Raw genomic sequence first — 43,273 nt, 5'->3', positions numbered from 1 at the left:
CATAACCAATTTTAGCCATTTAAATACCACCTCTTTTAATCGTTTTATGGGTACTTATTAACGAAATCTAATTCTCGATGCAAATAAGCGCGTCTCTCATCGTCTGAAAACTCATGATTTTCGATAATTATGATACATTGATTATAACACAAGTTTATAGACTTAAATATCCAAGAAAAACCTCTTAATATTAAATTAAGAGGTTTTGTGTCAAAAACGAACATTAAAAATACAAAGCCGTCAGCAATTTGGTATTAATGGTTTTATATATAGAAAGTAGGTGTATTATTTAAATAACTAATTAAAATATAAATAAAAGCCAGTATTTGTATACTCTTTTTCATTTCTTTTTTAATCCTTATTTTGAGGGTGTTTTTTCTTAAAAATTAAGGAGTTAATTTCATTTATATCTTGCTGATTATGTTTTTTTATAATCAACCAAATAATGAAATATATTACAATAAAAATCATAATGAAAGTACTAATAGATGAAAGGTTTAGCGGAAACCATCCAGCTAATATTGCTAAAGGAAACATAATGATAAGCATGAGTAAAAAATGCATTAAAGTTAATTTAACTATAGAAAATTTGAGATGTGTAAAAATGAGTGAGCCAAAGCTAAACATAATTCCTATAAGAGACCAAATAACAACAGCAACAATCATAATTTGTATTTCATTTAAATTATTTGAATATATTGCACCCATTGTTGAATTTGGTGAAACAGGTTGATATTCTGTATGTGCGAAAATCAACGAAAAGATAATTGAAATAGTCACTCCGATTGATATCCCCATCATGCTACCTATTATTAAACGTTTCATAATTTTAGAGCCTCCTTTATAATTTTTAAATATCGACGAGATGAATAAGTGAAATCATTATTTTTAAATTTAATTTCTATAGTGCCATTACGATTTAGCTGTAAGTAATTAATATAATCTACATTGATAATTTCAGATTTAGAAATTTGTAAAAAATTCGCTGTTAATTGTTTTTTAACACTATATAATCTGCTATTTAAACTGTATTTTTCTGTCGCAGTATAGAAATATAGCACTTTGTTTTCAATTCGAAAGCAAACAATGTCTGGTTGTCTAATAAAGTAAATTTGTTCATTTTTCTTACCTCTAAAAATACTGGTTGAATATCTTTGTTCTATAATGTTAGTTATAGCAGATAAATCTTGTATTTGGGGATTAGCTTGTATGATCATTTCATCTTCTGATAAATTATTATTATATTCTATCGTTACTTTCATATCGAAACCTCCTATTACACTAAGTAAAACAAAATTTCAGAAATATTAATATACATATTGTATAAGTGGTTGTTTTTAACTGCTAAATGGTAATGAAAAATAGCATTTGGTATATCTTTATTGTGTAAACTAAAAAGCCCTAAATACTGTTAATAGTATTTAGGGCTTTTTTAGCTTGCGAATTTTCATAAAATTTTATATGTATTGCTGATATGATAAGTTTTAATTTTTAAAAATCTTAATCATTTGTTTAGAAGCAGCATTTTTCAAGAGATTTTGTTATTCGATTAAGGTCTACCCTAATTAAACAATAGAACGTACTTATAAAATGCTTATAAAAGAAATATTATATTGACTAGAAAAATCTCTGAATAATTTGAAAACACAACTAATACAAATCATTTTTAGTTTTAAATTAAAAATATAATTTTCTTTTGCAATATATTATTATAATATAGACTTAATAATAATATGAGAGGGGGGATTTTATGATATGTACAAATTGTGAAAGACATGTTCAAAAAAATGATAAGTTTTGCATGCATTGCGGTCATAGATTAGAAAGTAATAATATAAAAAATGAAACAAAGATACATAATGAAAAATGTCCTATTTGTAAAACAAAAATAGATAGTGAAGATAAATTTTGTATGTACTGTGGTCATAGTTTGAAAGTATTAAAAAATGATAAAAAAAATATTAATCAAAGTAAGAAAATCTCAGAAAAACAAGCAAAGGATACTATTGATCTTAAATATGAAGCTAAAAATTTGTTTGAAAATACAACTAAAACTATAGGCAGATTAGCTGGTAGTGATGAAAAATTAAAATTAAATTTAAAAGACATGTTTTCTGAAGTATTCAAGTCACATTCTAAAGATGAATCAGATGAAATATTTATAGCTGGGACTAGTAGTACAACCCCACTTTTAGATGAAGTATCAGAAGAATGGGGGAAGCCTTGGGTGTTTTCAAGAGTATTTTTAGCGTTTGCAGTTACTTTTGCTGCGTTATGGGTATTAAGTGATATATTCGAAAACACTTTAGCAATACCTGGTTTAATATTTATAGGTGCTTTAATAGTTCCATTAACAGGTTTGTTCTTTTTCTTTGAATCTAATGCTTTTAAAAATATTAGCTTATTTGAAGTTTTAAAAATGTTTTTTCTAGGTGGCGTTTTATCTTTAATAAGTACAATGATTTTATATAACTTTGTTACATTTAGTGATGAATATTATTTATTTGGTTCTATGACTATACTTGATGCAGGGATAGTTGGACTAGTGGAAGAAACCGGAAAAGCTATAATAATTGTCTACTTTACGAATAAATATAAAACGAATAAAATTTTGAATGGGTTATTAATCGGTGGAGCCATTGGGGCTGGTTTTGCAATGTTTGAATCTGCTGGATACATATTGAGTTATGCTGAAATGTTTGGTGATGGAATAATTAGTGTAGTATTCACAAGGGCATGGACTGCCATTGGTACTCATTTAGTTTGGTCTGCAATTATTGGTGCAGCAATCGTTATAACAAAGGAAAATAAAAATTTTGAATTCAACAATATTACAGATAAACGTTTTTTATTTTTTTTCTTTTCATCAGTAGTATTACATGGTATTTGGGACACTTCTTTTTCATTATTTGGTAGTTTTTCATTTAAATATATAGTATTAATAACAATAGTTTGGTTATTAGTGTTTATACTAATAAAAGCAGGTTTAAAACAAGTAAATATATTACAAGAAAAAGCACAATCCCTAGAATAAAAATATAGATTAATTAAAGAAGAGATATTAATAATTATATAAAAAGGAGATGTATATTTGAAATATTGTAATAATTGTGGAAACAAATTACAGGATGAACAAAAGTTTTGCGATAAATGTGGCCGGAATATAGATATTAAAAAAAATAATATTAATGAGCACACTTATACTAGTGCAAATTATAACTCACAAGCTCCAAAAAATAATAATTCTGGAAAAATAGTAATGATAATAGTATTAATTTTAATAACTTTATTATTATTAGGCGGTTTATTATTCGGGGCTTATAAATTATTTTTAGACAATGATGATTCTATCTCTAGTAATTCTAACAGTAATAGTTACGATGAATCTAATAATAGCAAAGGTGGAGGTTATCCCTCGATTAACGTTTTGTCAGAGACATTTAGTACTAATTTTATGAATCAAGATCGTAGAAATGGATTTGGTTATGTTAATTTAGGAATGAGTAAATCTGAAATAGATAATAAATTTGGAAATTCTGAAGATAATGTCAATATAGCAGGTATTTCAGCAAAAAAATATGGAAATATAGCAATACAGTATAATAAAAATACAGTTTCTAGATATTTTATAATCCCTGATGATCTTAGTATATATCAGTTTGAAGATTACCACGGTGATCCTACTATGAAGGCTGACGAAGGTGGAGTTATTTATGATGATAATGCACATAACAGTTACACTATTAAAGTATATGTTAATGAAAGTGGAAAAGTAATTGGTATAGAAAATGTAGATCAAATTGAGAGAAATGCCTCAGGCACTTCAGATAATGATGAGGTTGATAGTAAATATCAAGCTAAAAATCTTGCTGATGCCTATCTTACCAAGAATTATGAAGATTATTGGATTCATTCAGTCGATGAATATAATGGGGTTTATAGAGTTAACTACGGTGAAGGTAATGCAAGTCACGCACATGATGCAGTATACATCGACCAAGAAAACGGAAAAATCACTGAAACTGACCCAAATGAATAGACTTATTAAAGTCAAATAATAGTTTAGAATATATATGAAAAGCACTTCGCATATTAATGTGCGAAGTGCTTTTAGATTCAAATACAAAAATTAGAACTTATTTCAAATAGTTTTATATCCAATCACCAATTTATAAATATGATAAATTACGCTTGCATCGTTTTATTGCCACTCGATCTTTATATTTTTATGGGTTTTGTTGCAAATTTGGAATTATATTATAATTTTAACAAAAAGAAGGAGACTATATGAATCATTTCAGATATAAACAATTCGATTAAGACGTAATTACTATAGCCGTTAACTACTACTTAAGATACGCCCTCAGTTATCGTGATATATCTGGAATATTGAGAGAGCATGATATTAACGTTCATCATTCAACTATTTATCGTTGGATTCAAGAATATGCGCCGATTTTGTATCAGGTTTGGAAGAGAAAAAATAAAAAAACATATTATAAGTGGCGTATCGATGATATATATCAAAATTAAAGGGAAATAGCGTTATTTGTATCGTGCGATTGATGAAGATGGACACACATTAGATATTTGGCTTCGTAAAAATGTGGTTACAAATGAGTTTATACGTTTATTAAGCGTCTTATCAAACAATTTGCTAGACCTCAAACTATTGTTACCGATCACGCACCTTCAATGAAGGTAGCTATATTTAAATTGACTAAAAATTTTAAACTTAATAAAGATTGCCATTGTACTTCTAAATATCTTAATAACTTAATTGAACAAAATCATTGTCATATTAAAGTGAAAAAACAGATATAAAAGTTTGAATACCGCTAAAAACACAATTAAAGGTATTGAGTGTGTTTATGACTTATATAAAAAGAACTGTAGGTCTCTTCAAGTCTACAGCTTTTCGCCGTGCCATGAAATTAATTTCATGTTACTCAGTTAAGTAAAGACTAATTTAAAATGATGGATTAATTATTTATTTTCAGACTATGCAACAAAACCTTATTATAAATAAAGACCAGAAAATTACTGGTCTTTATTTAATTTGTATATTTTAGCTAGTTCTAATTCTATTTTCAGTTGTCTTTGTATCTTGACATGCAAATACTATAAATACAATAGCAAAAGGAAGTAGTAAAGCTTGAATCGATGTACTAACATTATCACCAACCATATATGGTTGGGCAAACCACTGAATAGATAAAGGGATAACTCCCCAATATATAGATTTGCTAACATCTCTCATTCTTCTTGCACTTATTGAAATTAAAGGTAAGTATAAAACAGCTAATAATAATTGGTCTAAGAAAGTCTCTTGAGCATATACAGCTACTAAGAAGAATTCTAAAATAACTATTGATATTAAATAGAATAAATAAAACCACCAAAACCCTCTACGTGAAGTCAATCCTTGATAATTAAAAATATTTTTCCAACCATCTATATATAATTCCCAAGGGTTTCTTTGGTGATTTCCTGTGTAAATATTAGAATTTGGATAACGGTTAAATTCATTTTCATATTGTTGTCTTGAATTTTTATTTGAATTATTTAAAATCAATTCATTACCGCAGTTAGGACAAAATTTAGACATATTATCAACTTTAGTTCCGCAGTTTGAACAAAACATAATTCTCATCCCTTTTTCAAAAAATTTATACTTTAGTTTCATTTCCAAATAAAATTGGTAAGCTTTTAACATAATTTTTATACTATATATTTTAACATAATAATTTACTTGTGGGCATTTTAAATTAGGAAACACAATAATTATGTTTTTACTAAAACCTTCGTTTATAAAACACACTTTCTTAATCAATTGAGAAAGTGTGTTTGTGTATGTTTAAAGCCGCCCTAATTAAACAATCAGGGATATATGTGAAATACTGTTTCTATATGCATGATTAGAGTATTTAAAAAAAGATCGAAATACTTATTTAAAAGTATTCCGGACTTTTGGTTTAATTAACATAATAAATTGATTATAGGCAGTAAGTTTGTATATGTTATACATTGTGAGTTTCTACGAATAAAAGAAATATCTGTTTTACATAAACAGATATTTCTTTTATTATATATTTAATACATATCATGTTATACGACTTATTTAACTCCTATAATATGAGTTTTTCATCGAAAAAATATCAATATAAGTTTAATTTAAAATTTTAAAAAGGAGTTACAGTATGAAAAAAATTATTTTAGCTATATCAATTGTTAGTTTTCTGGTATTTTTAGCAGGTTGTAATAATAAAAGTGCAGAAAATCACGATAATAACAGTTCTAGTGATACTAATACATCAGAGAATAAAGAAAATGAAACTAACACCTCTGAAAATCGCGATACCAAAAACAAGAAGCAAAGCGATAATAAAAGATCAAGAGAAAAAAATAATGATAGTAATGAAAGTCACCAAACTACTGATAAAAATAAAAGTTATTTAAATAATTTCAGCACAGAAAAAATTGAATATGCACGGGTTTGGTATCAATTAATATCTACAAAAAATGATTTAAAAGGTATTAGAAATGTGTATGTTACAAAAATACCGAAAGGATCAAAAGTAAATCCACAAGCCCAAGATAGTGCAGTTTATAAAGAAGATGTTGTGAAATTAGAAGCTCCTATGAAGGCTGGTGGATCAGTAACGTATAGCAGTAATGGTGATGGGTCCATTAATGTGTATAATAGTATCCCCTATAAATGGGAAAGCCCACAAAATAGCGATTATAGTCAAATGGATAAGATAACAAGAAAAGCAATTGAGGATAATGTTGAAACAATCTATATTAACCCCCATGATAATAAAACAGTAGCTAAGTTAGCAAATAAGGTTAAATATAATAAGTAACGATTAAAACACATACATATTATGTATGTGTTTTTTGTTATACTTACATCTATTAATTAATGTAGATATAAAGGATGTGTGCAGAGAAATGCTTGAAAGTAAAAGGATGGATTAAAAAATTAGAATAATTTTAATTAATAATATGTGCTAAAAATCCTATAATATCTCTTTCACATAAAAGATTATATTTTTTTCTTGTACCATGCTTTCCATTATAATTTAAATTTATTTTTACAAGATTTCCATTTATCCTTCCTTTTATTTTGTACATATCAATACCTTCTATTTCTTGTGTTTGTATAGCTATGTATTTTTCAGAAGTTAATGATTTTTGTGGCATTGATTCTATTTCTATATATTCTTTTTTAAAGCTTTTATTAAACTTTTTCAAATTAAATTCAAGTAGTTTAACATTTTTCAAAGTGCTTCCAGGAAATCCAATAATTGTGTATTCATTAATAGTTTTATCTATAATAAAAGTATAGTCAATAGGAAATTCACTTGATACTTTATGTGGATTTGTATTTTCTATGTGTAATATCTCGCATTTTACGTAATGATCTTTACATAGGTATGTTAGTGCTTTTATTAATAGTAAAAGTAATGTAATGATACCACCGATTTCAGATAATAAAGCAAGTGTATTTAACATAATTTTATCCTTTTCCTTAATTAACATAATAGGTGGTTATCAGAACTAAACAAACATTTTCTTCTAACTCATTTTCATTTTGGTACTCCAAAATAATTGTTCCACCTATTATTTTTATATAATTAGATAATAACATATACAACAATTTATAAAGCATTAACATTTATAATTATAAGCTTTATTAAAAACTGATGATTATCAGATGGCATATTAAAAAGGAGCACTTTAATCGTTTCAAAATCAAATATTATCTTAATATGGAACGATATAGATAATACATAAATTATGATTGAAAAGTAAACCAAAATAATAATAGTCCCCCCTTATTTAAAATAAGGAAGCAACTATGCTAGTAATATAATTTGTAAATTGTTTTTTATAAAGTTTGTTGTTTTGTTTTATTAAAATCTTCTAACATTTCATACCATGCTTTTTCAATAATTGAGTAACCTGGTTTCAAGATATATAAATCATTAAAACAATTATTCCAATAATCAACCAGATATCTTTTCAATTCAATTTCTTAGCATTATATCTATTTAGATTTCCAACGATTGTCATAGAATCAAAACTTAAATTTGGATGGAGAGTATACATAAATGGTATATCTAACTGGCTATTAGGTTTCTGGCATCGATTATTTAAAAGAAATAGAAACAGCTATTGATTAAATGTAAAACAATAAGTGGAACGTGTATGAACGTAATAAAATAGGTACCATCATACATTTCAATAAACTAGTAATATGCTACAATAGTCCTAGTTTTAATATTTAAAGGGGGCTTTTAATGCTAAAGATTCACTTTTTAAACGTGGGACATGGCGATTGTACATTATTAGAATTTCCTAGCGGGAGGACCACTCTAATTGACATAAATAACTCTAAAGTAGTCGATGAAAAGACCGAGAAGGAACTAGCGTCGGATTCAAACATGTATAACCAGTACCAGTTGATGGGCTATCATGGAGTAGAATTATTAAAAAAAAGTGTTGTCAACTTTGTGGAACCGGTAGATCCCATAGATTATATATATGATAATTTAGGATGCGGTGGGTATATTTTTAGATTTATTTTGACTCATCCTGATATGGATCATATGAATGGTTTATACAAATTAAAAGATGAGCAAATAAATATTATGAACTTTTGGGATACAGATAATAAAAAAGAAGTGAATAAAAGTGAAGTTTCAAATAGGTTCGATTATAGAGACTGGGAAACTTATCAAGAATTAAGAATATCAAACGAGAACCCAAAAGTTTTGAAAGTTTTAAAGGGTGAGCAAAGGGACTTTTTTAATGAGGACGGCATAAATATACTTTCTCCCACTGAAGATATCATACATAAGGCTAACGAAAATGAAAAATGGAACTTACTCTCTTATGTTTTACTAATAGAGTATGCAGGACATAAAATAGTTTTAGGTGGAGACGCTGATGCAGAAGTATGGGATGAATTGGTAGAATCAGATGAGAGTTTTCTTAATGATATATCTATATTAAAAGCATCGCACCACGGTAGAGACTCAGGTTACAGCCAAAAGGCAGTTAGTGTTATGAAACCTGATTGGACAATCTGTTCAGTTGGAAAAAAGCCTGCTCAAGACTCTTCTAATAAATATAAATATTATACTAATAAAAAAGTACTGTCTACAAGGTTTAGAGGAAATATAGTTGCTGAAATATCAAGTAATGGCGATCTGAAAATGTATTGCGAAGACAATCATAGCGAGGATGACGAACTTCACCCATTATAATAAGAATATTCTATTCAATTCATAACCAAGATAACTTGTTGAAGGATATCCGAGGAGGAAAAAATGGAGGACTTAAAAAGATATAATACAATACTATTCTCTTTTTTAATTTTAAATGTAGTACTAGTAGGATTATTGGATAGTTATTTACCTTTAATTTTGGATAATTTTAATACTAAAAAACTTATTAAACTTATCTCTTTGACTTCCATCATTCTATTATCTACGGTCATTTTAAATGGAGTTTTATCAAGTGATTTTAAGCATAAGCTAGTATTTATGAAAATGAATAATCCTCTTCCTGCATCTCGCTTACAAAAAACATTAAAAAATGATCAAAGGGTATCAATTGACCAAGTTTCAGAGAAATTTGGCCCCATACCTGATGACTCAAAACAGCAAAATGTATATTGGTATCAAAAAATTTACAAACCTAACCAAGATTCAAAAAAAATACAAGATATTCACAAAAAGTTTTTAATGACTAGAGATATGACTGCTATCTGTATTATAATTTTATTCTTTTCTATACTAAATACATTATTTCTGTCTGGCACTTGGTTACATATCCTTGTTATTTTATGTGAGTATTTCATTGTAAGATTAGTGGCTGCTAATTATGGGAAGCGTTTTGTGACCACTGTCATAGCAGAATCTATTTAATAGACTCTAAGGAGCTACTTTGAAAGTAGCTTTTTTCATTTATAAAATATAATAAAATAGATAATTTCCTACAATTAATTTCCTGTCACAACAATTTTTATATTTGTGATAAAATATGAAGAAGTATGCCGTAATCAGAAGAAAAAGAGGCTAGTTTATGCAAGGATATAATCTTCTTATGATTTATAGTACTGATATGAAGGTTTCAGGAGATGAGAATGAATTATATTGGTCTAATTTAAATCAAGGTTTTTTTAATGTTTCTTATTATGCTAGTGGACGGAAATATGGGTATATACAAATTACCTCAAGGCTCATTAAAATAAGAAGCTGAGAGAATAATTTATGAACGTCGAAACTATTATTTTATGTATATAGTATAAATCGTTGTTAATGCTGATTAATTAATTGTTTTGCAATTGCATACAACACGATGTTATAGTGTAATTAACAAGTACATTAACATTATACAAACCGAAAGCTCCCACTATTGCCGTAGTGAGAGCTTTTTTTATGTACAAAATTGTACATCGGTATTGGTTAAATGTCGCCTAGTCGTTGCGATGATGTAACCAATATGCGAAATACGCAACGATACAGCCACTTAAAGCAGCCTCTAAGATGTGAACAAGTACATCAAACATTATACAACCCTCCTCCCCCGTCGAAATTACCGCCGAGAGATAGGCGACTTATTTATTATAACAGCCAAAAACTATAAGTTGCATATTATAAATAAAATAAAACTAGGGAAATAATTCTAAAAATTTGTAAGGGTGTAAACAATGCTTACTCTCTTATTTTTGTATAGACTACTTTTAATGAATAATAGATAATTATAGTGATTAATGAAAGGTGTGATGGTTTGCGATGGATATTTCAACGTTAATAGTAAGTATACTGACATTTATAATTGATTTAATTATGTTGGTAATTGCTATATTTGGTATTGTGATACCAATAAAAAATAATTTTAGAAAAGAACAAGAAAGAAGCGATAAAGCAATTGATATATTGAATACTATTATAAGGGATAAAGTTAAAGGAATAAATTTAACTATCAATGTTTTAGAAATGTATAAAATTAAGCCATTAACTGAAGCAGAATTAAACAAAGTAGAGTCAACAGAAGAAAACCCATTGGATATGAATGAAGCACATGAGATAAAAATAAAAAAATTTATTAATAATAATATTGACCCTATAGCAAATATAATTAACCATTTGCATCGTGTGAGGTTTATTAAAAAAATAGAGACTTTAAGAAATGAACATAGTGATTTTTTATTTTCTAAATTCAATATGATGAAAAACGAAGATATAGAAAATTTAAAGGAAAGAATCAACATTATAGACGAGGTATTAAAAGACACACGTTGTATATATAGACTGGTGTCAGACTATATTGGTAAAAATAAAAATATAATTAAAGTTGAAAAATACTTAAAAACACAAGTAGACGAAGGTTTTGAAAATCAAACTCTATTTGATTTATTTCTTCAAGCTTTTGGGGTATTACAAGAATTCGACCAATATAAAGAGAAATTAAAAAAAATAGACAAAGAATTATAAATTATTTTTAATTTCAATAAATTTGTATTTACACAAGTTAAAAATATACATAATGTTTCAATATTTATTTTCTATACCTATAACGAATATTAAAAATCCAAAAACACCTCACAAATAAATGTGAGATGTTAAATATAGTTAGAAAGATGTCTCTATAATTATAGCAAAACTAACCTTCTACATATATGTAGAAGGTTAGTTACTTAATATAATGGATCTTCACCAATTTTTTGATAACCAATAGTTATTTAAAATTTGTTTTTTCTACCTTATTACTTTTTCTACAACTCTTTTAGTAGCATTGCCATCATCCAAGTTACAGAAATTTTGATAAAATTCTTTGTATTTGCTTTCATAATATTTTTTTACATTTTCAATATTTTCAATATTTTGTATCACTTCATCAGTATTATAAAGAAGAGGTCCCGGCAAATCATTTACCATATCAATATAAAAACCTCTTAATTCATCTTTATATTTATTTAAGTCATAAGTATAAAAAAGTATTGGTTTTTTTAAATTTGCATAATCAAAAAATACAGAAGAATAATCAGTAATAAGTAAATCACTTATAATATATAAATCATTAATATCATTGTATTTTGAAAAATCAAATGCAAAACCTTTGAAACATGAAAGGTCTATTTTATCTGAAATAAAATAATGCATTCTTAATACAATGACATAATCATCTCCTAAAATATTTTGCATTTTTTCTAAATCTAGTTGTAATTTGAATTTATATTGGCCTGCTGCATGGTATTCATCATCTCTCCAAGTAGGAGCGTAAAGAATAACTTTTTTATCTAATGGAATATTTAATTTTTCTTTTAATATATTTTTATATTGGTTATTATAAGTTGACAAAATATCATTTCTAGGGTAACCATAAGTTAAAATATTTGATTTAGGATACATAAAAGCTCTTTCAAAAATATGTTCACTATATTCATTTGCTGCTATTAGATAATCCCAATTTCTAGATTGATAATAAAAATCTCGTTTGTAGTTTTTGTTAGCTGATGTAACATTATTCATGTCAAATACTAAACGTTTTAATGGAGTACCATGCCACGTTGATAATATTATCTGTTCTTCTTTTTTTTCAAGCCATTTAGGCTGTCTCATATTTAAAATAAAGTATTTCGCTACTGTTACATAAAAGAAATACGACCAGCTAAATCTATTAATTACTTTTACGTTTTTCTCTTTAAATAAATTGTCATCTTCAATAATAGTTTTATCATTTAAAATCCAAATATGATTCCAATCACTATATCTCTCATTATGCATCAAATATTCAAATATTGCTTTAGGACTATCTGAATAATTTCTTCCTAAAAAGCTCTCATAAACAATTGTTTTTTTTAACATAGGCATTTTAGAAAAAACATTTTGTTGAACAGTTTTTTGTCGATATCTATGGTTTTTAAGTTTAATAAAATCATAGTACTGATATAGCTGAACTCTTTTCTTACTTATTTTATAAGCTTTTTCAAAATTTCCTTTTTTAATAGCTTGAATTTCCATCCAGTGTCTATTTTTTAATTTTATTGATTTAGATGGTTTGCTTAACAAATCTTTTAGGATTTGATAAATAGGATATATGTTTTCAAAAGATTCTTTGAAATCTTTACTTTTACATATTTGGTATAAATATACTTTACTTGCAATTTGTTTTATTTGTCTTGATAATGTCATATTTTCTGAAACATTTAAACACCGATCATAAGCAAGTAATTTAAAATACAATCTATTTTCATTTTGTTCTTGTGTAATTGATGGATAATTTATTGAATCATTATGAATTAATTTAAAATACAGTTTTACTTTAGTTTGCTTAATATTATCTAGTAAACTATATAATCTAACAACAAACGGTATATCACCATATAAACGATTTGTATTATCAAATACAATATTATTATCAATTAAGAAATCTTTTTTTATGATTAAACTATGCGCTTTGAAGTGATAATTTAATTTTTCAATATATTTTTTTCTTTTTACTGTAATATAATTATGATTAATCATATTTTTCTCAAACATTTGATTAATCAAGTCATTTTCAGAAACTTCGTTAGTATTTAAATTTTCCAAAATAGTCTCTAACTTTTCAAAAGTATCTTCTTTATAAAAAGCTTGTTCATTACTTTTAAAAGTTGTTCTTTTGTCAAAATGAGTTTTTTTTATGCCTAATTTAACAGCATTTGTATTTTCAAAATCTTCATCTATAATTTGCTTAGCATAAATTAAAGCATTAGGATGCAGGTAATCATCTGAATCCATAAAAAGTATGTATTGACCATTTGCTTTACTAACACCATAATTTTTTGAAAATTGCTGATTTTCATTTACTTCTATATTTTTATAAGATATAGAAGTATTCTCTAATACTTTCTCTAGCTCTTTTGAACTATTATGTAAAAAAAGAACTTCAAAATCTTTATATGTTTGATCTTCTAAGCTTTTTATACAATCTTTAATATAATTTCTATTATTATCTTTGTAGGGGATTATTATTGAATAAAACAATATTAAATGCCTCGCTTTTCACAAGTGTTTTTCTATAATTCATATTATTATTATAATACAAAGTATTAACTAAATATAGTTAATATACAAAATATCATTATATTTGATTTTATTAAATACCATAATTCTTAAGTAAAGTTTATGTTATATTTGAACATAAGTTAATATGTATTGTAAAGGAGTATATAAATGAAAAAATTAGTAGGGATTTTCTTTTCACTTTTCTTAACTTGTTTTTTAATTAGATTCAAAGAAAAAAGGCAACAAAACAAATTTGAACTTATTGATATTGAATCTGATGAAGATTACTTAATAAAACAAGGATTATTTAAAGATAAAAACGGGAAAATTCATGAAATAGAATAAATCAAAAAAGTAAAACGAAGAAATAAAAACAAGTATTTTAAAATGATTTTTGCAATCATTTATACTAAAAAGGAAGATGATTATGAAACATGTTTATCTAACTATATTTGATATTGATATTGAAAAGGGTGGTAAAACTTCTGCATTGCTGACAAGAGCGAAAAAATTTAATGAACAACAATTAAACACTGATATTATTACATTTGATTATAAAACAGATTATGACAAAATCATGAATAAACTGATAGATTTTGGCAAAATTGATAAAAACACTAAACTTTATAATCAATTTCATCATTTTGAAAAAAAATCTTTGAATAATAAAAGTGAAAAAATAAATATTAATAAAAAGTATATGGAAATAATTGGAAATTCTATTAATATTGAGACAGATGAGAAAAACACTGAATTATACTCTAAATTTACAGGGAAAAAATTGGGAGTGCTAAAAAGTAAAGATGACGATTTTACTTTAGATATAATTGAAAATGATCATAAAGTAGAAAGAGTTTATTGCGTCAATAACTGGATAAGACGCATAAAACATTACGATATTGAAGGGACTTTTGCTTGCGAAGTATTTTTTAATAGAAATGGTCAACCATTTTTAAGAAGAGATATAAATAAAAAAAATGGTAAACTAAAAGATATTTACTTATTGTCTGAATCTAAGCATTTTAAAAACAATATAGAGTTAGGAAAATATTTTATAAGTGATTTAATAACGGATGATAAGGATAATATAATTATTTGTGATGGCCCTGGTAGTGTTGATAAGATAATAAATTCTACAATACCCCATGTCCAAAAATATGCTGTAATGCACACTACACATACATTACCTAATGGAGAAATTAAATTAAAAGAAGAAAAAGTCTTGAAAAATTCTAATAAATTAGATGGCATAGTTTTTTTAACAAATGAATATATTAAAGATGTAAAAGATAAATACAATATTACTAATGCATACCAAATCAATAATTTTGTAAATGATATACCCGAAATATCTAAAAATCAACCAAATAAAATAATAGGTTGTATTTCAAGGCTGTCTAAAAACAAAGGTTTTGACATTTTCATTAAAGTAGCTGAACAAGTAATTGCTCTTGAACCAAATGCAGAATTTCATATTTATGGAGAAGGTGATTACAAATCATCTCTTCACAAATTAATACATGATAAAAATTTAGAAACTAAAATAAAGCTATTTAATTACACTAATAATCCTTACCAAACTTTGGAAAGTTTTAAATGTGTTTTATCTACTTCTCAAAGTGAAGTACAAAGTTTAAGTATGATAGAAGCGATGTTAAAAGGTAAACCTGTAGTTGCTTTTGACATCAAATATGGTCCTTCTGAATTTATAGAAAATGACGTTAATGGTTATTTAATTCCCAATAAAAATGAAGAGAAAATGGTTGAAGCTATTTTAGAAATTATTAACGATGATGAAAAAGCAGTTCGTTTAGGAACGAATGCTAGAGAAAGTGTATTAAGTAAATTTAACCCTCGAAATATCGTTAATAATTGGCTAGAATTATTTAATAAAAAATAGGAGGTTTTATATGAAAATTTTAATTACAGGTGGAGCAGGGTTTATAGGTTCTCACTTAGCTGAAAACTTCTATAATGATAATCATGAAGTTTTCATAATTGACAATCTTAGCTCAGGTCACAGAGAAAATATTAATTTCATAGATGATAATCATTTTTTTCATAAGGATGTAATAGATTTTAACTTTATAGAGAATTTAATATATAAAGAAAATTTTCATATTATTATTCATTTAGCAGCAGTTGTTAATGTAGTCGATACTATAAAAAATCCTATCCTATCGCAAAAAATAAATACTGAAGCAACTTTAAATATACTAGAATGTATTAGAAAACATAATAGAAAAATACAAAGATTTATATTTGCGTCTTCCGCAGCAATTTATGGTAACACTTCTAGTTTACCTAAAAAAGAAGATGTTTATATTAATCCAGAGTCACCATATGCCATTCAAAAATATTCTAGTGAACAATACGCTAAAATTTATTATAATTTATATAACATTCCAACAACTTCATTAAGATTTTTTAATATATTTGGACCAAGACAAGACCCGTCTTCTCCCTATTCGGGCGTTATCTCTATAATGCAACAAAAATTTATAGAAAAAGAAGTATTTAATTTTTATGGTGATGGTAATCAAACTCGAGATTTTGTCTATGTAAAAGATTTAGTTAGTGCTATAAATGTAATAATTGAAAACGAAGAATCTAAAGGCAATATATATAATTTAGGTACACAAATACCTTCGTCTTTAAAAGATATTTTCGAAATATTTTCAGACATACATTCTTCAAAAATTGACTATTCTTTTAAGAAAGAAAGAAAGGGAGATATAAAACATTCATATGCTAATATAGAAAAATTACAACAACTTGGATATAAACCACGCTACAGTATTTATCAAGGATTAAAAGAATATATTTCTAATTTTAACAATCAATCTTCAAAAAGAAATAGATAAAAGAAAATAAATAAACGATTCATTTAGTAATCTCTTAATTTCTTCAGAAAGTTTGTCGTTTATGATTTTACTTTTTGCATTTATAGATATATAATTGTTTCTTATTCTAGCATTTTTATTGGCTTTTTCGTTTCCTCAATATATACTGTTTTTGACATATCAACACTTTATCCATACTCATAAGAATTATGGTTCTGTTGTAAAGTTTTAAAATAAAAATGAGTGTTGTAAATTGTGGAAAACTTCTATTTTAAACTAACATAATTGATGATTATCAGAAGTTATACTAAAAAGGCTCCTTATTGAATAAGGAGCCTTTAATTATTTCATAATCAAAGTCTTAATAACGATTGTTAAAAACACTAAAAGCATCCCGCAAACTAATACGAGATGCTTAATATAGTAATATTTTATATTAAAAACTAAAATCTGTTAGTAAAATATTTAATAACATTAATTGTTCAGGAACAGTATTTTGAGAAACTTCAGGATGGGTAGTTATATTATCATCCTTCATATTTAATATATTAAAACATTCATTATCTAACCGAATAATTTCATTGTAATATTTTTTTGAGTTCTCACTACAAATAACGAATTTATTAGATTGGTTCTTTTCTTTTGCGTTAGAACTTATTATTGGAATTAAATCATCATTATTTTGTTAATTTTTAATATAATTAAAGTGTATATCATATACTTTTTAACTGCCTATAATAACCAATTATCAAAAGTTACGACATAAAAAAGCGCTACAAATTTATAAATTTGTAACGCTTTCAGTGATACTAATTACCAAACAACCGACTCCAGAAACCTTTTTTAGGTTGTGTTTTTTCGCTATTTTCATATTCTGTATCCATTTTTTTAGATGGTTCATTATTTTTGGGTATTGATGACTCTTTTACGCCTTCATCCTTTCGCTTTCTAGGTACTTCTTGATCAGCTCCCTCTATTTCTGTTGTCTGATCTCCTTCTTGTTGTTGATTAATATTACGAGAGTTTTCAGTAAATGCTGCTTCTTGCACGTCACGGTTTTGTCTATTATTAATTTCTGTATTAGATGTATATTTAAGTTGTCTTTCTTCTTCTAATTGATTCTCTAACTTTTGAATTTTTTTATTACTTTCTAAAGCTAATATTTGTTGGTTTTCTAGAAGTCTATTCAGTGTGTTGATCTGTTCTTTATCTCTATTTGACTGTTCTTTGTATATATCTAATTGATTATATAAATGCTTAATTGTCTCATCTTTTACAAGATTATCATCGTTGGGTTTACTTTCTTCTTTTTTTTCATTATCAAAGTAATCATTTTTATTTTGGTTTTTTTTAATTCTATTTACTACTATAACTTCATCTTCACCTGATAAATAGTTTACGTTATCAACCTTTTGAAAGTTCACATTTGCTTTTTTCGCGTTATTGTAAACAGTCATTTTTGTTACATTTAATTCATCGGCGATTTGTTTCATACTCTTCATATAACGCCCTCCATATAATTATGTATATAATGTTTATGCTGTTATATACCCATTATACTTATAAATTCAAGGCCGTATAAACCATTATATGCATAAAGGTATATAGATGTATATAACAATCCTTTCAAATGATTATACACCGTTTATACTTGATGTGAAAAGGTTTATATAGGTATATATAATACCCGCGTATAAACTGGTTATATAGGGATACACTATTTTGAAAAAGCTTACACTCAAATGCGTATAAACAATTTAACAAACCTTTCAAAAGTGTTAATATAAATATATATAAAGAAACCCGACTACGGGAATAGTCGGGCTTCTTCGGTAATAAAACAAGTGCTTTGTTTGTTTATATAGTTGTTATATTCTTATTATATATACTAAGAATTATTAGTGCAAGTCGAATACATATAAACATACTTATAACTTTTTATTACCTCTTTTTAAAATTTAAATGTGAAAGAGGTTTTTTATATGTCCAACTTTAATATTAAAGAAATCCAAAAAGAGAAGTTTTATCAATTACCTAAAGTATTTTTTACTAACCCTAAATATACTAAGTTATCTAATGATGCAAAAATAACTTGGTCAATACTAAGAGATCGTTTAGACTTATCTATAAGAAATAATTGGATAGACGAAAATGGAGATATATTCTTTATTTATACCAATGAAAAGCTTAAATCCATTCTAAATATCAGTAGTCCCAATAAATTATCTAAAATTAAAAAAGAATTAACTCAAGCTGATTTATTTAATCAAATAAGAGTAGGTTTGAACAAACCAAATAAGCTATATATTAAAAAACCTGAAGTAACAGAGGCTGATATATATTACATATCACAACAAGAAAACGATGTAGAATCTCGTAATGACACGGACGTATCAAAATCATACGTCCAGAATTATGATAATAATACGTCTGGAAATATCAATATGATACATCAAGACGTATCAAAATCATACGCAAATGATACTGAACTTAATGATACTGAATATATAGAGACTGAGAATAATGATACGAATGATTTGAATGATAACTCTAACAATATTTCTACAAACACCCATTCGGATCATACAAATCATCAACATACTGAATTTAATAATGACGCCTTAAAATTCCAAGTGCTTGAAGAATTGCCCCAACAAATCAAAGATTACTTAGGTAATTTTGAAATTAGAGAAATTCGTATTATTAAAAGTGTTTTACTTAAAGGGAAAAAATCATTTAATAACGCCTATGATACATACTATCGTTTAGAAGACGTGGAATTCGAACTTGTCAGTGTCTTAAAACGGTTTAAAGCTATGTTACTACAGAAAAATGAAACGGTTGAAGCTATGCAAGGTTATTTGATGCAATCAATTAAAGCTGAACTTGAAGAAATACATGCGCTGAATATGCGCCGTCAAAATATACCTAAACGTAATATCTTTAATCAATAATTCAACTGCAATTTGGCATTTTGAAAAACAAAACGATTACTTAAGAAATTAAGGTGGTTCTGTAGGATGTTAATGGCATTTATCTTTGGAGCTATACCAGTTTTAGTTTTAATAGCTATTGCAAAAATTGGTCAAATTATAAAACAAAGTAATAAACATTAGCTTAAAGTTTAGCGTTTATTATGCTTTTTTTACCCCTGATGGAACTATAACGTTTAAATCCTATAGTCGAGGAATTTTCATGCTATATTTTAAATTTGCATGTAACTGGGCCAGTGTCTAAAAAATTAGTCACTGGTTTTGCTCAAATTTTTGCTTGTGAAATTAACATATATTTATTTAGCTCATATTTGCGTTTTAAGAGCTTATATAAGTTTTTAGGCGTAAAACCATATGGTAACCCCCTAAATCTTTAAAATACCCTTTTTAAATTCAAAATAAAGGTATTTAAATTTTAAACATTTCTTGTGATGAAGTTTGTTAAAAAGGAGAGTTTTTATGGCAGTTTGGATTTCAATTATAGGTATGTGGTTTTGTATAGGAATGGCTTTTCTAGCTATTAATTTAAAGAAAAAGAGAGAGAATGAAAAGAAATAGAACACGCATTTATGCCGAGAAAATTTATTATGCGACTAATGTCGGCATAGCGTGAGCTATTAAGCTGACCATTCGACAAGTTTTGGGATTGTTAAGGGTTCCGAGGCTCAACGTCAATAAAGCAATTAAGTTATTCTTCAATTCTTTGTTCGTTTTGTTTTATGAGGTCTTCTATTTCTTGAATAAGTTTTTGTTTTTCTTCTGTGTTTGTTATTTTTTTCAATCCTTCACCTAAAAATGCTAATTGCATTACTGTTAAGAATGGAAATTTTTCTAACTTTTTTAGAGCAATATTTATTGATTTAACTCTATCTTCGATAGTTTCATACGTTTTTTTATTTATTGTTTTAGAGTTATTGGTTAATATTTCTTTGTATTTATCACTTAAATTTTTTAGTGTTTGATTTACATTTTTGCTTAATAATATATCTGCTTTTTTTATTGTTATTCCCACGTCGTGATTTATAACGCCGTATGTACCTGCATTTATTTCTGGAAATATAGAATTGTTTAAATTTATTAAATAACTACCATTTTCATCAGTTTTCAAATTTTCATTTTCTTTGAATTCTTTTAGAATTTCTTGTATATCATTTCTTTCTTCTACCGAATTTAAATTAATTTTTCTTATTACTTCTTTACTGTTTTTACTTATCTCGATTTTGTTTTTAAACGGATTTATTAAGATTCCTAAAAGAAATGTAAATGAAGCACTTGCTAAAGATATTAATAATTGGTTTTCACTTATATAATTTAAAATGTTGTCCATTTTTACCTCTCTTTTATTGGTTTTAGAAACGAGTGTAAACGAGTTTCTTCTTGTCTTGATACTATATAGAAATAATCCAAATATAATCTATTGTTACAGTATCTTTTGCTTTAAGTTTGTAAAAATTACTTCTTTAATTTTATTTGAAAAATAAGAGTCTGGCCCTCCGTCCAGACTCTTAAAACATTATTCATCTTCTTCTGATAATTTGTACAGTTTGTATGTTAAATAAAGAATGCCTATATCTGCGATTAATTCAACTACGTTTAATCCAATACGAATACGTTTTTTCAATTTTTCACGATTAGCCATTTTCCCCACTCCTTTTCCCAACCCTTAAGGTACTTTGTTTCTCTCTACCCTTATTTTGTGTTTTCAAGGTTTATATCAGATTTTTGCTAATACCTTTGATCTAAAGCATTTATAAACTTAGTACAAAGCCACAAGATTAATAATAATATCACAAACGGAATGAGGTAGAATAAATAAGCTAAATATCTCCAAATTGATTCACTTTGTACGATTTGATCGTGAATGCTTTCTGCATAGCTATTAATCATTAGTATATCGCCGATAGGTCCAGTTACTAATGAAACTAATGCAACAATTAAAACTACAAAAAACAAAGCGCCTACACCTTGAGTCATTTTATTTAAAGTTTTGTTGTATTTCTCTATTAACTTATTGTTGTTTTGAACTTTATTTTCCATTGTTTTTTTATATTCTTGTATTTCTTTTTGAACTTGTTGATTGCTCTCTTTTAATTCAGTGATTAATTGGTTTGTATTATCGTCAATGTCTTTAAATTTAGTATCTAAAGCTTGTTGAAAATCTTGTTCTTGGTTATCAGTATTAAGGCGATTTACATAAATTTTAGCAGCGCTGACAAATTGTTTGTTAACGTCTCTGACTGCATTCCTAAAGTTCGATGTCGATCCCTCTAGATTTTCTATGAGCTCGTTGTGTCGACGCTCTTTCTTGTTCTCTCTGCTCTCGATCTCTTCGAGCCTTTTCATGAGCCAATCTTGCTGCTTCAGCACTTTGTCGATCACTTCGGAGTTTTGCGGTGTCGTGGGCGAATTTGTCCCAAGCTGATCCAGTTTTTGATCGATTTGGTTCATCTTGTCGAGTAGTTCTTTGTCGCTCTTGCTTATGTTGTCTTTGTTGATTTTGTCGTCTAAATCCAATTTCTAAGCCCCCTTTGTCGAATGAATCCCCTAATTTACTGCCACGTACTTTTTTATCTACTTCTAGATGTCTGTAAGTGATGGTTTTGTTTGTGACACGTTCAATCGCTATGTTGTGTTCTTGTAAATCATGGGCCAATTCCTCTAGATTTGCTGCATGACTTGCATTAATCGCTTTTCTAATTTCGTCTTTCCATGAATTCTGACCCTTTTTCCTTATTTCTAACTCTGCTTGGGTGTATCGCATTTCTGCCTGGGCGTTAGGCACAGACAACCCATGTTCATGACAAATTTCATCATTGGCTTGTCTTATGTCTTTAAGTGCTTGTTTATTGTTATTGAACTTTTTACCGGTTTCTAAGTTTACCGCGTTAATCACAATATGGTTGTGTATATGATCGGTATCGTTATGTGTATACACGGCGACTTGATGATTGGGTGCGATTTTCTCAGCGAGTTCTACACCCAGTTGATTACATTGCTCTGTTGTTACTTCGCCTGGTTTAAAAGATTGAATAACAACATGCCCCTGGTTGCCGTCTGTTTTGCCGTAAAGTTCACGAGAAGCTTTAAATGCACCTTTGGCGTAATCGACATCACATAGGACGCCACTCTTTGCTTCAGCGCGTTTCTCAGCATAGTTGATTGCTCTTGCGGTTGATTTAGTTGAACTTATTTTAGCTGTTGCCATATGTGATTCAACTCCTTACGCATCATGGCGATATCTTGTTGCATCTCTTGATTCATCGCACGCTCGCCATACGTATTTAAAGCTTTCGCGATTTGGTTTAAGTTGCTGCCCAACTTACCCAAATCTTGGGCCATCGATTGTCGCGTATCTTTGTCTAATTTGGGCGCGACCAATCGAGCCCCTTGCGCCTTGTTTTTAACAAACGAAGGCACACTCATATTCAAAGTTTCAGCTGAGGCCTGTAACTTTGAATATTCGGATTCGCTTACTCGAAAACTAATTTGTTTCGGTTCCTTGCGGTCGGGGTTACGGTTTTGCCCGACAGCTTCGTTACCTGCACGCATTGTTTTACGTTCGCTCATAATCCCACCTCGCTTTCTAACGAAAGAACACGTTGTTCCGTTGTTGATATTATAACATAATATCAACTTCCTCACATCGTTTAAGAGGTGTGGCAAGCAATGGGAATGCTAGCCACTTCGTGCCTAGATACCCTGCTTGTTGGTGGATAAATCCCCCAAGCCCCCTAGGATTTTTTCTGCGAAAAAATAGCAAATACTTATGAGTATTTGCTTAGTGCAACACGCAAAAATGTGCGTGTTAAATAATGAGTAATTACTCAATTTATAAATGGTATTTATAATTAGTCATTACTCATCAAATACCCCCTCGTATGTTAGAATAATAACTAAGCAATCACTCAATAAAAATAGCATCTATTTTTTGAGCATTTACTTAGTTATGGAGGGGATATCAATGGCAAATCAAAATCATAAAAAAGCGAAAACAATCAATATTAATTTAACCGAGGAAGAATACGATAAAGTGAAACAACTGGCGGAAGTCAGAGACTTAAACCCGACTGCGTATACACGACTTACTGCCTTAGGTAATCGAATTAAACCGACGGTTGTTTATCCTGCAGATGAAAGAATTGAAGAACTTGAAAAAGAGAACCAAAATCTTAAAAAGCAACTTATGGCAGGTTATGGCCAATATGAAGTTACAAGAGAAGATTTCGATAACTTAGAAGAGCAATATTATCGTTATGCGGGTTATGTGAATACCTTTAAAGCTTTTTTACAGTATGTACAAAATGATGCGGAATATATCAATTTAAATGGCTATAAAAATGATGAAAAGTTAAAAGAAGAGATTAGGGATGCTATTTCTACTTTTTTTAAGAAGGATAGTAGTTGAACTATGAAAGGAGAGAATTGTGAATTTGGATTATGTAGTAGATGTTGGGATAAAGGGGATTTTAGCAACTATTCTTGCTGGAGTATTGCTTAATGTTATTTTAAAAGGGTACGATAAATTGAAAAACGATAGGGATTCAGATGTTTTTGAGGAAGCAACGACATTATTTATTAATTCTTTATTGATTTATTCACTTATTGCTACAATAAATAGCGGGCTATTATATTTAATTTATGAGCATTATAAAACCAATAAAGGAATAGTGAATGTAACTGCGGTTGCACTCATAGTTGTTAATACGATGACCCTTTTTATCCCGATTGTGTACTTTAAAACTTTAACATTATTAAAAAATAAATTTTATCTTGTGAAAAGAGAAGGTCAAAATCAATACGAATTATTGGCTAAAGGATATGATATTGTCAATTCTTTAGGCTTTGAAGTTAATAATGAAATACCATTTTTATCTGAACTTAATATTAAAAAATGGAGTAACTATAGGAAGTTTTCTAAAAAATATTACGACAAACGAATAAAAGGTTGTTTTTATGAAATCATCTATATACATAAACATCCGATAAAGCGATTTGTGAAAGTGGTCCCTAAATTATGGGTTGTATCAGTTTTCACTATACCAGTAATGTATATAATTCTAATAATATTATTAGGTGTATTGGGAAATGGGTTATTATTAATATGGATTATAATGATAGGTTTAATATTATTGTATGTTACTAATTTTCTTATATTTGTCCGTTTATCAGCATATATAAGCAAGCAAAATAAAACAGACCAATATATAGGGTATTATAAAACAAATAATTTAGCATAAAACACAAAATCTCTTGTATCCATGTACAAGAGATTTTGTGTTAAACATTTTTATATAATTATTAGAGTAAGTCTATGGATTTGTTTTCTTTAGTGATTTGTCTGAAATTAGTTGAATGTTCTTTCTTTATTCTATGGAGAACTAATTGTGTTAATAGTCTTATAGGGCTTTCTGGATATAAATCTTTACCTAAATAAATATCGATTTCTTCTTCAGTATACAACAATGCATTTGTTTTTAATGTTTCTCCATCTAACTGGTAGAATAATAATTCCCTTAATTTATTGAATTCATACCATTTATAAAGAAAGTCACCCATCGTAGCAAATGCTTTTTTCGCTCCTATCTCTTTTGTTAATTTATGTTCAAGGTGGTGATAAATTTGTCTATAACGAGATTCTGGTAGTAACAAGCTGCTTTTTCTTTCAGAGAAAAAGTAATTATTTCTAAAATTATTTAAATCGTAAGTGTTTGATAATACAAGAAGTTGCTCTGATAATGCCCTTGAATTAATATCATTTACAGTTTCTAATGAATTTGAAGATAATAAATCGATTTTAATTTCTAACATATTACATATTTTTAATAAATCTTTTACTTTAGGAGATTTTTTATTATCTTCCCAAGCCAATAATAATTCGGGCGAAATATTTAATTCTTCATTGATAGTTGTATAATCTATATTTTGAGATTGTCTATAGGATATTAATTTATTTAATCCTTCAATATTATCATCCATAAAGTAGGGATGAACTTCTTCATAGGCCTCTTTAATTTTAGATAAAGCTAACTCTATTTTTTTAAGTAAATCTAAGAAATCTATTGGTTCTCTTTTATCTGTAATACTCGTATGTCCTGCACTATCATAACTTATACGAAAAGGAAATGGATTGTTCTGCTTATTAAATGAAGCAAACATATCTAATTTCTCTAACAATTTATCCGCTCTATGGATTACTATATCGTTAGATTCATCTTGGTGATCTCGTTTGGCATAGTCATAGTATTCTTGCAAAACTATGTCGTATTTTGGCAAAGATATCCAATCTTTCTTTCCAACAATATCATGATTATGTATAAGGTCAGAAAAATTCTTAGTAGTTTTTAAAGAAATAGTCCCTTGATCGAAATGTTTTTTTATATAATATGCAATATCATCTAGTTCGTCTTTATTATATAGGTTCCATCCTTTATTTAGAAACTCTGATATTGTTAATCCAAAGAAATAGGATATTTCGTCTAATGTATTAAAATCCCAGTCTATAACACCTTCTTCTAGCTTAGTAATGAAATTTTTAGAATAGTTGCTTTTTCTAAATGTATTATTGAGTTTTTTTGCTAACTCATTTTTAGTTAATTTACGACTTTTTCGTTCATATACTAATTTTGTTGATATATTCATGTAAAGCCCCCTAAGTTTATTGTAATATATAATTACAATTAAATTGTATATTTCTATCTTTAAGATTGAAAGTAAAATGGGGTAGTGAAATTTGCAATAATATATTGTATGTGAAGGGAGGGTAACATCATGGAAGTTAATGAAAGATTTGAAGATATGATAAGAAATTTGGATGAACATTATAGTAGTAAAATGGATATAGGGGATTTACCTATAGATAATCTATCAGATATTGATTTGTTGAACCTTAACGAGAGTGATTTATCTGAGAACCTTATGAAAGCGTTAGCAACGGTTGACTTATTTACACTTTTAAAGGATTTTAGTAAGAAGCAACTAGCTATATATGAAAAAGTATTGACTGATGTTTATCATATTGTTGAAATGGTTGATTTAAATGACACAGAACAAAAGAAAGTATTAGGTTTTCAAAAAGAATTATTAATTCGAAGAAGGAAAATAAAAGAATTGAATAATGTTTTTGATTTAGTTCCTAAACGTCCTGGAGACACACAAGAAAGATTAAATAAACTAAGTGTGATTGGGGAACGAAAAGAACAATTACAATATTCATTGCGCAGCAAAAATGTGTTTGGTGGCGTTTCAGACAATGCTAAAAAACTGGGTATTTATAAAGGTGGATTTATTGAATCGCAACGTATAAAAATATCTCAAACAAATGAAAATAATATTAGAAAACTATATACTCAACTAATAGAATCGATAGTGGAAGATAATAAAGAAGAATATAGTAATCAAAGTGTAAGAACGAAAATATTAAAATTTATTAATAAAAGTAAAAAGTAGCATGATTTTAGTTAATAAAAACATGCTACTTTAATATTTAACTCATAATGAAAGTATTTAGATTTACTCGTAATGAGACCATGCTGATGTGATGAAAACTTCTTTACTATCTTCATCAACTGTATAAACCACCCTGTATTGGTGGTTTATTCTTCTAGAATAACGTCCCAAATGTTTGGGCTGTAACTTTTCAAAAGACTGATTTGGAAAATAAGGGTCTTCCTTTAACGTTTCTACAATCTTTAAAAACTGAGATTTAAGTTGTGATTGTTTGATTTTCTTTAAATCTGATTTTGCTGAGTTTTTAATAGAAACACTGTAATTACTCATTAGATAGTATCCCAATCCAATTCGTCAATATCAGTATAGCCACTGTTATCTTTTTCACGTTCTCTAACTTTATCCATAGTTCCAGTTGATTCAAGGTATAACGTTTCTTGAATGCTATTCCAGTCTTTTTGTCCTATAATGACTGCATTATTCTCGCTCTTAGAACCACTTATTATAACGGGTTCGTGGCTATCATTAACCTGTTTAAGTAGTTCATAGAATTCTTTTCTCGCATTAGTAGGCGTTTTAATATTCATTATTAGTCACGTCCTTTCTTTATTCTATATTGTAACGTACTTAAAAACGTACGTAAAGTTATAGGCTATGATGAGCTATGGGTTGGTTTTTACATAATTCAACTTATCGGAAGTGTATATGCTTACGTGTTTACAGATGGTATAATAATGGAGTCGCCTATCTCTCAGGCGTCAAGTTGACGTAGAGAGGAGATGCTATTCATGTTGGAAATCCTTGTTCACATCACGACCACAGTCATCAGTGGTTGTATTATTGCGTTATTTACGCATTGGCTGCGTAATCGCGAAGACAAATAGGCGACAATAGCCACACCTAAAAAATCCCCTCACTACCGCAAATAGTGAGGGGATTGGTGTATTCATGTTAGATTCCTTGTTAAATACATTATAACATCATAGAGGATTAGAATGCAAAATTATGTTAGTCAATTTGTTCTTGTCCTCGTTTGTTCCAAGTTAAAATGAAACTTAACATTGCTAATATACTAATCACTGTTAGTAAAATAAAACCAACGTCCCATCCGAATTGCTGAACTACGAAACCTAATACAATATTAGCCATAACTGCGCCAAACAGATAACCGAATAGTCCTGTCAATCCAGCTGCAGTACCTGCGGCTTTTTTAGGCACATAATCTAAGGCTTGTAATCCAATTAACATTACGGGACCGTATATTAGGAATCCAATAGCGATTAAAGAAACATTATCTAACCATGGATTTCCTGGTGGGTTTAACCAGTATATTAATACAAATATTGTTACGCCTAGCATAAAGAAAAAACCAGCTGGGCCACGACGCCCTTTAAAAAGTTTGTCTGATAAGTAACCACAGAGTAGAGTACCAGGTATTCCAGCCCATTCGTATAAGAAATAAGCCCATCCTGAAGCATTTAAATCAAATTGTTTTTCTTCACTTAAGTATGTTGGAGCCCAATCTAAAACGCCGTAACGTACGAAATAAACAAAAATATTCGCAAATGCAATAGCCCATACCCATTTATTATTAAGTACATATTTAAATAATATTTCTTTCGTAGTTAATTCTGTTTCAAGCGTTTCTTTAGATGAAGTAGAATAATCATTCTTATATTTTTCAATAGGAGGTAAACCTTGAGATTGAGGTGTATCTCTAATTAAAGCATAAGAAATGATTGCAATAATAATTGCTAATAAAGCTGGGTAAATAAAAACGCCTTCAAATCCTTTTAAGTATCCAAAGTTATATAAAGCAGTCATGGAAATCCCCCATGTGGCTATTGGAGCCATTAAGCCGCCCCCAACATTATGAGCTACATTCCAAATTGAAGTTTTACTTCCGCGCTCGCTTACACTATACCAATGGACTAACACACGACCTGAAGGTGGCCAGCCCATGCCTTGAAACCAACCATTTAAGAATAGCATTATAAACATAATAGTAATACCGGACGTAAAGAATGGAACAAACCCAAGCAGTAAATTAACAATAGCTGTTAATATGAGCCCTAAAGTTAAAAACATTCTAGCATTACTTCGGTCACTTACGGTTCCCATCACGAATTTACTAAAACCATAAGCAATGGAAACTGCAGAAAGTGCAATACCTAACTCTCCTTTACTAAAACCTTGTTCAATTAATGAAGGCATAGCCAAAGAGAAGTTTTTTCTCAATAAATAATAACCAGCATAACCTATAAAAATACCTAAAAACACTTGAAGTCGCAATTTTTTATATGTATCATCCACTTTTTCTGATGGCAATGGATCGATATGTTTAGCTGGTTTTAAGAAATCGAACATGATAATCCCTCCTTTTTATAATTTTTATATAATATTTACGAAAAGTAATTGCAAATCGAGTTTAAGTAAATAAGTAAGCGTTGTCAATACAATTTTATTTTGCTAAGCTAAATGAAAATATTTAAGGAGATGAAAAGAGAATGAATATAAAAAGAATGTTTTATTTATTATGTATTTTTGTGATTTTTACATCTTTCAATACTAGTATTGTCAGTGCGAGTGGTTTTTCTTCTTCAAAAGATAAGGTTAATAAAAATATTTTAGATAATAATGTTTCAATAGCACATCGCGGAGCTAGTGGTTATGCTCCTGAACACACATTTTATGCTTATGATAAAGCTCATAAAGAATTCAATGCAGATTATATTGAGTTAGATTTACAAATGACTAAAGATGGTAATTTGATTGCAATGCATGATGAAGATGTTGAACGTACTACAGGTCATAAAGGAAGAGTTGAAGATTATACTACCAAAGAGTTAAAACAAATGGACGTTGGAAGTTGGTTTAATAAAAAATATCCAAAATATGCCAAAAAAGAATATAAAGGGGCAAAAATCCCTACTTTAGAAGAAATACTAGACCGTTATGGCGATAATGCCAACTATTATATAGAAACGAAATCACCAGATGTTTATCCAGGAATGGAAGAGAAACTGTTACATAGTTTAGAAAAACACAATTTATTAAGTGATCAAAAATTAAATAAAGGTCAAGTTGTCATTCAATCATTTTCACAAGAAAGTTTATTAAAAGTTGCAAATATGAATAATCAAATCCCATTAGTCCAATTAGTAGATGAAAATAAATTGTCAACGTTTACCTCTGAAGATCTAAAATTCATTTCATCATATGCTATAGGGGTAGGGCCAGATTACAGTGATTTAGATGAACAAATGGTACAGAAATTGCATAATTATAATTTGAAAGTACATCCTTATACTGTGAATACTGAAAAAGACATGCAACAAATGTTAAATATTGGAGTTGATGGCGTATTTTCTAATTATATTGATAAATATATCAATTTAAAATGAATCATTAATTATATAGTATTAAAAAAACTCTCTTCATAATGAAGAGAGTTTTTCTTGTGAGAAATTGCAGTTCGTGACTTATTTTAAACAGTATTAATTTTTGATCGTTTTTAAATAATTAATTATTATTGTAACTTTCTAAAATATAAGGTTTTGCTTTTTCAAAATCGTTATTATCTTTTATAGTGATAGATAAATTTCCAGTCCCATAATGACCGATATTAGTTACATCGCGAGTAAAGCCTTCTTCTAATTTAATATCATCTAAATTCACTTTTCCATAAAGCAATATTTTATTTTGAGAGTGTAACACCTCTATACACACAAAATTTTTAATTCTTTTAAATGCGACATAAAACTTCAGGTTCTGTTGCAAAGTAAAAAATATAGCTAACCACTAATTTATCATGTCAGTGTTCGCTTAACTTGCTAGCATGATGCTAATTTCGTGGCATGGCGAAAATCCGTAGATCTGAAGAGACCTGCGGTTCTTTTTATATAGAGCGTAAATACATTCAATACCTTTTAAAGTATTCTTTGCTGTATTGATACTTTGATACCTTGTCTTTCTTACTTTAATATGACGGTGATCTTGCTCAATGAGGTTATTCAGATATTTCGATGTACAATGACAGTCAGGTTTAAGTTTAAAAGCTTTAATTACTTTAGCTATTGCTACCTTCGTTGAAGGTGCCTGATCTGTAATTACCTTATGAGGTTTACCAAATTGTTTAATGAGACGTTTGATAAACGCATATGCTGAATGATTATCTCGTTGCTTACGCAACCAAATATCTAATGTATGTCTCTCTGCATCAATGGCACGATATAAATAACTCCATTTTCCTTTTATTTTGATGTACGTCTCATCAATACGCCATTTGTAATAAGCTTTTTTATGCTTTTTCTTCCAAATTTGATATAAAATTGGAGCATATTCTTGAACCCAACGGTAGACTGTTGAATGATGAACGTTTACACCACGTTCCCTTAATATTTCAGATATATCACGATAACTCAATGCATATCTTAGATAGTAGCCAACGGCTACAGTGATAACATCCTTGTTAAATTGTTTATATCTGAAATAGTTCATACAGAAGACTCCTTTTTGTTAAAATTATACTATAAATTCAACTTTGCAACAGAACCAGAAATTGTGTTTATGTATTTTTAAGGTACACCCTAATCATACAAATTAAGTTGTTGAAATTATCGCAACTGTTATTTTACTTGCTATATGAGAATGTTTTAACTTTATAAATAAGAAAGAGAAGTACAACTAATATTAGTTGTACTTCTCTTTCTTATTTATAAAACAATTTGAATAATTGCAATAATAATTAAAATACTGATGATCCACTTTTGTAAAAAACTAGGGACTTTTTTACCTAATTTTAAACCTAACGGAGCGAAAATAATACTCCCTATTATTAAAAATAACGCATCTTCTAAAGGAATGTAACCTTGTATAAGTTTAATGATAAAGGCGCCAATTGAAGATATAAAAGCAATTACTATACTATTAGCAACTACCGTATTCATTGGTAATTTGAATAAAACTAGCAATATAGGAATAATAATAAAAGCGCCGCCTGCTCCAACTATACCTGAAATGATACCAACGAAAAGACCAACCATAACTAATAATGGTTTGTTAAAGGAAGACTGATTTAAATTCGGTTTTACGTTAATAAACATTAAAATTAATGCGAGTAAAGCAATGATAATATATATCGTATTTACAAATGCAGCATTAAATAAATTTGCTAGGAGTGCGCCTAACATGCTCCCTGTAATCATACCTCCACTCATATAAATAACTAATGGTGGGGAGAATTCTGTTTTTTTTCGCGCTTTTAATGACCCACTTAAAGTACTGAAAAAGACTTGACTGGAAGTAAGTCCTGATGCGATGTATGCACTGTATGCAGGAACGCCAAATAGTGGTGGTAATAATAAAATGGCCGGATAAATAATGATAGCACCACCGATACCTACTAGGCCCGAAATAAAGCCCCCGAACACCCCAATAAGTAACATTATAATAACAGTTGAAATATCCATTATTTACTTTTTACCAATAAGTTAACGGCTTCATTAATCAATTCTTCAGAATTTTCACCATTATCCTCTGCTGCTTTTACACATTCTATTAAATTTTCACTAATGATAATTCCCATCAAACGTTGGATTGAACTTTTTGATGCACTGATTTGAGTAATGACATCTTTACAATCTTTTTCTTCTTCCATCATTTTAATAACGCCATTGAGTTGTCCTTGTATTCTATTAATACGATTAATCATTTTTTTATCATAATTCATAGTTATTTCCTCCACTTTTAATTGAATAAAGTCATAATAAGCGATAAAAGCAAAAATGTCAAATACCCCATATGGTATTTGACATAATATAAATGATTAGTTAAGATACCCTTATAGGTATTTATTAGGAGGTTACTATGAAACAATATAACGAAAAGCATATCAATAATTTCAGTAAACAAGAATTAGAAAAATTAGGCGCACAAGGTCAACTGATTGACGTTAGAACACAAGAAGAATATGAGCTTGCACACATAAATGGTGCGACATTACATCCTGTAGATAAGATTGAATCGTTCAATAAAGATAAAAACACAACCTATTTTGTACACTGTAAAAGTGGTACCAGAAGTGCTAAAGCGAGCGAATATTTAGCTGAACAAGGCTACGACATTGTTAATTTAGACGGTGGCTATAAAGCGTATGAAGCAAAAAACGACGATGATAATACATTCGAAGAAAATACTAATGTAGCAATTAAAGCAGAGCGTAAACAATTTAACTATAGTGGTCTTCAATGTCCAGGTCCAATTGTAAACATCAGTAAAGAAGTGAAAAATATTGAAGTAGGCGAGCAAATAGAGGTTACAGTCACAGATCCTGGATTCCTTAGTGACATTAAAAGCTGGGTCAAACAAACAGGACATACGTTAGTTAAACTGGATGAAGGTAATCATGGAATTAATGCCATTATTCAAAAAGAAAAACCAAAAGACTTGGAAGTGAACCATACTGCCAAAGGTACTACAATTGTGCTATTTAGTGGTGAGTTAGATAAAGCAGTGGCAGCAATGATTATTGCGAATGGCGCTAAGGCTGCAGGCAGAGACGTAACTATTTTCTTTACGTTTTGGGGACTTAACGCGTTGAAAAAAGCGCAAACAGTTAACGTTAAAAAGAAAGGTATCGCAAAAATGTTTGATTTTATGTTGCCAAAAACACCTTTGAAAATGCCACTCTCTAAAATGAATATGTTCGGTTTAGGTAATATTATGATGCGCTACGTAATGAAAAAGAAAAACGTTGATTCATTACCATCACTCATTAATCAAGCGATAGCTCAAGATATTAAATTAATCGCATGTACCATGAGCATGGATGTCATGGGCATTACAAAAGAAGAATTAAGAGATGAAGTTGAGTACGGCGGTGTAGGCACTTATATAGGTGATACTGAAAACGCGAGTCATAATTTATTTATTTAATTAAATCTATCAAAATAAGGAGTTCTTTATATGTTTTTCAAACAATTTTACGATAACAATTTATCTCAAGCATCTTATTTAGTTGGCTGTCAACGCACAGGAGAGGCAATAATAATTGATCCTGTACGTGACTTAACAAAATATTTGGAAGTTGCAGATAGTGAAGGTTTTACAATTACACAAGCTGCAGAAACACATATTCACGCTGATTTTGCTTCTGGAATTAGAGATGTGGCAGAACAATTAAATGCAAACGTATATGTATCTGGAGAAGGTGACGATGAATTAAGTTATCGTAATATGCCAGAACAAACACATTTTGTTAAACATCAAGATATTATTCATGTAGGTAACATTAAATTAGAAGTATTGCATACACCTGGTCATACCCCTGAGAGTATTAGTTTCTTACTCACGGATGAAGGTGGCGGCTCAAGTGTTCCAATGGGTTTATTTAGTGGTGACTTTATTTTTGTTGGTGATATCGGTAGACCTGATTTACTAGAAAAATCAGTACAAATGGAAGGTACTACAGAGATTGGTGCAAAACAGATGTACCAATCTATAGAAGGTGTTAAAAATTTACCAGATTATATTCAAATATGGCCTGGACACGGTGCTGGAAGTCCTTGTGGTAAAGCATTAGGTGCCATACCAATGTCTACGCTAGGTTACGAAAAAATTAATAACTGGGCATTTAATGTAACAGATGAATCTAAATTTGTTGAAACATTAACATCAAATCAACCAGCGCCACCCCATCACTTTGCACAGATGAAAAAAATTAATCAGTTTGGTATGAAAATGTATCAACCATACAACGTTTATCCTAGTTTAGATAATGAAAGAATAGCATTTGATCTTCGTAGCAAAGAAGCCTTTCACGGTGGACATACACAAGGAACAATCAATATTCCTTATAACAAAAACTTTATTAACCAGATCGGTTGGTATTTAGATTTTGAAAAAGATGTAGATTTAATCGGAGATAAATCTACAGTTGAACAAGCAACGCATACTTTACAATTAATTGGTTTTGATAATGTAGCAGGCTATCGTTTACCAAAATCAGAAATTCTAACACAATCCATCCACAGCGCTGATATTACTGGTGAAGAAGCAAATGTACTCGACGTACGTAATGAAGAAGAGTGGAATAATGGGCACTTAGATCAAGCAGTCAATATTCCGCATGGTAAATTATTAAATGAAAATATTCCATTTAATAAAGAGGATAAAATATACGTACATTGTCAGTCAGGTGTTAGAAGTTCAATCGCAGTGGGTATCTTAGAAAATAAAGGATTTGAAAATGTCGTGAATATTAGAGAAGGCTATCAAGATTTTCCAGAATCATTAAAATAATTTAAGGGTGTGGAAAAATGAGTAAGTATTATCAAATTGTTATTGTAGGTGGCGGTACAGCAGGTATTACCGTGGCATCAAGACTATTAAGAAAAAATCAAAGCTTAAAAGGAAAAATAGCAATTATAGACCCGGCTGAATATCATTATTATCAACCGTTATGGACTTTGGTTGGTGCTGGGGTATCGAGTTTAAAAAGTTCTCGTAAAGATATGAAAAGTGTTATGCCTGAAGGTGTTCAATGGATAAAAAATGCTGTTTCAAGCTTTCAACCTGAAAACAATAGCATTATTTTAGGAGATAATTCGGTCGTTAGTTACGAATTTTTAGTGGTAGCCCCTGGATTACAGATTAATTGGTCTTCTATTAAAGGATTAAAAGAGAATATAGGTAAAAATGGTGTTTGTTCTAACTATTCACCTAACTATGTTCGCGAAACTTGGAGACAAATTTCTAAATTTAAACAAGGGAACGCGATTTTCACGCATCCTAATACGCCTATCAAATGTGGAGGCGCACCTATGAAAATTATGTATTTAGCTGAAGATTATTTTAGAAAACATAATATCCGTTCTAATGCTAATGTGATATACGAAACGCCAAAAGATGCTTTATTTGACGTAGGCAAATATAATAAAGAATTAGAGAAAATTGTTGAAGAAAGGGATATAATTGTCAATTATAATTATAATCTTGTTGAAATTGACGGAGACAAAAAAGAGGCTACATTTGAACACATTAAAACAGACGATAGAAAGACAATAGATTATGAAATGTTACATGTAACACCACCCATGGGTCCCATAGGTGTACTTAAAGAAAGTACACTTTCAGATAGTGATGGTTGGGTAGATGTTAACCCAACCACATTACAGCATAAAAGCTACTCTAACATATTTGGGCTTGGTGATGCTTCAAATGCACCTACTTCCAAAACAGGAGCAGCAATTCGTAAACAAGCGCCTATAGTTGTGAATAACCTATTGCAAGTAATGGATAATGAAATGTTGACGCATCATTATGATGGTTATACTTCGTGCCCTATCGTTACCGGGTACAATAAATTAATACTTGCCGAGTTTGATTATAATAAAAAACCAAAAGAAACATTGCCTTTTAACCAGGCAAAAGAACGAAGAAGTATGTATATTTTCAAAAAAGATTTGTTACCTAAAATGTATTGGTACGGTATGTTAAAGGGTCTTATGTAAATAACAAGAGTGTACAGAAAATAACCATTTTCTGTACACTCTCTTTTTATGTCGAAATAAGTGAGTATCACATATATTTCTGTGTTCATAAACCCAACAAAAAATCTATGTTCACAAAAGACCTTATAATTAAGTTATGGTACACTGAAGGTGTATATAGGAGGTTTGTATTTTGAAAATAGGTTATGCAAGAGTTTCAACTGGATTACAAAATTTAAATTTACAGGAGGATCGATTAAATGCATATGGTTGTGAAAAGATATTTAACGACCATATGAGTGGTTCAAAAAGTAAAAGACCTGGTTTAGATAAAGCAATTGAATTTGCGAGGTCAGGAGATACGATTGTTGTTTGGAGATTAGATAGACTAGGACGTAATATGGAAGATTTAATTACATTAGTTAATGAGCTTAACGAACAAGGTGTAAGTTTCCATAGTTTAGAAGAAAATATAACGATGGATAAATCAAGTTCTACAGGGCAATTATTATTTCATCTATTCGCAGCATTTGCAGAATTTGAACGGAATTTAATTTTAGAACGTTCTTCAGCGGGGCGAATTGCAGCTCGTGCTAGAGGACGCTATGGAGGTCGACCAGAAAAATTAAATAAACAAGATTTGACTTTACTTAAAACACTTTATGATAATGGAACACCAATTAAAACTATTGCAGAGCAATGGAAAGTTTCACGTACAACAATCTATCGTTATCTCAATAAGTTAAATAACCAAGAAAATAAAGGTAAATAAAAATATTACTATGTTTTAAGAAAGCTAAGAATCAGACAGGATATACCCTAATCATACAGATGTAGTTATTGAAGTTATAGTAACTAGAACGTATGGTTAGGGTGTATATTAATTTCGAGGTGGAAATCAATGATTGTTGGCTATGCGAGAGTATCATCACTTAATCAAAGTTTAGAAAAACAACTAGAAAATTTAAAAATATTTAATATTGAAAAAATTACTCACTGGTTTGTCTCAAATTTTAGTTGATGTACTTAAAATACAATTATTTGACTCATATTTGCGTTTTAAGAGCTTATATAAAATTGCCTCTAAATCTTTAAAATACCCCTTAAATTTCAAAATAAAGGTATTTAAAATTTTAAAAATGAAAAAAGCTACTAGTGAAATCAAGCAAATCGTGAAGAATTGGAAAAAGAAAAGAAGGTTAATCAAACTCGCCACATTAAAGAAATGTATCTCTAAATAAAGTAAGAATCGATAAGTGGATATGCAGACTTATCGATTCTTTTATATGCTCTCAAAGGATTGGAGTCTCTTTAAAATAATATTGAGATCATTAAAAAGGTGCGTCTCTTCTCGAGGAGAGACGCACCTTTTTTTGTCCGTAAGGGTTTAGAAGAGTTGTTTGTCTTTAGGGAAGACATCGTCGCCTAATGCGCGTTGTGCTAGGATGTTCAAGTAGTTCCATGGACGGTTAAAGTCTGGTTGGAAGAAGAAGTCGACTAATGCGAGTTCTTCTAATGTCCAGCCTGCATTGACTGCAACCGATAGTGTGTTGATAGATTCTACTAAGTCTTCCGTACTCATAATTTGTCCGCCTAGAATGCGATGTGTATCTTCATCGAATATGATTTTAAGGTGAACTGTTGTATCGTCTTGACGGAATTTAGGACGCACAGGTACTTCGATATATTTTGCTCCTAAGTTGCCGTCGTAACTGTCTTTTTCTGTTTCATGTACGCCTGTTTGACCGAATTTGTAATCGAATAAAGAAAGACCAGATGTGCCTGAAACGCGTGGCATCTTCATGTCTTTGCCTGCCATGTTGCGTGCTGCTACGTAACCTTGACGACGAGAGTTAGTTGCAAGTGCAATATAGCGGTCTTCGTTGATAGGCGCGAATGGAATAAGCGTTGCGTCGCCACTTGCATAAACGTCTTTTTCTGATGTTTCTAAGCGGTCGTTGATTTTGATAATGCCTTTTTTGCCGAGTTCAACTTTGCCGTCTAACCATTCTGTTGCAGGTTTAACGCCGACAGCAAATAATACTGTATCTGCTTCGTATTCGCCGTCATCTGTGACTACGGCTGTAACATTGTTGTTATCGTCTGCTTTCAAGGCTTTAACGCTCGCATTTCCTTTAAATTTTAAGCCGTGTTCGGCAATGTTTTTCTCTAGAATATCTGTAAATTCTTTATCTAAATAAGTGTTGATAATACGATCGTGGTCATCCATAAGTGTTGTATCGATGCCGGCTTTGGTAAAGGCTTCGGCTGCTTCGATACCGATATAACCGCCGCCGACTACAATGGCTTTCTTCGCATGTTGTATGCGTTCTTTGATTTTGCCAGCCCAATCTTCACCACGCATAAATAAGACATTATTGTAGTCGTTGATACCATTGATTGGTAGTTCGTTTGGTACAGCACCTGGACTTAAGAATAATTTATCGTAAGAGACTTCTGAAGTATGGCCATCTTTTCTAATAGTCACGGTTTTATTTTGGGTATTTAAATCCGTTACCGTTGTTTGAAGATGCAAGTTCACGCCTTGTTCTTTTAATGATTCTGCATCTGCATAATGTAAGGATTGTAATGATGGTGCAACATCTTCTAAATAACTTTGAATACCGCAAGATAAGAATGAAGGTGCCTCGGCACTTTCAAATACTTCGATTTCCGCCTCTGGATCTGATATTAATAATGTTTCGATTGCAGCATAGCCTGCATGTGATGTTCCGACTACTACGTATTTCATAATAGTGAAGTCCTCCTTTGGTTGAGCATTTCCGCTCTTCTTTATCTATTTTAAAAGCTGATTTAATTTTCTTCACATTTATATTTACCCTTCAGAAGGCGTTCTATTCAATAGAGTAGGGTAATATGGGCAGTGTTAACAAAATTGTTATAATTGCGGTCGTTTTAGGATATTTGCTTTTTATTTTACTAACGGAATAACTATACAATATACTAAAGAATGAAAATAAATGAAAACGTGTCAAATCAATGATGTATAAAAAATGGATAAACGATAATCATAAGTAAAAGGCTTAAACGTTGATTTAACAACGTTTAAGCCTTTGTTTATAGTTAACATAATGACCGTTATCATCATTTATAGAATTAATAATAAACAGCCCATTGATATAAGAGTAAGAAGATAATTAATGCTAACAGTCCTATATTTTGTTCATAATTCTTTATAACAGTTATTACATAAACTGTTATAAATGCTGTCGTTATTATTAATAACATAATTTGAATTATTAAACCTAAGTTTATATTAATTGTAAAAACTCCTTTTTAATTTCATTAATGTTGATACTACTACTCCATGTGTATTTATATTACTTTGATTAATGAAGTATTTAAAATCATCTTTTTCTTTATAGAATTTTATTAATTCTTTCTTTTCAAAATTGGTATTTGCTACTTGATTAAGTTCGTTTAAATTATTCATATATTTAATATCATTGATTATTCTTTCTTTTACTGATTCAGCTAAATCATATTGTTTCTTTGTAGCAAATTCAAACGAGTTTTTGTTCATATCCAAACCTCCATTTTACACAAATGTAATTTACACATGTGTAAATTACATTTGTGTATCTTACACGTATCAAATAGCAATTTCAAAATCAAATAATGATAATTGTTTTGTATCGGTTTCTACCACAGACACAATTTCTATTTCAAATTCTCTATTTTGCTTCTTATTAATTATCCATAATTCTAATGTTTCATTTGTTTCATATGGAACATTGATAAATTCACAAAACCATTCAACGTAGTTTTCTATCATTTTAAACGCCTCCTATTGATTTATAGGCATTTATAAATTATTCTATGATTGTAAGTATTTTTATAAATGCTTTAGTCGTAGGGTCTGCCAAGAATACCTACGGCTTTTTATTTGTGTAATTTACATTTGTGTAAATTACACATTATTTTTTGTTTTTTACTCGTCTTAACTTTTGTTCATTTTCTTCTTTTTCTTGCTCTCTTATTTCTTGTTTTTCACTATCAGAATAATCTTCAATGAATTTCTCTAAAGCTGCTTCCAAAACGTCATTTAAATTATCATATAGACCAATTTTTTTTAGTGCTACAGCCTTACTATGAATAGTACCTTTCACTCTTAAACTATGAGTAGGTAAAACACTATATCTTTCAGAAGTATCTAACATTGTATTTTCGTAATTGCTAGTTCTATTTCTTTTTTTATCTAACAAGCTATCTTCTTTATTTTCCATTACGATCCCTCATTTTCTCTAGTAATTCATCTGCAATATTCTCATACATTGTAAGTACATTTCTATCATGCATATCTTCATTTTGAATACCTATTGCATCCCAAAATTTAACTCTTTCTCTTTGCATCACTTTATTTTCAAATACATAGTTTCCATACACATGTTTAAGTAGTTTTATAATAAAGCTATCTATCTTACCTTGATTTTTAAACATAACTGGTAAAATTCCAACTATATCAAAATCATTATCATGTAAATCTCGAAAATCAGATAAATGACTTATAAGTTTTTCTACTGCATTAAAACTTCTTACATGAGTTTGTACAACAATCAAACTATAATCACATGAATAAATTCCACTATTAGCAAAATCAGATAATGTAGGTGGTGTATCTATTAATATGAAATCATAATCCTCTTTTACTTCTTCTAAGAAGCTATCGAAGTATTTTGCACCATCAATTCTATTGAGTTTTAAATCTTCTAATAAATATGGATAACCAATCATATTAAAATCCGATGGTACTATTGATAAATTATTACTCAATTCTATTATTGATTCACTTAAATGTTTTTGCTCTTTCAACGTATGGTACAAATCATTTTCGTTTATATCCGTTGATTTTCTTAAAAGTAAATCTAGTATTTCATCTTCTTTTTCATCTAAAATACTTTCAATATTATTAGAATTCATTATCTCATTTAATAAACTGTTATTGTTTTCTTTAAATGTTTTTAATAGTAGATCAGTAACATCTGCTTGAGGGTCTAAATCAACAACTAATACTTTTTTCTTTTTAATTTCAGATAATACATAAGCAATTCCAGCAGTTGATGATGTTTTTGATACACCACCTTTAAAGTTATTTATAGATACTACTTCTGTCATAACTATATCCCTCCTTTTGAATATAGTTATATGATATCACGCATGTGTAAATTACACAAATGTAAATTACACATGTGTTAATTACATTTGTGTAATTTACATTTGTAGTATATACTATAAGCGGTTCTGTTGCAAAGTTGAATTTATAGTATAATTTTAACAAAAAGGAGTCTTCTGTATGAACTATTTCAGATATAAACAATTTAACAAGGATGTTATCACTGTAGCCGTTGGCTACTATCTAAGATATGCATTGAGTTATCGTGATATATCTGAAATATTAAGGGAACGTGGTGTAAACGTTCATCATTCAACGGTCTACCGTTGGGTTCAAGAATATGCCCCAATTTTATATCAAATTTGGAAGAAAAAGCATAAAAAAGCTTATTACAAATGGCGTATTGATGAGACGTACATCAAAATAAAAGGAAAATGGAGTTATTTATATCGTGCCATTGATGCAGAGGGACATACATTAGATATTTGGTTGCGTAAGCAACGAGATAATCATTCGGCATATGCGTTTATCAAACGTCTCATTAAACAATTTGGTAAACCTCAAAAGGTAATTACAGATCAGGCACCTTCAACGAAGGTAGCAATGGCTAAAGTAATTAAAGCTTTTAAACTTAAACCTGACTGTCATTGTACATCGAAATATCTGAATAACCTCATTGAGCAAGATCACCGTCATATTAAAGTAAGAAAGACAAGGTATCAAAGTATCAATACAGCAAAGAATACTTTAAAAGGTATTGAATGTATTTACGCTCTATATAAAAAGAACCGCAGGTCTCTTCAGATCTACGGATTTTCGCCATGCCACGAAATTAGCATCATGCTAGCAAGTTAAGCGAACACTGACATGATAAATTAGTGGTTAGCTATATTTTTTACTTTGCAACAGAACCTACTATTTCATCTTTATAATCATTTTTACCACCTAATTTTTCATATACATGGCAAGCTCTAGGATTACCTTTATCAGTTATTAAAAACATTTCAGAACAACCAATCTCTTTAGAATATTCCTTAATAAAAGATAATAATTTTGAACCATAACCTTTGTCTTGATAGTTAGGTAACATTCCTATTGAGTGTAAATAAAACATTGTTTTTCCATCAGGTCTTAAAAGTGTATAGCAATATGCAAATCCTATAATTTTATTATTTTCTTTAGCTATAAACCCAAATGAACTGGTATCATTAAGAAATCCTTTTAAATTATCAATATCAAAAACCATATTATCATCAATTAAAACTTCTTCCATAAACTCAGTCAAGTCCAGACTCCTGTG

At 29.1% G+C, this 43,273-nt stretch carries 46 protein-coding genes and 4 pseudogenes; 23 read left to right on the top strand and 27 right to left on the bottom strand.

Annotated features, from left to right (window positions below):
- Positions 1–351 precede the first annotated feature (351 nt).
- Both KA830_RS12180 and KA830_RS12175 read right to left on the bottom strand, forming a co-directional pair.
- Positions 352–825 carry a DUF3021 domain-containing protein gene (locus KA830_RS12180; RefSeq protein WP_105873800.1) on the bottom strand — a complete coding sequence of 158 codons (474 nt, stop codon included), beginning with the start codon at positions 823–825 and terminating at the stop codon, positions 352–354.
- On the bottom strand, positions 822–1,262 hold the full coding sequence (locus tag KA830_RS12175) for a LytTR family DNA-binding domain-containing protein (protein ID WP_057534276.1): 441 nt from the start codon (positions 1,260–1,262) through the stop codon (positions 822–824). The genes KA830_RS12180 and KA830_RS12175 overlap by 4 nt, the downstream gene beginning before the upstream one ends.
- 488 nt (positions 1,263–1,750) lie before the next feature.
- Here KA830_RS12175 and KA830_RS12170 point away from each other — a divergent pair, with 488 nt between their 5' ends.
- The 4 genes and pseudogenes from KA830_RS12170 (at position 1,751) to KA830_RS12160 (ending at position 4,957) form a co-directional block, all read left to right on the top strand.
- Positions 1,751–3,034, top strand: a complete 1,284-nt coding sequence (locus tag KA830_RS12170; RefSeq protein WP_210134283.1) for a PrsW family glutamic-type intramembrane protease — start codon at positions 1,751–1,753, stop codon at positions 3,032–3,034.
- Between the two features lie 57 nt (positions 3,035–3,091).
- Positions 3,092–3,157 (top strand): annotated as a pseudogene (locus KA830_RS13925) (zinc-ribbon domain-containing protein); the annotation flags it as partial.
- 102 nt (positions 3,158–3,259) lie between these two features.
- A complete protein-coding gene (locus KA830_RS12165) occupies positions 3,260–4,039 on the top strand; it encodes a hypothetical protein (protein WP_245337241.1) in 780 nt (259 codons plus the stop codon).
- 287 nt (positions 4,040–4,326) lie between these two features.
- Positions 4,327–4,957: pseudogene (locus tag KA830_RS12160) on the top strand (IS6 family transposase).
- 111 nt (positions 4,958–5,068) lie between these two features.
- Here the strand turns inward: KA830_RS12160 and KA830_RS12155 are convergent.
- Complete coding sequence (locus KA830_RS12155; protein ID WP_245337240.1) at positions 5,069–5,833, bottom strand: DUF805 domain-containing protein; 765 nt, start codon at positions 5,831–5,833, stop codon at positions 5,069–5,071.
- Between the two features lie 367 nt (positions 5,834–6,200).
- Between KA830_RS12155 and KA830_RS12150 the strand changes: the two genes are divergently transcribed.
- The gene (locus KA830_RS12150) at positions 6,201–6,866 is read left to right on the top strand and encodes a hypothetical protein (RefSeq protein WP_192947192.1); all 666 of its coding nucleotides are present in this window, start codon (positions 6,201–6,203) and stop codon (positions 6,864–6,866) included.
- A gap of 130 nt (positions 6,867–6,996) precedes the next feature.
- On the opposite strand, the gene KA830_RS12145 is transcribed toward KA830_RS12150, so the two are convergent.
- Both KA830_RS12145 and KA830_RS13920 read right to left on the bottom strand, forming a co-directional pair.
- Positions 6,997–7,545 (bottom strand): hypothetical protein, encoded by a 549-nt coding sequence (locus KA830_RS12145; protein ID WP_210134281.1) that lies wholly within the window; start codon positions 7,543–7,545, stop codon positions 6,997–6,999.
- A 403-nt stretch (positions 7,546–7,948) separates the two neighbouring features.
- Positions 7,949–8,041 (bottom strand): annotated as a pseudogene (locus KA830_RS13920) (replication initiation factor domain-containing protein); the annotation flags it as partial.
- Positions 8,042–8,306: 265 nt separating this feature from the next.
- On the opposite strand from KA830_RS13920, the gene KA830_RS12135 reads away from it, so the two are divergent.
- Positions 8,307–9,275 (top strand): ComEC/Rec2 family competence protein, encoded by a 969-nt coding sequence (locus tag KA830_RS12135; protein ID WP_210134280.1) that lies wholly within the window; start codon positions 8,307–8,309, stop codon positions 9,273–9,275.
- A gap of 63 nt (positions 9,276–9,338) precedes the next feature.
- Entirely contained in the window at positions 9,339–9,938 is a 600-nt protein-coding gene (locus KA830_RS12130) for a hypothetical protein (protein ID WP_192947188.1), read from the top strand.
- Positions 9,939–10,489: 551 nt separating this feature from the next.
- Here KA830_RS12130 and KA830_RS12125 read toward each other — a convergent pair.
- The gene (locus tag KA830_RS12125; protein WP_107644502.1) at positions 10,490–10,582 is read right to left on the bottom strand and encodes a type I toxin-antitoxin system Fst family toxin; all 93 of its coding nucleotides are present in this window, start codon (positions 10,580–10,582) and stop codon (positions 10,490–10,492) included.
- A 226-nt stretch (positions 10,583–10,808) separates the two neighbouring features.
- Here KA830_RS12125 and KA830_RS12120 point away from each other — a divergent pair, with 226 nt between their 5' ends.
- Entirely contained in the window at positions 10,809–11,510 is a 702-nt protein-coding gene (locus tag KA830_RS12120; RefSeq protein WP_192947187.1) for a hypothetical protein, read from the top strand.
- Between the two features lie 264 nt (positions 11,511–11,774).
- Here KA830_RS12120 and KA830_RS12115 read toward each other — a convergent pair whose 3' ends face one another.
- Positions 11,775–14,045, bottom strand: a complete 2,271-nt coding sequence (locus tag KA830_RS12115; RefSeq protein WP_192947186.1) for a bifunctional glycosyltransferase/CDP-glycerol:glycerophosphate glycerophosphotransferase — start codon at positions 14,043–14,045, stop codon at positions 11,775–11,777.
- A gap of 189 nt (positions 14,046–14,234) precedes the next feature.
- Here KA830_RS12115 and KA830_RS12110 point away from each other — a divergent pair, with 189 nt between their 5' ends.
- The 3 genes from KA830_RS12110 to KA830_RS12100 all read left to right on the top strand — a co-directional run bounded on the left by KA830_RS12110 (position 14,235) and on the right by KA830_RS12100 (position 16,930).
- Entirely contained in the window at positions 14,235–14,411 is a 177-nt protein-coding gene (locus tag KA830_RS12110; RefSeq protein WP_192947185.1) for a hypothetical protein, read from the top strand.
- Between the two features lie 82 nt (positions 14,412–14,493).
- Positions 14,494–15,966 carry a glycosyltransferase gene (locus KA830_RS13750; protein WP_245337239.1) on the top strand — a complete coding sequence of 491 codons (1,473 nt, stop codon included), beginning with the start codon at positions 14,494–14,496 and terminating at the stop codon, positions 15,964–15,966.
- Between the two features lie 10 nt (positions 15,967–15,976).
- Positions 15,977–16,930 carry a GDP-mannose 4,6-dehydratase gene (locus KA830_RS12100; RefSeq protein WP_192947184.1) on the top strand — a complete coding sequence of 318 codons (954 nt, stop codon included), beginning with the start codon at positions 15,977–15,979 and terminating at the stop codon, positions 16,928–16,930.
- A 788-nt stretch (positions 16,931–17,718) separates the two neighbouring features.
- Here KA830_RS12100 and KA830_RS12095 read toward each other — a convergent pair.
- Positions 17,719–18,411 carry a DUF536 domain-containing protein gene (locus KA830_RS12095; RefSeq protein ID WP_210134279.1) on the bottom strand — a complete coding sequence of 231 codons (693 nt, stop codon included), beginning with the start codon at positions 18,409–18,411 and terminating at the stop codon, positions 17,719–17,721.
- Between the two features lie 480 nt (positions 18,412–18,891).
- Between KA830_RS12095 and KA830_RS12090 the strand changes: the two genes are divergently transcribed.
- Positions 18,892–19,863, top strand: a complete 972-nt coding sequence (locus KA830_RS12090; RefSeq protein WP_210134278.1) for a replication initiator protein A — start codon at positions 18,892–18,894, stop codon at positions 19,861–19,863.
- Between the two features lie 727 nt (positions 19,864–20,590).
- Here KA830_RS12090 and KA830_RS12085 read toward each other — a convergent pair.
- The 5 genes from KA830_RS12085 to KA830_RS12070 form a co-directional block, all read right to left on the bottom strand.
- Entirely contained in the window at positions 20,591–21,229 is a 639-nt protein-coding gene (locus KA830_RS12085) for a hypothetical protein (RefSeq protein WP_192947181.1), read from the bottom strand.
- Positions 21,230–21,415: 186 nt separating this feature from the next.
- Positions 21,416–21,541: a hypothetical protein gene (locus KA830_RS13835; RefSeq protein WP_264291744.1), complete on the bottom strand. Its 126-nt coding sequence runs from the start codon at positions 21,539–21,541 to the stop codon at positions 21,416–21,418.
- Between the two features lie 86 nt (positions 21,542–21,627).
- The gene (locus KA830_RS13830; RefSeq protein WP_210134277.1) at positions 21,628–22,245 is read right to left on the bottom strand and encodes a DUF334 domain-containing protein; all 618 of its coding nucleotides are present in this window, start codon (positions 22,243–22,245) and stop codon (positions 21,628–21,630) included.
- Positions 22,148–23,107 (bottom strand): relaxase/mobilization nuclease domain-containing protein, encoded by a 960-nt coding sequence (locus KA830_RS12075; RefSeq protein WP_210134276.1) that lies wholly within the window; start codon positions 23,105–23,107, stop codon positions 22,148–22,150. The genes KA830_RS13830 and KA830_RS12075 overlap by 98 nt, the downstream gene beginning before the upstream one ends.
- Positions 23,089–23,469 carry a plasmid mobilization protein gene (locus tag KA830_RS12070; RefSeq protein ID WP_210134275.1) on the bottom strand — a complete coding sequence of 127 codons (381 nt, stop codon included), beginning with the start codon at positions 23,467–23,469 and terminating at the stop codon, positions 23,089–23,091. Before KA830_RS12070 ends, KA830_RS12075 begins: the two co-directional genes overlap by 19 nt.
- Before the next feature lie 394 nt (positions 23,470–23,863).
- Between KA830_RS12070 and KA830_RS12065 the strand changes: the two genes are divergently transcribed.
- Both KA830_RS12065 and KA830_RS12060 read left to right on the top strand, forming a co-directional pair.
- The gene (locus KA830_RS12065) at positions 23,864–24,307 is read left to right on the top strand and encodes a plasmid mobilization protein (protein ID WP_210134274.1); all 444 of its coding nucleotides are present in this window, start codon (positions 23,864–23,866) and stop codon (positions 24,305–24,307) included.
- 25 nt (positions 24,308–24,332) lie between these two features.
- A complete protein-coding gene (locus KA830_RS12060; RefSeq protein ID WP_210134273.1) occupies positions 24,333–25,139 on the top strand; it encodes a hypothetical protein in 807 nt (268 codons plus the stop codon).
- A gap of 61 nt (positions 25,140–25,200) precedes the next feature.
- Here KA830_RS12060 and KA830_RS12055 read toward each other — a convergent pair whose 3' ends face one another.
- Positions 25,201–26,541 carry a helix-turn-helix domain-containing protein gene (locus KA830_RS12055; RefSeq protein ID WP_210134272.1) on the bottom strand — a complete coding sequence of 447 codons (1,341 nt, stop codon included), beginning with the start codon at positions 26,539–26,541 and terminating at the stop codon, positions 25,201–25,203.
- Between the two features lie 129 nt (positions 26,542–26,670).
- Here KA830_RS12055 and KA830_RS12050 point away from each other — a divergent pair, with 129 nt between their 5' ends.
- Entirely contained in the window at positions 26,671–27,348 is a 678-nt protein-coding gene (locus KA830_RS12050) for a hypothetical protein (RefSeq protein ID WP_210134271.1), read from the top strand.
- A 63-nt stretch (positions 27,349–27,411) separates the two neighbouring features.
- Here the strand turns inward: KA830_RS12050 and KA830_RS12045 are convergent, their stop codons facing one another.
- Entirely contained in the window at positions 27,412–27,678 is a 267-nt protein-coding gene (locus KA830_RS12045) for a Txe/YoeB family addiction module toxin (RefSeq protein ID WP_210134270.1), read from the bottom strand.
- A complete protein-coding gene (locus KA830_RS12040; protein ID WP_210134269.1) occupies positions 27,678–27,935 on the bottom strand; it encodes a type II toxin-antitoxin system Phd/YefM family antitoxin in 258 nt (85 codons plus the stop codon). Before KA830_RS12040 ends, KA830_RS12045 begins: the two co-directional genes overlap by 1 nt.
- A 201-nt stretch (positions 27,936–28,136) precedes the next feature.
- On the opposite strand from KA830_RS12040, the gene KA830_RS12035 reads away from it, so the two are divergent.
- Positions 28,137–28,232, top strand: a complete 96-nt coding sequence (locus tag KA830_RS12035; RefSeq protein ID WP_107384574.1) for a type I toxin-antitoxin system Fst family toxin — start codon at positions 28,137–28,139, stop codon at positions 28,230–28,232.
- A gap of 124 nt (positions 28,233–28,356) precedes the next feature.
- On the opposite strand, the gene glpT is transcribed toward KA830_RS12035, so the two are convergent.
- Entirely contained in the window at positions 28,357–29,715 is a 1,359-nt protein-coding gene (gene glpT, locus KA830_RS12030; protein WP_210134268.1) for a glycerol-3-phosphate transporter, read from the bottom strand.
- 140 nt (positions 29,716–29,855) lie between these two features.
- Here glpT and KA830_RS12025 point away from each other — a divergent pair, with 140 nt between their 5' ends.
- Positions 29,856–30,752 carry a glycerophosphodiester phosphodiesterase gene (locus KA830_RS12025; RefSeq protein ID WP_210134267.1) on the top strand — a complete coding sequence of 299 codons (897 nt, stop codon included), beginning with the start codon at positions 29,856–29,858 and terminating at the stop codon, positions 30,750–30,752.
- A 118-nt stretch (positions 30,753–30,870) separates the two neighbouring features.
- On the opposite strand, the gene KA830_RS12020 is transcribed toward KA830_RS12025, so the two are convergent.
- From KA830_RS12020 to cstR, 4 genes are all read right to left on the bottom strand, one after another.
- Complete coding sequence (locus KA830_RS12020; RefSeq protein WP_210134266.1) at positions 30,871–31,065, bottom strand: hypothetical protein; 195 nt, start codon at positions 31,063–31,065, stop codon at positions 30,871–30,873.
- Positions 31,066–31,173: 108 nt separating this feature from the next.
- The gene (locus KA830_RS12015; RefSeq protein ID WP_210134265.1) at positions 31,174–31,848 is read right to left on the bottom strand and encodes an IS6-like element IS257 family transposase; all 675 of its coding nucleotides are present in this window, start codon (positions 31,846–31,848) and stop codon (positions 31,174–31,176) included.
- Positions 31,849–32,063: 215 nt separating this feature from the next.
- Positions 32,064–32,819, bottom strand: a complete 756-nt coding sequence (locus tag KA830_RS12010; protein WP_210134264.1) for a sulfite exporter TauE/SafE family protein — start codon at positions 32,817–32,819, stop codon at positions 32,064–32,066.
- A complete protein-coding gene (gene cstR, locus KA830_RS12005) occupies positions 32,819–33,079 on the bottom strand; it encodes a persulfide-sensing transcriptional repressor CstR (RefSeq protein WP_002510747.1) in 261 nt (86 codons plus the stop codon). The genes KA830_RS12010 and cstR overlap by 1 nt, the downstream gene beginning before the upstream one ends.
- 137 nt (positions 33,080–33,216) lie before the next feature.
- On the opposite strand from cstR, the gene cstA reads away from it, so the two are divergent.
- The 5 genes and pseudogenes from cstA to KA830_RS13740 all read left to right on the top strand — a co-directional run.
- On the top strand, positions 33,217–34,284 hold the full coding sequence (gene cstA / locus KA830_RS12000; protein WP_210134263.1) for a persulfide response sulfurtransferase CstA: 1,068 nt from the start codon (positions 33,217–33,219) through the stop codon (positions 34,282–34,284).
- Positions 34,285–34,314: 30 nt separating this feature from the next.
- Positions 34,315–35,649, top strand: a complete 1,335-nt coding sequence (gene cstB / locus KA830_RS11995; RefSeq protein WP_210134262.1) for a persulfide dioxygenase-sulfurtransferase CstB — start codon at positions 34,315–34,317, stop codon at positions 35,647–35,649.
- 17 nt (positions 35,650–35,666) lie between these two features.
- Positions 35,667–36,860 carry a type II sulfide:quinone oxidoreductase Sqr gene (gene sqr, locus KA830_RS11990; protein WP_119536035.1) on the top strand — a complete coding sequence of 398 codons (1,194 nt, stop codon included), beginning with the start codon at positions 35,667–35,669 and terminating at the stop codon, positions 36,858–36,860.
- A gap of 172 nt (positions 36,861–37,032) precedes the next feature.
- Complete coding sequence (locus KA830_RS11985; RefSeq protein ID WP_210134261.1) at positions 37,033–37,611, top strand: recombinase family protein; 579 nt, start codon at positions 37,033–37,035, stop codon at positions 37,609–37,611.
- Between the two features lie 129 nt (positions 37,612–37,740).
- Positions 37,741–37,830: pseudogene (locus tag KA830_RS13740) on the top strand (recombinase family protein); the annotation flags it as partial.
- Positions 37,831–38,226: 396 nt separating this feature from the next.
- On the opposite strand, the gene KA830_RS11980 reads toward KA830_RS13740, so the two are convergent.
- The 5 genes from KA830_RS11980 to KA830_RS11960 all read right to left on the bottom strand — a co-directional run bounded on the left by KA830_RS11980 (position 38,227) and on the right by KA830_RS11960 (position 41,975).
- The gene (locus KA830_RS11980) at positions 38,227–39,591 is read right to left on the bottom strand and encodes an FAD-dependent oxidoreductase (protein ID WP_096811253.1); all 1,365 of its coding nucleotides are present in this window, start codon (positions 39,589–39,591) and stop codon (positions 38,227–38,229) included.
- A 525-nt stretch (positions 39,592–40,116) separates the two neighbouring features.
- Complete coding sequence (locus KA830_RS11975) at positions 40,117–40,383, bottom strand: hypothetical protein (RefSeq protein WP_031896216.1); 267 nt, start codon at positions 40,381–40,383, stop codon at positions 40,117–40,119.
- Positions 40,384–40,452: 69 nt separating this feature from the next.
- Positions 40,453–40,635 carry a hypothetical protein gene (locus KA830_RS11970; protein ID WP_096811254.1) on the bottom strand — a complete coding sequence of 61 codons (183 nt, stop codon included), beginning with the start codon at positions 40,633–40,635 and terminating at the stop codon, positions 40,453–40,455.
- Between the two features lie 142 nt (positions 40,636–40,777).
- On the bottom strand, positions 40,778–41,086 hold the full coding sequence (locus KA830_RS11965; protein WP_096811255.1) for a hypothetical protein: 309 nt from the start codon (positions 41,084–41,086) through the stop codon (positions 40,778–40,780).
- Complete coding sequence (locus KA830_RS11960) at positions 41,076–41,975, bottom strand: ParA family protein (protein WP_096811256.1); 900 nt, start codon at positions 41,973–41,975, stop codon at positions 41,076–41,078. The genes KA830_RS11965 and KA830_RS11960 overlap by 11 nt, the downstream gene beginning before the upstream one ends.
- 178 nt (positions 41,976–42,153) lie before the next feature.
- Here KA830_RS11960 and KA830_RS11955 point away from each other — a divergent pair, with 178 nt between their 5' ends.
- Positions 42,154–42,828 carry an IS6-like element IS257 family transposase gene (locus KA830_RS11955; protein WP_001105987.1) on the top strand — a complete coding sequence of 225 codons (675 nt, stop codon included), beginning with the start codon at positions 42,154–42,156 and terminating at the stop codon, positions 42,826–42,828.
- 40 nt (positions 42,829–42,868) lie between these two features.
- On the opposite strand, the gene KA830_RS11950 is transcribed toward KA830_RS11955, so the two are convergent.
- Positions 42,869–43,258, bottom strand: a complete 390-nt coding sequence (locus KA830_RS11950; protein WP_433973560.1) for a GNAT family N-acetyltransferase — start codon at positions 43,256–43,258, stop codon at positions 42,869–42,871.
- Positions 43,259–43,273 lie beyond the last annotated feature (15 nt).

This window comes from Staphylococcus sp. GDY8P119P (assembly GCF_017892075.1).
GTDB classification, from domain to species: Bacteria; Bacillota; Bacilli; order Staphylococcales; family Staphylococcaceae; genus Staphylococcus; species Staphylococcus ureilyticus.
Note: the sequence above shows the minus strand (reverse complement) of the source record. Positions and strands in the feature narration are given on the sequence as shown.

Coding starts and splice junctions, on each gene's coding strand:
- KA830_RS12180 (WP_105873800.1), bottom strand. CDS start 825: ATGAAACGTTTAATAATAGGTAGCATGATGGGGATATCAATCGGAGTG.
- KA830_RS12175 (WP_057534276.1), bottom strand. CDS start 1,262: ATGAAAGTAACGATAGAATATAATAATAATTTATCAGAAGATGAAATG.
- KA830_RS12170 (WP_210134283.1), top strand. CDS start 1,751: ATGATATGTACAAATTGTGAAAGACATGTTCAAAAAAATGATAAGTTT.
- KA830_RS12165 (WP_245337241.1), top strand. CDS start 3,260: ATGATAATAGTATTAATTTTAATAACTTTATTATTATTAGGCGGTTTA.
- KA830_RS12150 (WP_192947192.1), top strand. CDS start 6,201: ATGAAAAAAATTATTTTAGCTATATCAATTGTTAGTTTTCTGGTATTT.
- KA830_RS12145 (WP_210134281.1), bottom strand. CDS start 7,545: ATGTTAATTAAGGAAAAGGATAAAATTATGTTAAATACACTTGCTTTA.
- KA830_RS12135 (WP_210134280.1), top strand. CDS start 8,307: ATGCTAAAGATTCACTTTTTAAACGTGGGACATGGCGATTGTACATTA.
- KA830_RS12130 (WP_192947188.1), top strand. CDS start 9,339: ATGGAGGACTTAAAAAGATATAATACAATACTATTCTCTTTTTTAATT.
- KA830_RS12125 (WP_107644502.1), bottom strand. CDS start 10,582: ATGTTTGATGTACTTGTTCACATCTTAGAGGCTGCTTTAAGTGGCTGT.
- KA830_RS12120 (WP_192947187.1), top strand. CDS start 10,809: ATGGATATTTCAACGTTAATAGTAAGTATACTGACATTTATAATTGAT.
- KA830_RS12110 (WP_192947185.1), top strand. CDS start 14,235: ATGAAAAAATTAGTAGGGATTTTCTTTTCACTTTTCTTAACTTGTTTT.
- KA830_RS13750 (WP_245337239.1), top strand. CDS start 14,494: ATGAAACATGTTTATCTAACTATATTTGATATTGATATTGAAAAGGGT.
- KA830_RS12100 (WP_192947184.1), top strand. CDS start 15,977: ATGAAAATTTTAATTACAGGTGGAGCAGGGTTTATAGGTTCTCACTTA.
- KA830_RS12095 (WP_210134279.1), bottom strand. CDS start 18,411: ATGAAGAGTATGAAACAAATCGCCGATGAATTAAATGTAACAAAAATG.
- KA830_RS12090 (WP_210134278.1), top strand. CDS start 18,892: ATGTCCAACTTTAATATTAAAGAAATCCAAAAAGAGAAGTTTTATCAA.
- KA830_RS12085 (WP_192947181.1), bottom strand. CDS start 21,229: ATGGACAACATTTTAAATTATATAAGTGAAAACCAATTATTAATATCT.
- KA830_RS13835 (WP_264291744.1), bottom strand. CDS start 21,541: ATGGCTAATCGTGAAAAATTGAAAAAACGTATTCGTATTGGATTAAAC.
- KA830_RS13830 (WP_210134277.1), bottom strand. CDS start 22,245: ATGAAAAGGCTCGAAGAGATCGAGAGCAGAGAGAACAAGAAAGAGCGT.
- KA830_RS12075 (WP_210134276.1), bottom strand. CDS start 23,107: ATGGCAACAGCTAAAATAAGTTCAACTAAATCAACCGCAAGAGCAATC.
- KA830_RS12070 (WP_210134275.1), bottom strand. CDS start 23,469: ATGAGCGAACGTAAAACAATGCGTGCAGGTAACGAAGCTGTCGGGCAA.
- KA830_RS12065 (WP_210134274.1), top strand. CDS start 23,864: ATGGCAAATCAAAATCATAAAAAAGCGAAAACAATCAATATTAATTTA.
- KA830_RS12055 (WP_210134272.1), bottom strand. CDS start 26,541: ATGAATATATCAACAAAATTAGTATATGAACGAAAAAGTCGTAAATTA.
- KA830_RS12050 (WP_210134271.1), top strand. CDS start 26,671: ATGGAAGTTAATGAAAGATTTGAAGATATGATAAGAAATTTGGATGAA.
- KA830_RS12045 (WP_210134270.1), bottom strand. CDS start 27,678: ATGAGTAATTACAGTGTTTCTATTAAAAACTCAGCAAAATCAGATTTA.
- KA830_RS12040 (WP_210134269.1), bottom strand. CDS start 27,935: ATGAATATTAAAACGCCTACTAATGCGAGAAAAGAATTCTATGAACTA.
- KA830_RS12035 (WP_107384574.1), top strand. CDS start 28,137: ATGTTGGAAATCCTTGTTCACATCACGACCACAGTCATCAGTGGTTGT.
- glpT (WP_210134268.1), bottom strand. CDS start 29,715: ATGTTCGATTTCTTAAAACCAGCTAAACATATCGATCCATTGCCATCA.
- KA830_RS12025 (WP_210134267.1), top strand. CDS start 29,856: ATGAATATAAAAAGAATGTTTTATTTATTATGTATTTTTGTGATTTTT.
- KA830_RS12015 (WP_210134265.1), bottom strand. CDS start 31,848: ATGAACTATTTCAGATATAAACAATTTAACAAGGATGTTATCACTGTA.
- KA830_RS12010 (WP_210134264.1), bottom strand. CDS start 32,819: ATGGATATTTCAACTGTTATTATAATGTTACTTATTGGGGTGTTCGGG.
- cstR (WP_002510747.1), bottom strand. CDS start 33,079: ATGAATTATGATAAAAAAATGATTAATCGTATTAATAGAATACAAGGA.
- cstA (WP_210134263.1), top strand. CDS start 33,217: ATGAAACAATATAACGAAAAGCATATCAATAATTTCAGTAAACAAGAA.
- cstB (WP_210134262.1), top strand. CDS start 34,315: ATGTTTTTCAAACAATTTTACGATAACAATTTATCTCAAGCATCTTAT.
- sqr (WP_119536035.1), top strand. CDS start 35,667: ATGAGTAAGTATTATCAAATTGTTATTGTAGGTGGCGGTACAGCAGGT.
- KA830_RS11980 (WP_096811253.1), bottom strand. CDS start 39,591: ATGAAATACGTAGTAGTCGGAACATCACATGCAGGCTATGCTGCAATC.
- KA830_RS11975 (WP_031896216.1), bottom strand. CDS start 40,383: ATGAACAAAAACTCGTTTGAATTTGCTACAAAGAAACAATATGATTTA.
- KA830_RS11970 (WP_096811254.1), bottom strand. CDS start 40,635: ATGATAGAAAACTACGTTGAATGGTTTTGTGAATTTATCAATGTTCCA.
- KA830_RS11965 (WP_096811255.1), bottom strand. CDS start 41,086: ATGGAAAATAAAGAAGATAGCTTGTTAGATAAAAAAAGAAATAGAACT.
- KA830_RS11960 (WP_096811256.1), bottom strand. CDS start 41,975: ATGACAGAAGTAGTATCTATAAATAACTTTAAAGGTGGTGTATCAAAA.
- KA830_RS11955 (WP_001105987.1), top strand. CDS start 42,154: ATGAACTATTTCAGATATAAACAATTTAACAAGGATGTTATCACTGTA.